This is a genomic window from Methylotetracoccus oryzae (assembly GCF_006175985.1).
GTDB lineage: Bacteria > Pseudomonadota > Gammaproteobacteria > Methylococcales > Methylococcaceae > Methylotetracoccus > Methylotetracoccus oryzae.
This window is the reverse complement of sequence record NZ_SRSH01000004.1, coordinates 229,336-277,318: the sequence shown is the minus strand read 5'-3', so window position 1 is coordinate 277,318 and position 47,983 is coordinate 229,336. Positions and strand designations below refer to the sequence as shown.

37 protein-coding genes (1 of these 37 cut by a window edge) are annotated in these 47,983 nt (G+C 63.4%); 17 read left to right on the top strand and 20 right to left on the bottom strand.

Annotation, left to right across the window (positions count from 1 at the left end):
- The first annotated feature begins 314 nt into the window (after positions 1–314).
- On the top strand, positions 315–3,512 hold the full coding sequence (locus BWR02_RS06405; protein WP_139556907.1) for a type I restriction endonuclease subunit R: 3,198 nt from the start codon (positions 315–317) through the stop codon (positions 3,510–3,512).
- An 18-nt stretch (positions 3,513–3,530) separates the two neighbouring features.
- Here BWR02_RS06405 and BWR02_RS06400 read toward each other — a convergent pair whose 3' ends face one another.
- The 10 genes from BWR02_RS06400 to BWR02_RS06355 all read right to left on the bottom strand — a co-directional run bounded on the left by BWR02_RS06400 (position 3,531) and on the right by BWR02_RS06355 (position 15,438).
- Positions 3,531–4,211, bottom strand: a complete 681-nt coding sequence (locus BWR02_RS06400) for an NnrU family protein (protein WP_139556906.1) — start codon at positions 4,209–4,211, stop codon at positions 3,531–3,533.
- Between the two features lie 69 nt (positions 4,212–4,280).
- A complete protein-coding gene (gene moaB / locus BWR02_RS06395; protein ID WP_139556905.1) occupies positions 4,281–4,805 on the bottom strand; it encodes a molybdenum cofactor biosynthesis protein B in 525 nt (174 codons plus the stop codon).
- 54 nt (positions 4,806–4,859) lie between these two features.
- The gene (locus tag BWR02_RS06390; RefSeq protein WP_139556904.1) at positions 4,860–5,120 is read right to left on the bottom strand and encodes a hypothetical protein; all 261 of its coding nucleotides are present in this window, start codon (positions 5,118–5,120) and stop codon (positions 4,860–4,862) included.
- Between the two features lie 266 nt (positions 5,121–5,386).
- On the bottom strand, positions 5,387–6,679 hold the full coding sequence (locus tag BWR02_RS06385) for a DUF6515 family protein (RefSeq protein WP_162560047.1): 1,293 nt from the start codon (positions 6,677–6,679) through the stop codon (positions 5,387–5,389).
- 17 nt (positions 6,680–6,696) lie between these two features.
- A complete protein-coding gene (locus BWR02_RS06380) occupies positions 6,697–7,569 on the bottom strand; it encodes a DUF2092 domain-containing protein (RefSeq protein WP_139556902.1) in 873 nt (290 codons plus the stop codon).
- Positions 7,570–7,759: 190 nt separating this feature from the next.
- Entirely contained in the window at positions 7,760–8,521 is a 762-nt protein-coding gene (locus BWR02_RS06375) for a peptide deformylase (protein ID WP_162560046.1), read from the bottom strand.
- Between the two features lie 237 nt (positions 8,522–8,758).
- Positions 8,759–10,138: a UDP-N-acetylmuramoyl-tripeptide--D-alanyl-D-alanine ligase gene (locus BWR02_RS06370; protein WP_139556900.1), complete on the bottom strand. Its 1,380-nt coding sequence runs from the start codon at positions 10,136–10,138 to the stop codon at positions 8,759–8,761.
- 104 nt (positions 10,139–10,242) lie between these two features.
- Positions 10,243–11,151, bottom strand: coding sequence for a TIGR01459 family HAD-type hydrolase (locus BWR02_RS06365; RefSeq protein WP_162560045.1), 909 nt, complete (start codon positions 11,149–11,151; stop codon positions 10,243–10,245).
- A gap of 29 nt (positions 11,152–11,180) precedes the next feature.
- Positions 11,181–13,802 (bottom strand): YbcC family protein, encoded by a 2,622-nt coding sequence (locus BWR02_RS06360; protein WP_139556898.1) that lies wholly within the window; start codon positions 13,800–13,802, stop codon positions 11,181–11,183.
- A gap of 4 nt (positions 13,803–13,806) precedes the next feature.
- Positions 13,807–15,438, bottom strand: coding sequence for a proton-conducting transporter transmembrane domain-containing protein (locus BWR02_RS06355; RefSeq protein WP_139556897.1), 1,632 nt, complete (start codon positions 15,436–15,438; stop codon positions 13,807–13,809).
- Between the two features lie 231 nt (positions 15,439–15,669).
- Between BWR02_RS06355 and BWR02_RS06350 the strand changes: the two genes are divergently transcribed.
- From BWR02_RS06350 to BWR02_RS06340, 3 genes are all read left to right on the top strand, one after another.
- Positions 15,670–16,563, top strand: coding sequence for a LysR family transcriptional regulator (locus BWR02_RS06350; protein ID WP_139556896.1), 894 nt, complete (start codon positions 15,670–15,672; stop codon positions 16,561–16,563).
- Positions 16,564–16,852: 289 nt separating this feature from the next.
- The gene (locus tag BWR02_RS06345; RefSeq protein ID WP_139556895.1) at positions 16,853–17,302 is read left to right on the top strand and encodes a hypothetical protein; all 450 of its coding nucleotides are present in this window, start codon (positions 16,853–16,855) and stop codon (positions 17,300–17,302) included.
- A 180-nt stretch (positions 17,303–17,482) separates the two neighbouring features.
- A complete protein-coding gene (locus BWR02_RS06340; RefSeq protein WP_139556894.1) occupies positions 17,483–18,694 on the top strand; it encodes a hypothetical protein in 1,212 nt (403 codons plus the stop codon).
- A 121-nt stretch (positions 18,695–18,815) separates the two neighbouring features.
- Here the strand turns inward: BWR02_RS06340 and BWR02_RS06335 are convergent, their stop codons facing one another.
- Complete coding sequence (locus BWR02_RS06335; protein ID WP_139556893.1) at positions 18,816–19,013, bottom strand: hypothetical protein; 198 nt, start codon at positions 19,011–19,013, stop codon at positions 18,816–18,818.
- A gap of 427 nt (positions 19,014–19,440) precedes the next feature.
- Here BWR02_RS06335 and BWR02_RS20815 point away from each other — a divergent pair, with 427 nt between their 5' ends.
- Positions 19,441–19,584 carry a hypothetical protein gene (locus BWR02_RS20815; protein WP_162560044.1) on the top strand — a complete coding sequence of 48 codons (144 nt, stop codon included), beginning with the start codon at positions 19,441–19,443 and terminating at the stop codon, positions 19,582–19,584.
- 64 nt (positions 19,585–19,648) lie between these two features.
- Here the strand turns inward: BWR02_RS20815 and lysS are convergent, their stop codons facing one another.
- Complete coding sequence (lysS, locus tag BWR02_RS06330; RefSeq protein ID WP_139556892.1) at positions 19,649–21,139, bottom strand: lysine--tRNA ligase; 1,491 nt, start codon at positions 21,137–21,139, stop codon at positions 19,649–19,651.
- 1 nt (position 21,140) lies between these two features.
- A protein-coding gene (prfB, locus tag BWR02_RS06325; RefSeq protein WP_139556891.1) for a peptide chain release factor 2 occupies positions 21,141–22,239 on the bottom strand; the annotation gives its coding sequence in 2 pieces (ribosomal slippage) (positions 21,141–22,163 and positions 22,165–22,239; 1,098 coding nt in all).
- 226 nt (positions 22,240–22,465) lie between these two features.
- Here prfB and BWR02_RS06320 point away from each other — a divergent pair.
- Positions 22,466–22,732, top strand: a complete 267-nt coding sequence (locus tag BWR02_RS06320; RefSeq protein WP_139556890.1) for a DUF2024 family protein — start codon at positions 22,466–22,468, stop codon at positions 22,730–22,732.
- Positions 22,733–22,822: 90 nt separating this feature from the next.
- On the opposite strand, the gene BWR02_RS06315 is transcribed toward BWR02_RS06320, so the two are convergent.
- The 3 genes from BWR02_RS06315 to BWR02_RS06305 all read right to left on the bottom strand — a co-directional run bounded on the left by BWR02_RS06315 (position 22,823) and on the right by BWR02_RS06305 (position 28,282).
- Complete coding sequence (locus BWR02_RS06315; RefSeq protein ID WP_139556889.1) at positions 22,823–26,350, bottom strand: PPi-type phosphoenolpyruvate carboxykinase family protein; 3,528 nt, start codon at positions 26,348–26,350, stop codon at positions 22,823–22,825.
- A 304-nt stretch (positions 26,351–26,654) separates the two neighbouring features.
- On the bottom strand, positions 26,655–27,554 hold the full coding sequence (locus tag BWR02_RS06310) for a response regulator (RefSeq protein WP_139556888.1): 900 nt from the start codon (positions 27,552–27,554) through the stop codon (positions 26,655–26,657).
- On the bottom strand, positions 27,551–28,282 hold the full coding sequence (locus tag BWR02_RS06305) for a glycosyltransferase family protein (protein WP_236101983.1): 732 nt from the start codon (positions 28,280–28,282) through the stop codon (positions 27,551–27,553). The genes BWR02_RS06310 and BWR02_RS06305 overlap by 4 nt, the downstream gene beginning before the upstream one ends.
- A gap of 217 nt (positions 28,283–28,499) precedes the next feature.
- Here BWR02_RS06305 and BWR02_RS06300 point away from each other — a divergent pair, with 217 nt between their 5' ends.
- The 10 genes from BWR02_RS06300 (at position 28,500) to BWR02_RS06255 (ending at position 41,567) form a co-directional block, all read left to right on the top strand.
- Positions 28,500–29,045 carry a heme NO-binding domain-containing protein gene (locus tag BWR02_RS06300; RefSeq protein WP_139556887.1) on the top strand — a complete coding sequence of 182 codons (546 nt, stop codon included), beginning with the start codon at positions 28,500–28,502 and terminating at the stop codon, positions 29,043–29,045.
- A 21-nt stretch (positions 29,046–29,066) separates the two neighbouring features.
- A complete protein-coding gene (locus BWR02_RS06295) occupies positions 29,067–32,447 on the top strand; it encodes an ATP-binding protein (RefSeq protein WP_139556886.1) in 3,381 nt (1,126 codons plus the stop codon).
- Positions 32,448–32,502: 55 nt separating this feature from the next.
- Positions 32,503–34,584: a hypothetical protein gene (locus BWR02_RS06290; protein WP_139556885.1), complete on the top strand. Its 2,082-nt coding sequence runs from the start codon at positions 32,503–32,505 to the stop codon at positions 34,582–34,584.
- Positions 34,585–34,633: 49 nt separating this feature from the next.
- A complete protein-coding gene (locus BWR02_RS06285) occupies positions 34,634–34,975 on the top strand; it encodes an STAS domain-containing protein (RefSeq protein ID WP_139556884.1) in 342 nt (113 codons plus the stop codon).
- A gap of 198 nt (positions 34,976–35,173) precedes the next feature.
- A complete protein-coding gene (locus BWR02_RS06280) occupies positions 35,174–36,091 on the top strand; it encodes an SLBB domain-containing protein (protein WP_236101979.1) in 918 nt (305 codons plus the stop codon).
- 7 nt (positions 36,092–36,098) lie between these two features.
- Positions 36,099–38,231: a GumC family protein gene (locus BWR02_RS06275; protein ID WP_201276179.1), complete on the top strand. Its 2,133-nt coding sequence runs from the start codon at positions 36,099–36,101 to the stop codon at positions 38,229–38,231.
- 20 nt (positions 38,232–38,251) lie between these two features.
- Positions 38,252–39,253 (top strand): glycosyltransferase family 2 protein, encoded by a 1,002-nt coding sequence (locus BWR02_RS06270; RefSeq protein ID WP_139556883.1) that lies wholly within the window; start codon positions 38,252–38,254, stop codon positions 39,251–39,253.
- Positions 39,254–39,256: 3 nt separating this feature from the next.
- Entirely contained in the window at positions 39,257–39,856 is a 600-nt protein-coding gene (locus BWR02_RS06265; RefSeq protein WP_139556882.1) for an acyltransferase, read from the top strand.
- 8 nt (positions 39,857–39,864) lie between these two features.
- Entirely contained in the window at positions 39,865–41,115 is a 1,251-nt protein-coding gene (locus BWR02_RS06260) for a PP2C family protein-serine/threonine phosphatase (protein WP_139556881.1), read from the top strand.
- Positions 41,112–41,567, top strand: a complete 456-nt coding sequence (locus BWR02_RS06255; protein ID WP_162560043.1) for an ATP-binding protein — start codon at positions 41,112–41,114, stop codon at positions 41,565–41,567. Before BWR02_RS06260 ends, BWR02_RS06255 begins: the two co-directional genes overlap by 4 nt.
- Here the strand turns inward: BWR02_RS06255 and BWR02_RS06250 are convergent.
- Positions 41,527–43,482: a cellulose-binding protein gene (locus tag BWR02_RS06250; RefSeq protein ID WP_139556879.1), complete on the bottom strand. Its 1,956-nt coding sequence runs from the start codon at positions 43,480–43,482 to the stop codon at positions 41,527–41,529. The genes BWR02_RS06255 and BWR02_RS06250 overlap by 41 nt on opposite strands.
- Before the next feature lie 205 nt (positions 43,483–43,687).
- Between BWR02_RS06250 and BWR02_RS06245 the strand changes: the two genes are divergently transcribed.
- Complete coding sequence (locus tag BWR02_RS06245) at positions 43,688–45,052, top strand: O-antigen ligase family protein (protein WP_139556878.1); 1,365 nt, start codon at positions 43,688–43,690, stop codon at positions 45,050–45,052.
- A gap of 91 nt (positions 45,053–45,143) precedes the next feature.
- Here the strand turns inward: BWR02_RS06245 and BWR02_RS06240 are convergent, their stop codons facing one another.
- From BWR02_RS06240 to BWR02_RS06230, 3 genes are all read right to left on the bottom strand, one after another.
- Positions 45,144–46,829 (bottom strand): lipopolysaccharide biosynthesis protein, encoded by a 1,686-nt coding sequence (locus BWR02_RS06240; protein ID WP_139556877.1) that lies wholly within the window; start codon positions 46,827–46,829, stop codon positions 45,144–45,146.
- Positions 46,826–47,848: a nucleotide-diphospho-sugar transferase gene (locus tag BWR02_RS06235; protein WP_139556876.1), complete on the bottom strand. Its 1,023-nt coding sequence runs from the start codon at positions 47,846–47,848 to the stop codon at positions 46,826–46,828. The genes BWR02_RS06240 and BWR02_RS06235 overlap by 4 nt, the downstream gene beginning before the upstream one ends.
- Before the next feature lie 122 nt (positions 47,849–47,970).
- Positions 47,971–47,983, bottom strand: the end of a protein-coding gene (locus BWR02_RS06230) for a class I SAM-dependent methyltransferase (protein WP_139556875.1). It continues 1,070 nt past the right edge of the window; only the last 13 of its 1,083 coding nucleotides appear in the window; the start codon falls outside the window, past its right edge — the gene reads right to left on this strand; its stop codon occupies positions 47,971–47,973.

The following is a 47,983-nucleotide window of genomic DNA, read 5'->3' as shown; positions in this document are numbered from 1 at the left end:
CGTCGGGTCTGCTTCTTCTTCTGGTCATAGGCCAGCGAGGCGAAGGTCGTCTGTTTCATCCGGTCACCGCGTTCACGTGCTCTGTTGGCGATAGCTTACCAGCCGCATTTGTTCAGAGGCTCCTTAGCATTAGGGTTCGATCCCGATCGTGTCCGCTTTGAAATTGATCCGCAATTTGCGCAAGCACTTGGGGACTTGGACATTTTTGAGAACTCGCGCGTCGAACTAGCTAAGCGCAGATCTACCATTGGCGAGATTCCAGATCGGGGATCGATTGATCTTCCTGACGGAACTTCGATCTTGGAGCAGTAGCGATGTCGCACGCCTACTCCGAAGACCAGCTCGTCGAGCAACCCGCCATCGCACTGTTCGCGACACTGGGTTGGCAGACGATGTCCGCTCTGGACGAGCGCTTCGGGCCGGACGGTTCGTTGGGGCGCGACACGAAAGGCGAAGGCGTGCTGCTGCCGCGGTTGCGAGCAGCCCTGTCGCGGCTCAATGCTGATATGCCGCCGGAAGCGATCCAGGCGGGCATTGATGAACTGACCCGCGACCGCTCGGCGATGAGCCTGGAGGCCGCCAACCGGGAAGTCTATCGGCAGCTCAAGGACGGCATCCCCGTTTCCGTGCCCGACCGACAGCACGGCGGGCAGAAGATCGAGCGACTGCGCGTCGTCGATTGGGAATTCCCGGAGCAGAACGACTTCCTGCTGGTCAGCCAGTTCAGCGTGACCGGCGCGCTCTACACCTGCCGGCCCGATCTGGTCGGCTTCGTCAACGGTTTGCCGTGGGTCGTGATCGAACTGAAGAAGCCCGGCGTGCCCGCGCGGGCGGCCTTCGACGAGAACCTGACCCACTACAAGCAGCAGATCCCGCAGCTTCTCTGGTTCAACGCCTTGCTGATCGCCAGCAACGGCACCGACAGCCGAGTGGGTTCGCTCACCGCGGATTGGGCGCGTTTCTTCGAGTGGAAGCGCATCGAACGCGAAGACGAGCCGCGACGCGTGTCGCTGGAGGTGATGCTGCGCGGTACCTGCGACCGCGCCCGCCTGCTCGACCTGGTGGAGAACTTCACGCTGTTCTCGGAGCACAAGGCCGGGCTGGTGAAGATCCTAGGCCAGAATCACCAGTTCCTTGGCGTCAACAATGCCATCGCCTCGATGCTGGAGGCCCGCAAGCTTGGCCATGGCCGCGGCGGCGTGTTCTGGCAGACGCAGGGCAGCGGCAAGAGCTTCTCGATGGTGTTCTTCGCCCAGAAGATACTCCGCAAGCTGGCCGGCAACTGGACCTTCGTGGTGGTGACCGACCGGGTGGAACTGGACGAGCAGATCGCCAAGACCTTCAAGGCCGTGGGCGCCGTGTCCGATGGCGCGTGTCATGCGGTCAGCGGCGCGCACCTGCGCGAACTGCTGCAAGGCAATCACCGCTATGTGTTCACGCTGATTCACAAGTTCCAGACACCGGAACGGCTGTGCGATCGCACCGACGTGATCGTGCTGACCGACGAGGCCCACCGCAGCCAGTACGACACGCTGGCGTTGAACATGCGCGCCGCCTTGCCGAAGGCGCTGTTCCTCGCGTTCACCGGGACGCCGCTGATCGCCGGTGAGGAGCGCACCAAGGACGTGTTCGGCGACTACGTCTCGATCTACGACTTCCAGCAATCCATCGAGGACGGCGCCACCGTGCCGCTGTTCTACGAGAACCGCACGCCGGAACTGCAACTGATCAACCCGGACCTCAACGAAGACCTGTACCAGTTGATCGAGGAAGCCGAACTCGATCCCGAGCAAGAGGCCAAGCTGGAGCGGGAACTGGCCCGTCAGTACCACCTGCTGACACGGGACGACCGCCTCGAAACGGTCGCGAAGGATATCGTCCGGCATTTCCTCGGGCGGGCGCCGTTGGATCAGGCGATCGGCAAGGCGATGGTGGTGTCCATCGACAAGGCCACGGCGCTGCGGATGTACGACAAGGTGCGTAAACACTGGAACGAGGAAGCCGAACACGCGCAGCAGGAGTTGGGCGCTCTGGCCTACCAGCCGCCTGGCGGGGAAACGGACCCCGAGCAGGCTCGGCGGGACCGGCGGCGAGCGGAACTCAAGGAGCGGCTCGCAGTGCTCACGACCACGGACATGGCCGTGATCGTCTCGCCCGGGCAGAACGAGATTCCGCAAATGCTCGCGCTTGGGCTCGACATTGCGGCGCACCGGCAGCGCATGAATACCTCGCAGCCGGGCCTCGCCGAAAAGTTCAAGGACGTGGACGACCCGCTCAGACTGGTGTTCGTCTGTGCGATGTGGCTGACCGGTTTCGACGCGCCGAGTTGCTCGACGGTCTATCTCGACAAGCCCATGCGTAACCACACGCTGATGCAGACCATCGCCCGCGCCAACCGGGTGTTTCCCGGCAAGCACAGCGGCGTGATCGTCGACTACGCGAACGTGTTCGCGTCGCTGGAAAAGGCGTTGGCGATCTACGGGGCCGGGCAGGGCGGAAAGAACCCGGTCCAGGACAAGCAGCAGCTCGTCGCCGCTTTGCGCCATGCCGTGACGACCGCGACCGCATTCTGCATGGCACAGGGCGTCGATCTGGACACGATCGAGTCCTTGCCGGCGGGCAGCGCCGAGCGGCTGCAATGGCTCGACGATGCACTCGACGCGCTGATCTCGCCGGACACCGTACGCCGCGACTTTCTCTCGCACGAGCGCCTGGTCGCCACGCTTTATCGGGCTGTGAAGCCCGACCCGGCGGCGCTGGACTTCGCCTTGCGGGTCGCCGGCCTGGCCGCGTTGGCGGCGGCCATCTCCGCAAGATTGAACCCGACCGCGCCCGATATCTCGTCGGTGATGGGGGTGATCAACGATCTGCTGGATGCCTCGATCACCGGTCACGACATCCGGCTCCAGGGGCCGCCGCCGCTCGATCTGTCCCGGATCGACTTCGAGGCCCTGGCGCGACGGTTCAAGCAGTCGCGCCGCAAGAACACCGATCTCGAAGTGTTGAAGGCGACGATCCGCGCCCAACTGGAACGGATGATTCAGTTGAACCGCACCCGCGCCGACTTCGCGGAGCGGTTCGAGGCGCTGATCGAAAGCTATAACGCCGGCAGCCGCAGCATCGAGGAATTGTTCGCCGAGTTGGTGAAGCTGTCCCAGAGCCTGTCCGAGGAGCAGCAGCGCCATGTGCGCGAGAACCTGTCCGAGGAAGAACTGGTCATCTTCGACATCCTGACGCGACCGGCCCCGGACCTGACGCCCGCGGAGCGCGCCGAGGTCAAGAAAGTGGCGCGGGACTTATTGGCCCGCCTGAAGGAACTGTTGGTGCTGAACTGGCGGTTAAAGGCGCAGGCCCGCTCGCGCCTGAAGCTGCTGATCGAGGACACGCTGGACACCGGCTTGCCGCGAGCCTATACGCCCGAAATCTTCCATCAGAAGTGCTCGGCGGTGTTCGAGCACGTCTATGAGAGCTACCCGGAGCGAAACGCGGGGGTCTATGCGGGCTTGGCGTGATGCGCCTGGGAGAGACGCCTAGAACAGCGGCGACACGCCGAACAGCTTCAGGTGGAAGTGCATCATCGCGAGATAGACGAACAGGCCGCCGGCCAGGCGCGCCCAGCCGATCTCGCGGAAGCTGAAGTGGTTCCGTTTCTCCTTGATCGCGACGAAGGGGATATTGGATGTGACGGCGACGAAGCGCTCCCAGTCGCTGCCGCAGGCGCGGCGGCGCTTGGCATCGATCGAGCGGGTGCCGAGCAGGCACATGACGAGCAGGGAGCCGAACAGGATCAGCGCCGCCAGGTCGCCATTAGCGATCAGGTGCGTCAGCGCCCACAGCGAGACGCCCCAGAGAAATGGGTGGCGCGTGATGCGCAGCACGCCCCGTGCCGGGTCGGCCTGCTGCAGCGCGCTCTCGCCGCCGACGGCGGTGGGGTTTTTGGTCGTGCCTCCGGCCACGACGAGCAGGAAGGCGATCAGCATCAGGAATACGGCGACGGGCTTGAACCAGGTCAGTTGGCCCCAGGTTTCGATATAGGGGGCCTGGCGGTAGGCGTAGGTCAGCCAGATGATGCCGAGGACCGACAGCACCGAAAAGCCGGCACGGAAGGCGCCTTCGCCCCGGCGGGCAACCAGCACGTCTCGCAGCCGGGTGCCGGCGATTCCGACATGGATGGCGAAAAAGAACAGCGCGGCAAGGGTGAGTTCGAGCATGGTGTTTGCCTATGGCAGTCGGGCGGTAAGAGGCAGTCCCCGGCTTCCGGCCTGTTTTCCTTCGGGGTTTCAGGCTTCCTTGAGTCGCGGCAGCAGTTCGGCCAGGTTGCACGGACGGGTGCGCGCATCGAGCTGGGCGCTGATCAGTTGGTCCCAACCCGTGCGGCAGGCGCCGGTCGATCCGGGTAGGCAGAAGAGGTAAGTACCGTTGGCGACCCCGGCGATCGCTCGCGACTGAATCGTCGAGGTCCCGATCTCCTGCAGCGAGAGCGCGCGAAAAATCTCGCCGAAGCCCTCGAGGGTCTTGTCGAACAACACCGAGACCGCTTCGGGCGTGCCGTCCCGGCCCGTGACCCCCGTGCCCCCGGTCGTGATGACGACCTGAACCTCGGGGTCGGCGATCCAGTCCGAGACTACCGCCCGGATTCGATAGATGTTGTCCGGAACGATCCGCCTGTCGACGACCCGGTGCCCGGCATTGCCAATGCGGTCAGCCAGGGTTCGGCCGGAAGTGTCGTTCTCCTCCGTGCGGGAATCCGAAACCGTCAGAATGGCGATGGCCAGCGGCAGGAAAGCACGGGATTCTTCGATCATGGCAGCGAGTGAAAACGGTGTCGATCTCCCGGCGCGAGCCGGGCGCTTTGCGGATCAACCCTGGGCGGCGTCGCGAGGTTTGGGTTCTTCCTCGGCCGTTTCCGACTCACGCTTGACCACGTGAATGCGTCGCTCAGCCTCGGCGTAGTCGACTCGCTGCTCACAGTCGCGAATGGCGCTGGGCTCGCAATCGGTGCGATGGCAGTCGAATTCACACTTGGCGACGCGATCGGGCACGTCCTGCGCGATCGACTGCGTCAACCGTAACCAGGCACGTTTGAGGTGACGAATGCCTGGAAAATCGCTCCAAGACATGAATTTCTCCGAGGGCAGTGATGGAACGAAGGGGTGAGCCCGGCAAGGCCGGGCGCGGCGAATTCCCTTGCGACCGGGAACAACATCAGACGATACAGGCCTGCAACCCGGAAGTCGAGCAGCAGGAAGCGTCCGGGTCGCCTCAGCACCCCCGACCCGGGCGGCCTTCGCCCGGGAGTGCAAAACCGCATGTTTCCGGTGGGACCCGGGTGCCGGCCATCATCCGCACGTCCGGACGTAAGTCCGGTCGACGGCCGCTCCCCGCCTCAACTGCCGGGATTGGCGACGACCTGGTAGACCACGTCGCTCCCACTGTAGAAGGGCCGATAGTAGACGCCGCCGTATTCGAGATATTGCACGCCTGCGACATTGCGTGTGGCCGCACCATTGGGGATCGAGCTGACGGTCAGGCCGGGCGGTGGGGCGACAACCTTGTACCCCTGGCTGGTCTTGGTGTAGAACGCGCCACCGCAGTCCATGAAAGCCTGGCCGGCCCCATAGACGGTCGTGCAGGACGGCGGCAGGCTCTGAACGGTTGCGCCCATGGGCGGCGGCACGACGACGTACTGCGACCCCTGCGGCGCGTAATAGACACCGCCTGCGTAGTAGTAGGGGTTGCCCTCGACGATTACCGTCGTCGAGTTGGTGGGGATGGACGCCATCGATGCGCCGATCATCATCCCGGTCATCCCTGCCATGGCCAGACCGCCGTAATAGCCGCCCCAGGTGCCATAGTAGGCAGGATAGACGCCGGCATAGCCGTAATACCCGTAGTTATATCCGTGATGGTCGGCATACTGGACCGCCTGTGTGGCATGGTCGTAGTGTGTCTGCGTCATCTTGTTCTGCTGCGCGTAGGCATTTTGCTGCAGCGTGTTGGCTTCGTTGTAGCGGTTCTGCTGCAGCGAGTCTTGCTGGTTCTGGCGGTTCTGTTGCATGGACTCCTGCTGGTTGAACCGGTTTTGCTGCATCTGCTGCGCCGTGCCTTGTCGATCATCCGCCGTGTTCTGGAACGTCTGCTGGCGGTTCGCCTCGTCACTTTGCAGGGTCTGCTGGCGGTTCCCCTGGTTCGTTTGCGAGCGACTGCCCCAGTCGTGTGCGACACCGGAGTCGCTCGACGAGGCTCGCACGCTGCCCAGGCCGCCGCCGCCGAAACTTCCCGAGCCGATGCCACTGCCGCCGAAGCGTTGGCCGCCGTCGTTCTGATCGAAACGCTGGCCTCCGCCGTCCTGCCCGGCGGAGCGATCGCCGAAGTCGTCGCCACGGCCGCCACCGAAACCACTGCCGCTGCTGCCGCCCCGGTTGTCGCCGAAGTCGCCGCGACCGCCTCCGAAGTCCCCGCCGCCACCCGAACGGGAACCGAACGCACCCCCTCCGACGTGATCGCCGAAGCCACCGCCGCCGAACCCGCCCCCACCGAAGTGTCCGCCGCCGAAGCCGCCGCCAAAGCCACCGCGCGCATGCGACTCCGGGCACGCTGCGATGGCGAGCATCGCGCCGATCAGCCCTGCGCCCGCGCGGCTTCGAACTCGGCTGTATGACATGACTGTTGCGTTCATGACTGCCTCCTCGGTCTTCATTTCGCCCCCTTTGCCGGGACGTTGGTGGCGGGTCCCGCCGCGGCCTTCAGGAACTCGATTCGTTGCGCACTGGGTGGCAGAGCCGGCACGAAGACCGAATCGGCGAAGCGCGCGGTGAAATTCCAGTCGGTCAGTGTCGCGATGAATTGCGGCGCTCCGGGGAGCGTCTTGTAGGTGATCGCCAGTTTTCGCGGTACCCGCATCAGCCCGTCGTCGATCCAGATTTGCCAGTCGACACTGTTCTCGATGAATGCGAGGTGATGGCAGCGGTGGCCGCCGACGTCGCTGATGCCGACATGAAAACCGTACAGTGTGCCGCGCCTCAGGACCGCATGCGGGTCGGAGTACAGCAGGTCGGACAGCGGCGGCGTGAAGTGCAACTCCTTGATCAGATGATCGAGCGTGGCGTCGATCGTTCCCGGTGCCTTCTCGGTCGCATAGACGCCGTGCCGATCGTCCAGCAGCGTGATCTGTTTCCCGTCGAACCAGAGCCGCTTGTCGCCGGTGTCGCCGGTACTGTGCGAATAAAGGCGATCGGGGCGATGCACGGCGATGTCGTTCCGCCCCGAGAAGAGCAGCTTCTGGCCTGACGGCAGCAGATCGTCATACAGGATTTCGGCACGGACGCTGAATTCGTTGGCTGCCTTCAAGTAGTCGCTCATGTCCTGCAGGATTCGGTCCGCTTGCGCGCTGACCTGCGGGGTTACCGTAGCCGCAGCCGGCGCAACGGTCGCCGGCTGTTTGGCCTGAGCTTGCTGCTTGGTCGGCTTGCCCGATTCGGCTCCGGCCGGCCCGGCGAAAACACAGGCGAAGATCAGCGCCACGGCCATCTTGACCCCGGTAGGGGATCGCAGCGCGTGTCTGTTCATGTCGATACTCTCCTTGGTGTCGGTTCGAGATAGCTCACAAAGTGGCTGCACGGTGGCGCGTTGCGCGGCGTTCCTGCGTGGCGAAAAAGTGTACACCGGCGTTGTTCTGCGTCGCCAATTGTGCCGCAATACAATGATCGAAAGATGTAATTTTCGAGCGTCTGGCGATGCGCTTCGCCCGGATCCTTCGTCAGTGCGCGGGGGCCGAGGGCTGCGGAGCGGATCTCCACGTCTGCCAGGCCGCCTCCATAAAGGGGCTGCAATGCGCGGTGCCTGCTTCCCGGCAGGCCTCCTCGGCGGCGCCAGCCACACGCGCGATAGCGGCTTCGGGGACGAAGTCCTGCCGCTCCAGTCCGTCGCTCAACAGCAAGCCGTCCAGATGATCCAGCTCATGCTGCAGCACGACGGCCGCACTGCCACTGATCCGTTCCTCGTGCCACTGTCCCGTCAGGTCCCGAAAATGAACGGTCACCTCGGCTGAGCGCTCCGTATGGCGATAGCCCCAGGGTACGGACAGGCATCGTTCCCAGGACCCGATCCTGCGTGGACTGCGGGCCTCGATGCTCGGATCGACCAGCACCTGGTGATGCGTCCGATGTGCGTCGTCTTCTCGGAGCAGCACGACCACCCGGATCGGCACGCCCAGTTGGACAGCGGACAGGCCGTCGCCCCCATGTCGCGTCACCGCCGACCGCATTGCCTTGACGAGTGGCTCGAGGCCGTTCCCTAGCGGGCCCGCGGGACGGCTGGGTTGGTGCAACAATGCCCTCTCCGCCGGTCTGTCGATCGAGATGATGAACGATTGCGGCTGATAGTGCGCGCTCAAGGCGACAGTGTTGCGCGGGGTGTCCGTGCTGCAGCCGCCGATCATGGCGGCCAGCAATCCGGCAATCCGGCGTTGCGCACCAGGGGCGACGAAGGGGAGGGAGCTACCCCAGGCTCGGGATGTCACCGCGGTCTGTGCCGTTACAGCACCGGCGGCTCGATGGAAACAAGGCATGTATACGCAGGCGTTAACCGGGTTGGCCTTATGGTTTGTTGGCACGTTTGCCGGAGGGGCTCTTGCCGCCGGGTCGTAGACAATGTGATCCAGGCCGGTGGCTGCTTCACGCCGTGCTGTCGGGGCCGCAGCCCCGCGTCCATTGCCGCAATCCCATTCCTTGCACGAGTCGCCCGGCTGACAGCCGGATCAGTCCGAGGATGGAACCGACGGCAGGAGCGCGTCCACGACGCGCTCCATGCGCATGAAGCGCGAGCCCTTGACCAGCACCGCGGGCGCAGTGTCCAGCAATTCGGACGCCGCGGAAATGAGGTCGTCCACGTTCTCGAAGTGCTTTCCTGCAGGGCCGAAGGCGGCGACGGCGGTCTTGGTCAGCGGGCCCAGCCCCAGCAACCGATCGATACCGTGTTCGCGTGCGTAAAGCCCGATCTCTTCATGAAAGGCGGGGCCCTGATCGCCGACTTCGCCCATGTCGCCCAGCACGAGCACCTTCAGTGCCCGGTTTTTCGCCAGCACGTCGATGGCCGTCCTGACCGAATCCGGATTGGCGTTGTAGGTGTCGTCGATGATCAGCGAACCATTGCGGCCTTGTTTGGCCTGCAGTCGACCCTTGACCGGTTCGAAGTCGCCGAGGGCCCTGGCGGCCGTCGCGACGGGGACGCCGACGGCCCCGCTGGCCGCAATGGCGGCCAGGGCATTCCGGACGTTGTGAAGTCCGGCCGCCCGGAGTTCGAAGGTGGCGCGACCGAGCGATGACAAGAGATCCACCGCGCTGGATACCGGGCCGAGCCGGTACTGGGCAGAGACCGAGGCATTCGGTTCGGTGCCGAAAGACAACACCGTCCGGTGCCCGGCGAGAGTGCGCCAGTAGCCGGCATGCTCGTCGTCGGCGTTGATGACGGCCGTGCCGTCTGCGGGCAGCGCCGCGATCACGGCGCCGTGTTCTTCGGCCACGGCGGCGACATCTTTCATGAATTCCTGATGTTCGCGCTGGGCGTTGTTGATCAGTGCCACGGTGGGCTCGGCGAGCGCGGCGAGATGAGCGGTTTCGCCGGGATGGTTCATGCCGAGTTCCACCACGGCGACGCGGTGGTCGGCGTGCAGGCGCAACAGGGTCAGCGGGAGACCGATGTCGTTGTTGAAGTTGCCTGCGGTGGCCAGTACGTTGGCGGGCCCGAAGTGGGCGCGCAGGCAGGCGGCGATCATTTCCTTCACCGTTGTCTTGCCGTTGGAGCCCGTCACGGCGATGACCGGTATGCTGAACCGGCCACGCCAGTCGTGCGCCAACTGACCCAGCGCGACGCGGGTGTCGTGGACTTCGATCAGTGGCAACCGGGACGACAGCGGACTGGCGGTGAGATTGGCCGCGCGGTCCACCAGCGCGCCCGCGGCACCCTTTTCTAGTGCGAGTTCGAGGTAGTCATGTCCGTCCACCCGTTCGCCCCTCAGTGCGATGAACAGGGCGCCGGGTTCGATCGTGCGCGTGTCCGTCGACACCGAGGTGAAGGCGGCGTCTGCGCCCAGCAATGGGGAGTTCAGGGCGGCGGCGGCCTGCGACAGGTTCAGCATGCGGAGGATTCCTCAGGCGACGGGGGCATTGCGGCGGCCGGTAGCATACACCGAAAATCCACCGTGCCGTGGTGCGCGCAGGCGTCGCCTGAGTCGATCGGGTCCTACCAGCGGAACTCCCGGATCGCCCAGTCGGGCTCGGCGCCGTAATCCTGCACCAGTTCCCGCAGCAGCGCGAGCCGTTCTGTGGTGTCATGCGCCGCGGCGAATTCGTGCCGATGTATTCCGTCGGTCACGAACGCCGTCGCGAGGCCCGCCCGCCCGCCGCCACCGATGTCATGGTAGAGCGAGTCGCCGATCGCGATCGTGCGGGCGGGGTCGGCCGAACGGCATTGTGCCAGTGCGAACCGGTAGATCGCCCGGTGAGGTTTGCCGATGTATTGCACGCGTCCGCCGAGGTCTTCGTACAAGCGCGCGAATTCCCCGGCACTCGGCGCCACTCCCTCGTCCGTGAAGCGCATCAGATCCGGATTCGCGCAAATCAGGGGCAGGCCGCGCGCGCAGCCCAGCTCGAAGGTCGCCTGGTAGTAGCTGCGCGGCAGAGAATCATCGACACCGGATAACAGGATGAAGTCGGCATCGCCGACCGTCGCGACGCGGGTTATGGGCAGTCCATCGGTGATCGAGCGGTCGCGATCGCTGCTAAGCAGCAGGCAGCGCTGCCCCAGCGCCTCTTCGAACGGCGGTTCACGCTTCGCCAGAAGGGCGCGCGCCATTTCGCCGGAGGTTACCACGGCCCGGTAGAGGTGCGGGCTGATCCCCAGCGAAGCCAGGCGGGCGGTGTTCGCCGCGACGGATTTTCCGGAGTTGCTCAGCACCACGATGTCCTTGCCCAGACCAACGAGCCGCCGCAGGCAGGCGATCACACCGGGAAAGGGCTGATGCCCATCATGCAGAACACCCCATTGGTCGAGCAGCCAGGTGTCGTACTTCTCGGCGAATTCGCCGACGCCAGCGGCAAACTGGGTCGCGCATCCGGCCGCCGGGCCGCTTCGGTTCGGTGTTACTGCCATGGTTCTCGCGTGTCGGGGCCAGCTTTCGGTCAACAAGTTGGCTGCCATTCTACCGAACCTCCGTGGCGCAGATAACGCTTGCCTTCATCCGCAATGGCGAACAGATGGACCCAGCCGTTTGCGACCAACTCCCGTACGTGGGCATGGCGGGCGATGACGCGGTCGATGGCTGCGGTCGGCGCCTCGATGAAGACCATTAGCCGGAGCGGCTCGTGCACGAACTTCTGGCCGTCGTGTACCGACTGATAGGGCAGGCCCGCCCGGAGATCGCCGCCGTTGCCTTCGAATACCCCCAGTGTTCCCACCACATTGTGTAGCGTCTTGTTGCCACTGCCGAGCAGTTCCGGGTCCACGGTCGAAGCGAAATACTGGAGGTTGATCCAGCTCGCAACGACCATCGGTGCGGTCATGATCAGCTCGAGCAGCGAACCGTCCGGATCGGTGGCCGAGTCGTAGTCGTGCAGGAAGGCCCGCCCTTCAAGATTCAGGGTCCGGGTGCGGTCGCGCGAGGCTGCGATGAAGATCGCGTTGCCGGCTAGGCCCCATTCCGGGCGGACCTGCGACCAATCGCGGCTCCGGGCCTCGATCCGTCGGTCAAGCTGTTCCGCATTCGTCCCGGTGATGCCGAGGCGTGGCGCGCGTTCACGGCGCGCGATCCTTGAAGCCGCATCCAGCCATTGCCGCAGCCGGACGAGATCGTCGCGATGAGACCACGGTACCCGGTCCGGGTCATAGAGCGTGACGGCATCGGTGGTCGTGTCATGGAGTGCGGCCAGAAACCATGTATCGGGCGGGATCGTTAGCCCCTCATCGGCGAGTGCCGCTCGCACCCAGGGATCATTCAGGATGGCTGCCGCCGTGCGGGCATTGGCCTCACCGCTGTGGCCGCCGCAGGCGCCGCAATTCAGCCCTGCAGCATAGGGATTGTTGACCGTGGTGCTGCCGTGTCCACAGAGCAGAACCAGGCGCGCGAACTGCCCGGTGAGACCCATGCCGCGCAGCGCGTTCCGTGCCAGCTCCACGCGGTCCTCCCGGGAGATCCCCGAGGGCATCCGGTGAATGGAGCCGCTGTCGGTCGCGGGCTGGAAGTCCAACGTGGGACCGAGACGATCGATCAAGCGTCGTTCCAGGCCGTCCTGGCTCGGCGGCGCGACGGGTCGCGTCAGGCCGAGGGTATCGCTGACCAGCTTCGGCGCGAACAGCAACCCGAAGGTCTCGACATAGGAGAAGCAGGAAACGGCGGATGACTTGAACGCCTTCCAGGCGCGTGCCGCCCGCTTGCGACCGATGCGCTTGCTCAGTATCCGCTCGACCTCGCGCGGCCCCGCCCCGGCTATCGTTTCCCGCACGCGGAAGCGGGGTTTGATCAGTACCGGGCACTGCGCCGGCCCGTGGTTATGGCCGAGTGGCACGTACTCGATCGGGACGCCGAAGAAACCGGCGAAGCCGTGGGTGCGAATGCCTTGCGACTGACTCTCCAGCGCGCGGCGAAAGACCTCGGAGCGCACGTCGATGCAGAAGACGGCGGCCACCTCGGGGCGTTGCCCATGAGCGAAAGGAATGGAGCGGTCGCAAGCATTCGCGGTCCGGAGTCGCTCGATGGTGCGCCGGTGGAAGGCGTGCTCGTAGGCCTGTTGCGCAAGGTGGCGCGGGAACAAGCCGGACTCGGGAAGTAACGATGCCGGTGTGTCGTCGCGCTCCCCCGCGCCGGACGGATGCCAGAACCGGTCGGGCAGGTCTTCCCCGAATTCCATGAACAGCGCGTAGTCGTAAGCGAGGCGGATCGCCAGCAGCTGCAGCAGCGAGTCGTCCTCTTGTTCCGGGCGATTGCGCTCGCGGACGCGATACTGGACATACGCGCTCCACCCGGAGATCGACATCAATGCGCGATGCAGGAAGTCCACGAATGACCCCTCCGGCACCTCAAGCACGGCCATGACCCGTCCGATCGCGATCAGCGGGTCGAAGGGCAGCTGCGCAATGTGGCGACGGAAACGCCGCAGGCCGCTCAGTTCCGCGTTGCGGTCGAATTGCGCGGTGCGCCGCCATGAGACATAAGGTTTGCAGGTCCGCCATGGACTCTGCCATGAAGCCTGGCCCTCGTCGAAGTGCGCCGCACACCATTTCGATATTTCCTCGGTGGTCAGGCGTGTCCAGCGTCCGCCGGCATCCAGGGCATCGGCTACGGTTCGAAAGCGTCCTGCAGAGGAACTCGGCGGCATCCTCTGCAGCACGCGCAGTCGCTCGATCAGACGGGTCGGAGTGAGTGCCGCCCCGCCCTCGGCAATCGGGTCCGGCATCGACCGTCCATGCTCATCGATCGCCCGCTGCAGGTCCCCTTCAGTGATCCAGCCACGTTCGACTTGCGCGAGATAGAAATCCGCCGGCATCAGCAATTCGCCGTGCGCATTGCGGTAGACGGTTCGGCAGGCCTCGGAATAGGTTTGGTCGCTCAGGCCCAGGAACGGATTCACGGCGACGAAGGTCTTCAAAGGCCATAGTGGCGCAATCCGCATGCAGGCGGAGCGGATCGCTGCCTCGAGTCGCGGCGACACCGAAGGGACCGGCGCGGACGCGCTGAGTCTGTGGTTTTCGAGCGCCGGCTCGGTGGCGACGAAGGGTGTGATGACGGCATTCTCGCGAGGTGGCATGGCGCTACTCCCAGTTCGATGAGGGTTCGGATGCGGAGGGCAACGGCCAGATCCGCTCGATCACCCGGTTGGCGATCGTGCTGATGTAGAGGCCGTTGTAGAAGTGCACGTAGAGACGCTGCCACAAGGGGTTGTCGATGCGGCCGGGAAGTCGGCTCTGCACCAGCAGCATCGTGACAAACAGCATGGTTACTGCCGCTGTAAGGGTCAGATCGAAATCGCTGGCTCGCGGCGGAAGAGGAGGCAGGGCGCTGCGCAACAGATGGGCGAAAGCGGTCTGCAGCGCGAAGTAGCCGATACAGACACAGGCCGCGACCGCCGTCGCGCGGGCGACCGTCCCGTACCCGGGATGAGCGCCGGCGGACTTCCACAGCAGGAAGGTCACGGCCAGCGTGAGCACCGCGCCCAGCGCCACGACGCCCGGTTCGCTTGCGGGCGATACGCCGAAGCCATGGGCCGAGGCGAGACTAAGCGCCAGCGCGCCGGCAAACGCGGCCAGCAGCGGACCGGCGGTCTGGTTTTTCGGCGCCACCTGAACCCAGGAGGCGCGTGCCAGATCGACGACGCTACCCGTCGACAGAAAGGCGTGGGCCTTGTATAGCGAATGGGCAACGATATGCAGGATCGCGGCGGAGAAGGCGCCCAGCCCGCACTGCAGCATCATGAATCCCATCTGGGCCACCGTCGAAAACGCCAGGGCCTTCTTGATGCTGGTCTGGGTCACCATGACGAGTGAGCCGTAGAGCGCCGTCGCCGCTCCGACCACCGCGAGCCCGCTCAGCACCTCCGGCGACAGCACGATGACGGGGCTCATCCGGACCACGAGGAATCCGCCGGCATTGATGATGCCCGCATGCATCAAAGCGGAGACCGGCGTCGGTGTCTCCATGACTTCGGGCAGCCAGGAATGGAATGGAAACTGTGCCGACTTGAGCGCGGCAGCGGCGATCAACAAAGCGCTGATCGTCGTCAGCCCGGCGGCCGATAGCGCGGGGGCGGCTGCATTTGACGCACTGCCCAGGAGTTCCGCTGTCGCGAAGATCGGGGCGAATTCCAGCGTTCCGAATTCACGGTAGATCAATACCATCGCGATGATTAGCGCCGCGTCCCCGAGGCGGCTGATGAGGAACTTTTTGCGTGCTGCGAGCAGGGCGCCGGGGCGGTCGGCATAGAAGGTCAGTAACCGGTGCAGACTCAGGCTAGTCAACATCCAGGCCAGCGTGAACCAGAGCAGATTGCCCGAGACGATGACTCCGAGCACGGCGCCGATGGTGACGGAAAGCCACTTGCAAAAGTGCCCCTGCTCCGGGTCGCCGTCCATGTAATTGCGCGCGTAGCGTGTCACTGCGGTTCCGATGAAGGACACCAGCAGCAGCATCACGGCCGTCAGCGCGTCGAAATACGCGACCGGCGCGAAGGCCGAAGTCACCGCTATCGCGGTTCCGTTCTCCAGTGTGCCCGGGAGTGCCTGCGCCATCGCGGCGAGGCTTGCGGCGGCGAAGGCGATCCACATGAGGATCTCGGAACCGACCGCCATGGTGCGGGCGTGACGGTTCGCCCAGTGGCTGGGTACGAGAGCCGATGCCATCAACAGCAGGGGCGATAAGGCCGTGGATCCGTGCAGCCAGGCGTTCATTGGCAGCCCACCTCGGTTCCGCACCGGAAACCCGGCACGAGGTCCCGTTGGAACCGGTTTCCCTTGGCTTGCCGCGGTTGCCCTACCGGCGGGTGTCCGCTGTAGGGGTGACGAAAACACTCTGCAAAAAACATGGTTGCTCTCCCATGACCGATGAGGTTCGGAATAGGCTAGCAACGACGTCATATTTGATCCAATATATGAAAAAGAAAAATGAAATCTATTCTATAAATGACGAAAAATTTGAATTACAAGCACCTCCGGTACTTCTGGGTCATCGCCAACGAGCGCAGCCTGACCCGCGCCGCAGAGCGCCTGCATGTATCCCAGTCCGCGCTGAGCATTCAGCTGAAGCAGTTGGAGGAGAGTATCGGACAGGCGCTTTTCGACCGGGAGAATCGCCGTCTGGTCCTGACCGAGGCTGGCCAGATTGCGATGGAGTACGCGAATACGATCTTCCGGGCGGGCGAGGAACTGCTGAGCACCCTGCAGAACCGGCCTGCCGGTCAGCGGCAGGTGCTACGCGTTGGTGCTGTGGCGACCCTGTCCCGGAACTTTCAACTCGATCTGCTGCGTCCCGTCCTGGGCCGCCCAGGCCTTGAGCTGGTGGTGCGTTCCGGCAGCCTGCGCGAGCTCCGCTCGCAACTGCAGGCTCATGCGCTGGACCTCATCCTTTCCAACGTGCCCTTGAGGCGGGATGCCGAGGTCAATTGGCACAGCCACCTGATCGATGAGCAGCCGGTTAGTCTGGTCAGCCGACCGTTACCCGGGTTGGACGACTTCCGCTACCCGGAGGGACTGCGGACGACACCACTGTTGCTGCCCACCCTGGAAAGTGATCTACGGGCGGCTTTCGATCTGTTGCTGGATCAAGCGGGGATCAGGCCGTTGATCATGGCGGAGGTCGACGATATGGCGATGTTACGGTTGCTGGCACGGGAATGCGCCGGCGTGACGCTGGTGCCGCCGGTCGTCGTCAAAGATGAGTTGCTGAACGGCACGCTGATTGAGCGCTGTCGCGTGCCGGGGCTTAGGGAGTGTTTCTATGCGATAACTCCGAATCGCCGCTTTCCCAATCAGGTGGTCAGAGAATTGGTGACCTCGCCCCGGCCGGCAGCCGCTTGACCGACCTTGGTGTTGTCCCCTGGTCGCCGAGCGTCGCCCGCGAGCCGTTCTGAGCTGGTCAGCGATATAGTTACTAAAAGTAAAAATTCAATAGTATCTATTTGATCAACGTTTTTCCGGCTGATAGTGTCTAGGCGACTCGTGGCCGGTAGCCGTCAACTTCCCCGTGGCTGGGGATCTGCAGACCCGTTATCACTGCCTGCTCCGGCGCACGATGATTGGCATTTCGACTTGCGCTCCGCGCCGGATGGGGCGAGGGGCGTTGTGGCTGAACGGACGGGAGGCATTAATGAAGTCAGGCGTCAGCGGGAATCGATGGTCGGCAATGAGTACCGTAGCGTTGGCGGAGGCCCTTCGATCCCGTGCGCTATGGCTCGGTCTTCTGACGGCGATGTTGTGGTTCTTTCCCGACGCAACCCTGTCGGCGATGGGTAGCGTGTTACATGTCATCGTTGGCTGGATAGAAATTGCCCTGAAAAGCCTACTCGAGGGCGCATTCGGACTCTCGCACCGCACGGCGCAGGTCATCGTTGCCTGGGGCGGAATGGGCGCGCTGCTGGTGGGCCTGGGCATCGCGGCACGGCGGCTCTGGTGCTGCGCGACCGAGGGCGTCTTACTGCTCCGGAGTGTGGCGCCTCTATCTATTGCTGTCCTGCGGTTTGCACATTTCGGGACTTCAGTCCGTGCGGCGATGCTGGCGGTCACGGGCCTCGCTTTGGCCCTGTATGGATTCGCCTGATGGAGTGCTCGACGGGCAGGTGGCGCCGTGCGAAACAGGTCTCCATCAAGGCGACGTATGCCGCACGTCGGAAACGTCGAACCGTGCTGTCTGGCGCTTTTGGCCGCCCTTGTCGCAGACTCGGGAGGCGCGGATATCACTCTGGCAGAGACCCCTCTGTCAGCCCGGGAACTGCCCGAGTTGGATTCAACAGCAGAGTCCTACCGCACGCCGCGCCTGGGCGAGGGCTTCCGGACCCATCTCTTCGGCGAGGAAGTCGTCGTTCCGGCACGGGATCCGCGTCACGTGACCGCGTGGAAGCTGGGTGCCCAGTTCGAGGCGCCCGCGCCCACGGGTCGGCTGGTGCTGCCGGCGGGAGCGTTGTACCTGTGGCGGCATCCCGACGAGCGGCATCTCTATCGGGCTGAGATCGCCGGCGTTTACAACAACGTTTTCTGGAGTCTGAAGCCCGAGGACTGGGGCGACTTCGAGTTCGGTTTCACATTCAACAACTTCACGCTGCCCGAAGCCTGGAATGAGGTTTATGACGGCGTGACCGACAAGTCACAGCAGATCTACTGGGGCTTCGTGCGCCCCGGCTTCACGCTCGGCTATCGCCAGTCGCTGGAGAACGGACGCTCGGATAACATGTGGCAGATCAACTGGGTGGTCGAGCCTGGATATTTCTACTCGGGCCGCAGCAGCCAAACGGCTGCCGACATGGTGCTGCCCCGCAGCACTTTCGAACTACGTAACCGGCTGGTGGTGCGCTGGGACGGCCTGGAGCGGAACCTGCTGTCTCTGCCACATGCCGGTTACGCAGCCGGCGCCGACTTCGTGCAGGGCTTCCGGACCGATTGGGACGATTGGGGAACCCCTGGGTATTCGTTCTCGAAGAACGAAGGCCAGCACTATTCGATCGTCAATGCCTATGCCGTGGCCAGTGGCGGGATCCCGTTCGTGGACAGCGAGCGGCATCGCATGGTGGCTTGGTTGCACGGTGCAGTGGGACACAATGTCGACCGGTTCAATGCGATCCGGGTGGGCGGAGGGCCGAATGCGATGGGAATGGAATACGGAGCATCGGCCATGCCCGTGCTACCCGGCACGTCGATCTGGGAATTCTATCCCGAACACTATTTGATCGGAGCGCTGGAGTACCGATGGGAGCTGAGCTGGTTCTCCTATCTTTCCGCGCATGGCGGCGTCGGTTACCTCGATCCGTATCGTCCGACCGCCAGCGGCGAGCTCAGGCGCTCGAACGAGTTGCTGCCGTGGATGGGCGCGCGCCTCAGTACCGGTTTCATAGGCGACACGATGGTCATGCTCGATTACGCGCACAGCTTCAACCTGGTGAATCAGGACACGCGCGGTGCGAACGAAGTGATGCTGTGGATCAGCGGCGAGCTCTGAGCGGATGGCCTGGTCAGACGGGCGGATCGGCGGGAGCGCCCCGTTAGCGAGCGGCCTGGAGACGTTGAGCCCCCGAAAGCGGCCACTCACTCGCGGCGTATGGCGACGGGATGATCGCGTATCAGGCGAAAGTCTGATGCTGGCTGTCTTCCTCATGCTCGGTAAACCACTCGATATCGAGCTTTTCCTTCAGCCAACTGCGCGTAAGCGGATGGTTCGCGCCGTAGAGGCGGAGCGCATTCCCGTACCCTTCATTGACCCAGGCAACGAGCTTGTGGAGACGTTCCAGTCGTTGTTGTTGCAGTTGTTCGTTGTTCATGGCCGTAATGCTTTTTGCTTGGCTACGTCTTTCGAGCAAAGTCTAGGAAAGCAAAAAACGGAAAGGGTTCAATCCGTGTCCCTCACTCGTCGTCTTGACTGTGGGCGATCATAAAGCCGCGGCCTGGTCGTCTGCAGTGAAAAATTCCCCATGCGGTCCGTGTGCAGCAGTCGGCAGCGGCAGATCGCCACCCCTTCCGTCAGCGCGACGGTCAGCGTCGTACCCCGTGTCCGTGCTTGGCGCCGGTCTGGCCGGTGGGTTCGCCGGCCGTGGACGGTGGGCGGCTCAAGCGGTAACCTTGGGGCTTGCGGGCTTCCAGCTGAATGGCAAGGAGCAGCTACCCGATCGGCGTCCCTCGAAGCGCCTGAGGCGGTGGGTATGAAACATGCAGCATCGAGAGCAAATGGACGAGACGCGAGAAGCCATCATGAACAGTCAAGAACGCCAAGGCGTGACCATGCAGGCGCTGAGCATCGTTGAGACTCCTGCGGAAATCGCAAAAGCCATGTCGATAATGGGCGGGTGGATGTTTCTGTGGACCGGGGCCCTGCTATTGCTGGTTCTGGTCTGAATGTGACGCTTTTGGGAATCCGCGAGCGGCCGCTGGAGGCCGCCCTGCTGTCGGCGCCGCTTTCTCAGAGCTCCGGGCGCATCTGCGGGAACAGGATGACATCCCGTATCGAAGCGGAGTCGGTGAAGAACATCACCAGCCGGTCGATGCCGATGCCTTCACCGGCGGTTGGCGGCAACCCATATTCCAGCGCGCGAATGTAGTCGGCGTCGAAATGCATGGCCTCCTCGTCGCCGGCCGCCTTGTCCTCGACCTGCTGGCGGAAACGGGCGGACTGATCCTCCGGATCATTCAACTCCGAGAAACCGTTGGCGAGTTCCCGCCCGGCAACGAAAAACTCGAAGCGGTCCGTGATGAACGGGTTTTCGTCGTTACGGCGCGCCAGGGGTGACACCTCGGCCGGGTATGCAGTGATGAAGGTCGGCTCCATTAGCCGATGTTCGACGGTTTTCTCGAAGATCTCGGTCTGGATCTTGCCCAGACCGTCGGTGGCGGCGACGGAAATTCCCAGCCCCCGCGCGATGCCCGCGGCACTTTCGCGGTCGGCCAGATCGCCCGGCGCGATGTCCGGGTTGTAGAGCAGGATGGACTCCAGGACAGTCAGGCGGCGGAAAGGAGGTCCCAGATCGTAGGGATGACCCTGATATTCGAGCAGTGTCGTGCCGAACAGCGACGTCGCGATACCCCGCAGCAATTCCTCGGTCAGGTTCATCAGGTCGCGATAGTCCGCGTAAGCCTGATAGAACTCGATCATCGTGAATTCGGGGTTGTGCTTCGTCGACAGACCCTCGTTGCGGAAGCTCCGATTGATCTCGAACACCTTCTCGAACCCCCCGACGACAAGCCGCTTCAGGTAGAGTTCGGGCGCGATCCGTAGATATAAATCCATGTCCAGGGCGTTGTGATGCGTCACGAACGGCTTGGCTCGGGCGCCACCGGGTATCGGCTGCATCATCGGGGTCTCGACTTCGAGAAAGCCCCGGTCGCTCAGGAAATTCCGGATATAGCGAATGATCTCCACGCGCCGACGGAACACCTGCCGCGTTTCTTCGCTGACGATGAGGTCGACGTAGCGTTGCCGGTAGCGGGTCTCGGTATCGGTCAACCCGTGGTACTTCTCGGGCAGGGGCTGCAGGGATTTGGTCAACAGGCGGATGTCGGTGGCCTTGATCGACAACTCCCCGGTCTTGGTCCGGAACAGCGTGCCTTCGACTCCGACGATGTCGCCGATGTCCCATTGCTTGAACTGCTCGTAGACGCCATCCGGCAGGGCATCCTTCTGCAGGAACACCTGCATGCGGCCGGACATGTCCTGTATCTGGGTGAAGCTGGCCTTGCCCATCAGACGCTTGGCCATCAGCCTTCCGGCGGCCTTGACCCGGACCTGACGCGTCTCGATCGTCGCGCCGTCCTCTTCGCCGTATTGTTCATGCAGCGCCTGGACCAGCGTGTTGCGCCGGAAGTCGTTCGGAAATGCCACGCCGTCCTGGCGGAGTTCCGCCAGCTTCTCGCGTCGCTGGGCGATCAGTTTGTTGTCGTCGGGGGTATCGCTCATGTCACAAGCCGCTCTTCAGACTTTCCTCGATGAAGGGATCCAGATCGCCGTCCAGTACGGCCTGCGGATTGCCGGTTTCCCAATTGGTACGCAAGTCCTTGATCCTCGATTGATCCAGAACGTACGAGCGGATTTGGCTGCCCCAGCCGATATCGGATTTGGTCGCCTCCAGGGCCTGCTTCTCGGCGTTGCGCTTCTGCATCTCCAACTCGTACAGCTTCGCGCGGAGTTGCTTCATGCAGCGGTCGCGGTTGGCATGCTGTGACCGCTCACTCTGACACTGCACGACGACGCCGGACGGATTGTGGGTGATCCGGACCGCCGACTCGGTGCGGTTGACGTGCTGCCCGCCGGCGCCCGAGGCACGGTAGACGTCGACGCGCAGATCCGCCGGATTGATGTCGATATCGATGCTGTCGTCCACTTCCGGCGAGACGAAGACCGACGCGAAGGACGTATGCCGCCGGTTGCCCGAATCGAAGGGCGATTTCCGCACCAGCCGATGGACGCCTGTTTCGGTTCGTAGCCAGCCGTAGGCGTAGTCGCCTTCGAAGCGGATCGTCGCGCTCTTGATGCCCGCGACGTCCCCCGGAGACTCCTCGATCAGTTCGGTCTTGAAGCCGCGGCGCTCACCCCAGCGCAAATACATGCGCTCCAGCATTTCGGCCCAGTCCTGGGCTTCGGTGCCGCCCGATCCGGCCTGAATGTCCAGGAAGGCGTTGTTCGGATCCGCTTCGCGCGAGAACATGCGCCGGAATTCGAGTCCGGCGACCTCTTTTTCCGCCGCATCAAGGTCTGCGGCGACCGTTTCCACGGTGTCTTCGTCGTCCTCGGCGACTGCGAGTTCCAGCAGGTCGGCGGCGTCGCTCACCCCTTGCCCGAGCCGAATCAGACGATGTACTACGCCTTCGAGTTGCGTGCGTTCCCGGCCTAGGCTCTGCGCTTTGTCGGGGGTGTCCCAGATCTTCGGATCTTCCAGTTCCTTCAGGACTTCGTCGAGGCGTTCCTGCTTGATGTCGAAGTCAAAGGTACCCCCTAAGAGCTTCTATGCGGCTCTTGAGATCTTTGGTTTGCTGGTAAAGGGGGTTGAGTTCGCGCATGGTGGCGGCCGCTTGCAAAAGCCCCTAATTTTACACGAGCTGATGCCTTGGTGAGAAACGTCTGAGAGGATGGTGCCCGTGTTCGGCGTCGCGTGGCGTGATTGACACGAAATAGCAATCGCGGCAATCTAGTTTCGAAAGCGAACTAGAAAGCGTCGGAGCCAGCGCCGAGAGGCCTCCGGTCGCCGACACTGGTTCTTTGCCGAGCACTCACGAGAGGAACCCCATGACCCAGTTCCATGTTTTCGATACCTATGCCGTCAGCGGCAATGGCCGCATTCTGCATTTCGACGTCGTCCTGTCAGAGAAGAGCCAGGAAAAAGCCCTGGCTCACGCTCGCGACTGGCTCGCCGGCATCGGCGAGTCCGCGGCTGTGGTCAGAGCGGAGAGTTGCTGCTTTTGTCACAGCTCGGTGGGAGCCCCCGAGGACGTCAGGCGGGATGTCGCAAGCCAGGGTTACGCGATCATCAAGCTCGAGGGCTGCCCGCACTAGCCGGCGGAGGCGTCAGGGTATCGCAGTACCCGCGTGCCCAGGGGCCGCGCCTTTCCGTTGCAGGGCGCGGCATCCGGGCTCGTTCCGAGCTCAGGCTTCGGCCGTGGCGTCGCGGCTCCGCCGAGCAGAGGTCTTGCGTCCGGTAGCCCGTGGCTTCATCGGGTCCGCTCCCAGCGTCCCGACGAGTCGGTCCGGGTAGGCCGCGTCGCTGACTTCGGCCAGGGTGCGGCGTGCCCTTTCCAGGCGTTCGATGATCCGCAGCTTCTCCGCGTAGGGCGTGTGGTGGTGCTGGTCCAGGAAGCTTTCCAGGTACAGCACGTGTTTGCGCCACAGCTCGATGTCTCGCTCCTGTTTGGTGCGCAAGCGCTCCCGGTACCAGGCCGACCCCAGCAGATTCTCTCGAGTGAACATCGCTCGGATCGCCGGGTGATGCGCGCCTTTGCCTTCGTAGCTCCCCGTTGCCATGATGTAGAGCAGCGCGCGGAGCGGGGGGCAGGCTTCGTCGATACTGCCGTCGTCCAGATACTCCTGAGCAACGCGCCGCTGGGTTTCTACGATGTTGGCGATACCGTCCACGAAGCAGGCGAGGTCCTGCTTCTCCGGCTTGAGAATCTCCTCGGTCAGCACCAGCGACGGGGTGTCGAACAACTTGCCGAAGTGGTGGTGCACGAAATGACTGGTGATGCGGTAGCCGAGCCGACTGGCCAGGACGGTTTTCCCCTCGTGCTCGAAATCGAGCACGGGTTCCAGGTAGCCTTCTCGGATCAGGTAGTCGGGATCCTGAGCCTGGGGTGACAGGCGGCACCAGATTTCGGGCGCCAGCAGGCTGATGTCGTGATCGACACGGAAGTGGGGTCCCACATGCCCAGCTGCGGTGCTGAAGCCCCCGTAGCCGGTCAGGATGTAGGACACCAGCGCCGCGTTGAGGTCGGCGGTCGCCCGGAGGGCATTGAATGGACCCTTAGTCAGCGCGCCCTCGCTGCCCGCCCCCGTCGTCGACGGCGATTTGCCGGTCAGGCTGCAGATGAAGTCCATGAACAGTTCGGGCAGTTCCTGGTAATGGATCGGGCTGTAGACGCACAGCGGTCGGATTCCGGATTTCCAGTCGGGCGGATTGTTGCGCCGGCCGGCCAGCACGGCACCGACCGGCCACATTACCGGTTCGTGCAGCGGTATACGCCGGCTCAGGCGGGCCCCCATCTCGGCCAGATAAGGCTTGAACTCGTCTTCGAGATCCTGGCGTAACTGCAGATAGCGCGGATTCTTGCTCGGCTTTCCGTCGACGATCCGTGGATGCGCGGAGGAGACCGCGAACCCCTCCCCGGACTTGGCCGCGGCCTGCAGAAATTCCTGCATCGGCGGACTGTACTGGTTGAAGCCGATCACGTCGTCCACCAGTGACCGCACCTCTCGGGTACCCAGCGGTTCGAAATTGGAGATGAAGTTGCCGCTTTGGGTGAGATCCCGCTCGGCTTGCAGGTCGAGGCCACGGTGCACGGCATCGTCGGGGCGCTGGAACAGGCGGTATTCGCAGTTGTGGGTCAGCTTGACGCTGGGATTCACGATTGCCGGGGGACGATTCCGCAACTGATGTGTCGGAATCACGACCGAAGCCGTGATGTCGTCCTCCATCTGCAGCTTTTCGGCGGCAATGTAGTCCTGACGCAGCTTGAACACTCGCCATGAACCATTCTGTTCGAAACCGATACGCAAGTACGACGCGACCAGTGCCCGGTCGTCCATCTTCAACTCATGGCCGGGACTGCCGTTGACGATGTCGGTGGCGAAGTGCCTGCGCCAGTCGGCGCCCCATTCCGGCCGATAGAAGCGCTTGATCATGAAAACGATCGACTTGATTCGCGTCGGGATCGTCTCGAGCCAGGCGTTGTAATCGTCGGTGAAGGTGCTCGGTGACGGGTTGAGCAGTTTGATCACGGAACCGAGGCTGCGCTTCGGGCTGAGCAGCGGGGTGCAGCGACGCTTGCTGTAGTCCGGGCCCATGCCGGGCCGGTAGCGATCGCTATAGTCGCGGTTGCACAGCGATTCGACGAAATCCAGGTCCTGCTCCAGATCGGCGACGAAGACCGGTCCGAACAGAATCGTATTGTCGATGGACTTGGAAATCTCCGACTTGCCGCCGCCGGAAACGGTGCAGGGCTTGTGGCACAACAGCCCCTCGGCATCGGTGCCGACCAGTCGCCACGACGGTGCCGACGGATGCTTGCGCATCTCGATCTTGTAGCCGGTCGGATGCATGTAGACCTGGCCTGGGCGGAGCGGGATTCGCTGGGTGCTGTCACCCAACCGCCAACTGATGCGCTGGTTGTTGAGATCGACCTGCATGTCCTCCGGCAGATAGCACAACTGCGGAAATCGCTTGTCGATGCCATAGCCTTCGGGCTGGATGTCCATGATGTCGCCGAAGCGGGCCTTCACATCGGCGAAGTTGTGGTCGGTCAGGCGGATCCGGGGGTCGGCCCCGAATTCCTCGCCATGATTGTGACTGGCGAAGGTCAGCGCTCCGCCCGCATGTTCTTCTTCGGCCAGGCCGAACAGATTCGCGGAAAAGCTGATCTGGGTCTTGACCTCCTTCTTGCAGTACCCGAAGTAGTTGTCGGTAATCAGCGTGACGATGGTTCCCGAAGCATCACGCGCGGTGATCTTGTAGGGTTCGCCGTCGTTGTACAGTTCGCTCTCGCCCTGCCAGCACATTCGGTCGGCGCGCTGGCGTTCGGTTGCCTGACTGTAGCGCGGCAGTCCCAGTTCCTTCTTGGTCATGCCGAGGAGATGCGGAGCCAGAATGATGCAGCCGGTATGCCCGGTCCAATGGTCGATGTCCAGCCCGGCGTCATTTTCCGGCAGGTGGGGATTGCCGGCGTTGCCGAAGATGCTTTCTACGAAGTCGAGGTTGGATACCATGCCGCCCGGCGCGAAGAAGCGGATCTCCATGCTCTTTTCCGGAAGGACTCCCGGCACGGCGGGGCTGACCGTGGGTCGCAGCAACAGGGATACGAAAATCTCGGCCGGCTCTTCCTCGCGGCAGGTGAAGGGCAGCCCCAGCAAGTCGCGCGGAGGATTCAATGCTCCCTGCAACAGTCGGGCGAAGGCCAATTTCGGCACGGCGCGCTTGTCGCTGGGGATCGGCAGGCCCCCCTCGGCGATATGGAATGAGCCCTTCGTGGTGCGACGGTCGCGCAGCGTGTTGTGCAGCACGCCTTGGCGGACTCGATAGCTCTTGATGATGTCCGATTCGAACCGGTCGCCATCCGGCGGCAACGACAGTTCGCGAGCGATGCCGAACCGGTGCAGGATCAGCGTGTTCGATGGCAGGCGCAGCGGATTCGGCAGGCGCAGATCGGCCAGATAGGCGTCCAGGAACGTCTGGATGCGCTGGTCGGCAGGACAGAGGTAGTCGGGGACGAGACGCGACTGGGCGCGGTAGCAGTGAACGAGATCTTCGGCCACGCTGATGAAATCACCGGTGTTGACCTGTTGGCAGATTGGCTGACCGGCTGCGGCAAGCGTCAGATTGATGTTCAGAAAGTGACGGCGGCGTAGCCGCGATTCGTCGGGGTTCAAGTCGGCAGGCGTGAGCCCGATGGCCTTTTTGACGTCCACGGTTGGGTGTCCTCGACTTTCGTACGGTTTCAGAAGCGTGCGGGCTGGGCCTCAGGGACCGTTTGATGGTTCCAGCGATATTCCTTAAGCCCTAAGCAGTTTTTGCGCCGTTCCGTAAGCGTCTGACTCGCTGAGAGACCCCAGCGCCCGGGCTGATCGCTTTTGGGGCTCGCGGCCTCATGCTGCGCCATCTGGGTGCGCCGTGATGTTTCGCAATCTCGGTGCCTTTGCCGGCGCCGCGATCCGCAACGGTAAGGGCAGGCGAAAACGCGCCTTATCTCGACGGCTCTGGTCCGGCGTTTCGTCAGGGGGAGGGCAGCCGTATCGTCGCCACGACGCTGTTCCCATTCCCCTGATACTCGAGGGTGTCGAAGCTCTTGACGCGCGCCAGCGCGATGCCGCGACCGTTCAGATCGAAGGCGCGTTTGGGATCGAAGTCGAGATAGTCTCGCCACTCGAAGCCCTGCCCCTCGTCGGTGATGGTGATGACCATTTGGGTCGGGCGACGCTCGAAATGCAGACGGACCCGCTTGTCGCGGTTCTCGTCCAGGTTCATGCGACGATCGATTTCCTCGTGCCAGGTGTCGTTGAAGAGCAGGTGGCTTTTCTCGGCGTAACTGATGCCCAGATTGCCATGTTCGACGGCATTGATCAGCAGCTCACGCAGGCCGAGGATCGCGGTCTCCGGTTCGGGGCATACTGCAGCGAGAAAATCGGCCAGCAGGCATCCGTCCTCGATCGAACGAAAACGGAAGATGCCGCTCTCCAGATGCTCGAACGGCCGGTGCGCCAATCGGACCCGGTCGAGCATCTGCCGGTGTTCACGGAATTGCGCGGTCGCGGCCCGGACGACGCTGATCAATACCTTCGGGTCGAAGGGTTTCGTCAGGTAATAATGCGCCCCGGCGTTCAGGCCCTCCTGAATGCTGGCCGGGTCGGTGACAGCGGTCTCCATGATCACCGGAATGTCCATCAGTTCCGGCATGGCCTTGATCTGTCGCAGCAACTGCATCCCGTCGAGCCGCGGCATTTCCCAGTCGAGCAGGATGGTCTCGAAGGCATGATCGCCGGCCACCAGCCGTTCCCATGCTTCCTGTCCATCGCCCGCCAGAACGACATCGAAACCAGCGTCGATCAGATTGTCCTGAATGACGAGGGCGATGATTTCTTCGTCTTCTACCAGGAGAACGCGCGGGCGGGTCATGGGGAGCGCCGCCCGGCTTTCCATCGCGACCTGACGCGGCGCGCCAACGCGGCCAGTTCGCGGAACACCGGCCAGCGGTCGAACCACCGATTCGGGTAGATGTCGCTGCGCGAACTGCGCTGACCGCCGAGGCTGGGCACGGTGATCAGGGTCAGCACGTCGGGATTCTGCTTGCGAAAGGTGGAATAGGCACCGTCAACATGCATGGGACTGCCGTCCGGATGGCCTGGGGGTCGTTGCAGCAGGGCATCGAAGAAGTCCAGCAAACGGTCGAAGATCGCTGCGTTGATGCCGTAAAAATGGGTCGTCATCAGCGGGCCTGAGTAGGGCTGCAGCAGCGCCGGATCGCCGGAAGGCGTTGCCTGTTCCAGCGCATGTCCGAAATAGACGAAGCCCCAGTCATTGGTCCGTAGCGTCTCGATCATCTCCGCGGCATGAGCCCTCAGCCTGGGGTCGATGGTGAGGTCGTCCTCCATCACCAGGACATTGCGCAGACCCTCCGTGCGGGCTTGTCGCAGAATGCGGTGATGGCTCTCGAAGCAGCCGCGTGCGCCCAGACTCGGGAAGAGGCCCGCATCCACCGGGCGCACCGCGGTAAACAGCTCGACGCGGCCGGGAGCGAAGGGTATGCCCGCTTCGATCAGTTCCTGTTGCATTTCCCGCCGCCGATCTGCCCGCTCGGGCAGGTTGACCACGTAGCAGCGGTCGAAGTAATCCAGCAGCGTCATGGAAAGATTCTCCGTTGCCTACGGCGTATGTGCTGACGAACCGGCTCGGCTCGCCGGGAGGGGGAGAGTGGTCGGTGAAGCCCCGATCAGCGCGTGGGAGTTTGCCACGGAACGCTACGGCTAGGAAGCGCGCTGCCGCGGACGGTGTTCGCATGGCGCACAGGTTCCGCTTGGTTCACAATAACGCGGGAATGCCGGCGAAATGGGAGCTCGGGCCATGTATGGAATGGTGAACAAGGCGCTTGAAGAAATGGTGTGCGCGCGCCTGGGGGATGCCGTCTGGGAGGAGATCAAGACGCGCGCCGGGGTCGACGTGGACGTGTTCGTCAGTAATGACCCGTACCCGGACGAAATGTCGTTCGGCCTGGTGACGGCGGCGGCCGAGGTCACCGGCCTCCCGGCCCAGGCTCTCCTCGAAGATTTTGGCCGCCACTGGATTCTCTGCACGGCACGGGAAGGCTATGGCGAGTTACTCGACGCCTGCGGTGACACGCTGCCGGAGTTTCTGTCGAATCTGCCCAGCTTTCATACCCGTGTCGCGATGATATTCCCGAAACTCCAGCCTCCGATCTTCGAATGCACCGATCTGACGGAACACTCGGTTCGCCTTCACTATCGGACCCACCGCTCGGGTCTGACCGCATTCCTGGTCGGTTTGCTGCATGGTCTGGGCGCGCGTTTCGACACCGAGCTGTCCGTGACCCTGGAACAGAGCCGGGACGCGGGCGCGGATCATGATGTTTTCCTGCTCGCGTGGCCCTGATTCGATTTGCCGAGCGGACCCATGACTTCGACCGGGGATCGATCGCAGCCTGCGCCAGGCCTGTCGAGCGAGCAGTTTGAATCGCTGTTTCCTTTCCATGTCGCTATCGACAGCGACATGACGATCTCCAGAGCCGGCCGGTCGTTTCTTCGACTTTGCCCGGACGTCCCGGTCGGTGCCGTGCTGACCACCTTCTTTGCCTTGAAGCGGCCGCAGGTTGTGCTCGGGTTCGCGGCGTTGCGCGAGTCGGCGGGAAAGCTGTTGCTGTGGCAGCGCATCGGGTCCGAACTGACTTTACGGGGACATGTACTGGAACAGCCGGAAAATGGCTGTTTGCTGATGATTTGGTCGCCTTGGTTGACGGACACGGCAGAGATCCGATCGCACGGGCTTTCGGTCGAGGATTTCCCGCTGCACGACCCGGTCATCGATCTCCTCCAGGTGGTGAGGTCCCATACCATGGCGCTGGCCGACGTGCGCAAACTCGCGGACAAGCTGACCGCCCAGCGGGCCCAGTTGCGCGAGACCAACGCGGCCCTGAATCAGCAGTACGCATTGCTGCAGGAGGCCCAGCTCAGCTTGCAGGCCAAGGAGGCAGAGACCCGCAAGCTGGCGTTGGTCGCGGCCGGCACGGACAACGGCGTGGTATTGACCGACGCGCGCGGTCGCACGGAATGGGTCAACGAAGGCTTCACACGGATGACCGGGTATACGCTGGAGGAGATGCGCGGCAAGACGCCGGGCAGCGTGCTGCAGGGGCCCGGCACGGACCGCGATGCCTTGGAGGAAATCCGCGCCCGGCTCAGGGCGGGGCAGGGCTTCCGTTGTGAATTGCTCAATTACCACAAGAGCGGGCGGGAATATTGGGTTTCCATCGAGGTCCAGCCAATTTGCGACGAAGACGGAAACGTCGTGAATTTCATGGGTATCGAGTCCGATGTAACCGAACGGCGCCTGAGCGCTGCCGCGCTCGAGGCCAGCGAAATCCGCTACCGTTTGTTGGTCGGCAGCCTCCGCGAGGTGGTCTTTCAGACCGATGCAGCGGGGAGGCTGACGTTCCTGAACCCGGCCTGGACGCGGATCACCGGTCAGGCGGTCGACGAGAGTCTTGGCAAGACGATCGTCAGTTTTCTGCATCCGGATGATCGTGCGCGCTTCCGCCGCTCGCTGGCGGACGTGGTCGACGGTGACGGGTCTGCCAGTTTTTTGGACGAATGCCGTCTCAGGATGCACCCGCAGCGCTACGGTTGGGTCGAATTCTCCGCGCACGCCAGCATCGATCTGAGCGGTGTCTCGGGGACCTTGAACGACATCACCGAACGGCGGAAGGCGGCACAGATCATGCTGGATGCCGCGCAGGCAGCCGAGTCGGCGAACCGCGCGAAGAGCGAGTTTCTGGCTACGATGAGCCACGAGATCCGCACGCCGATGAATGGCGTGCTGGGCATGACGGAACTGCTGTCGCATACCGATTTGCAGCCCGATCAAAGGGAAATGGTCGAGACTATCCAGACCAGTTCTTCCGCTCTGCTGCGAATCATCAATGACATTCTCGACTTCTCGAAGGTGGAGTCGGGGACGATCAGCTTCGAGGAAGACGACTTCGATCTCGCTCCGCTATTGAGCGAGGCGCTTGATGTCGTCCGGCCCGAAGCCCGGCGGAAGGGTCTGCGTCTGCAGTCGAGCTGCGATCCCCGCCTCAGTGGAGCGCTGCGGGGGGATGCCGGCCGGCTGCGACAAGTGGTCCTGAATCTGCTCAGTAACGCGGTCAAGTTCACCGAGAGCGGGGAGGTCACGCTGCACGTCATGCGGCTGAATGCTCACCGCGATCTCGTCACGCTGCGGTTCGAGGTTCTCGACACCGGCCCGGGTATCCCGGAACGCGAACAGCGCAATTTGTTTCAGCCCTTCAGTCAGTGTGACGCAACCCCGTCCCGGCGCTACGGCGGCACCGGCCTGGGGCTCGCGATCTCCCGCAAGCTGGTGCAGTTGATGGGGGGAGATATCGGGGTCGAGAGCACGCCGGGCAAGGGCTCCTGCTTCTGGTTCCAGGTGACTCTGGTGCCCGCGGAACAAGCGGCCGCACGCGCCAATGTGAACATGTTCCAGGGTGCGAAGGTCTGCTTGGTCGTGAACCAGGAGGATCTGCGCGCAACGCTCGAAAATTCCCTGGCGTCCTGGTTCGTCGACTGCCACTCGGTCCGCAGCCTCGACGAGGCGATTTTCGCCTGTAGTGCCGCGGAGCCGGAACAGCGGCATTCCGGCATCATCCTCGTTGAGCAAGCGTTGATGTCGGTGCAATCCGCGACGCGCATTCGGGCTCGTGGTCTGGCCCGGCTCGTCCTTTTGACGCATTCCGGCGACTTGCCGGACGAGCACGATGAACTGGATTCACTGGTCGACGCTTATCTGGTTGCGCCCGTCGGGCGTTCCCAGTTGTTCGATTGTCTCTCGGCTTTCGTGTCTCAGCCCGCCGGCGACAGGGGGGAGGGCGCGGACTCCCGCGCCAATCCGGAGCTGGCCGCATCAGCAGAACCTCGCCCCGATCGGGAGACTCCGGCGTGCCGCGTGCTGTTGGCCGAGGACAATGAAGTCAATCGTCGCGTGGCTGTGATGATGCTGGAAAAGCTGGCGTACCAGGTTGATTGCGCCGCCAACGGGCAGCAGGCGCTCGAGATGATGCAGCAGCACGCCTACGAGGTGGTCTTCATGGATTGCCAGATGCCCGTGATGGACGGGTTTCAAGCGACCGAGGCGATCCGGCGCCGGGAGCAGGCCGATCCCGGTCTGGGGCGCGCGTACATCGTCGCGGTCACGGCCAATGCACTGGCCGGGGATCGCGAGCAGTGCCTGGCCGTTGGTATGGACGATTATCTGAGCAAGCCCCTGAGTCTTGAGAAACTGCGCGACGCCCTGGCGCGATGCGCCGAATCGCGGCCGACGCACGCGGGCGGACCTTTGCCAAGACGCGACGCCCTTGCGACGCCGCAGCCGGTGGCGGCACCAGATGAGTTTCCGGTGCGGGTGGAGCGGTCGGTGTTGTCCGGTTTGCTGGACGACCTGGGAGAGTCGGGGGCCGTTGTGCTGGATCAGGTCCTGACGGTGTTTCTGACCGACACGCCCGTCAGCCTGCGCGAACTCAAGCAAGCGCTGCCAGCGGGCGATTTCGAGCGCCTGGCCCGGCTTGCTCACCGGCTCAAGGGCAGCAGCAGCCAGATCGGCGCGATCCGACTGGCGGAACTGGCGCTTGCCATCGAGACGATGGCCTTGGCTCGCGACGGCTCGGGTTTGAGCCGGCTGGTTGCCGAACTGGATGCGGAATGGCCGGCGACAGCACAGGAACTCGAAAACTGGAGGACTGCCTACTCCGCTGCAACCGTCGCACGGGTCGAGCCGTCATGACGGATCCGTCACCCATTCACCGGTCGCTCCCCACGTCGCCAGGGCCCCACACAGCATGACATCGCAACCCAACGCCTCGGCTTCTCGTCCCGGATTCCCGGCCCTTTCCGACTATCAGGACATGCTGCGCCGATTCCCGGATTATCTGCGGCGCGGGTGGCGGGTGCCTGATGGCCAACCGGAATACTTCGGCGATCCTTCGCACGGTGAAGCCGGTATGCGCGCGATGGGTAACGTCGTGTTCACTGCGGCACTCCTGGCGACGGATCCGCAGTGCGCCGATGACGCCGCCGCGCCGGTTCAGGAAGAAATGCTCGGTTACGCCCGCAAGGCGTTGCGCTACATGACGCAAGGCCATCGGACCGGGGCGGGTCGGTGCGGGGATGGTGGCCAATGGGGCGGCGTCTGGCAGTCGGCCTGGTGGACGACGCGGATGGCAATGGGCGCGCGCCTGCTGTGGCCGCAACTGGCCGAGGACGAGCGGCGCGATGTCGAACGGGTGATCGTCTTCGAGGCCGATCTTCAGTTGCCGCGCATCGTGCCGAGCGGCCTGGCCGAAGATACCAAGGCCGAGGAGAACGCCTGGGACACCGAGATCCTGGCCGCCGCGCTGGCCCTGTTCCCCGCGCACGCGCACGCCACCGCGTGGCGCGAGAAGCTGATCGAGTTCGCGATGAATACGCTGTCCGTCCCGCAGGATCGCTGGGACGAGCGTCTGGTCGATGGTCGCCGTATCCGCGATCAGGTGTATACGACGAACCTGCACAGCGATTACACGCTGGAGAATCACGGTGCCTACCATTTCTGCTACGTAGCCAGTCCCTTGCAGTCGATTGCCTGGACGTTCTACGCCCTCGCGGGCGGCGATGACCCTCTGCCGGTCCCGGAGGCACTCTTTCACCACGTCGAGGATCTTTGGCGGCGGGTCAAACCCACCTTCCTGGACACCCGATTCGCGTATGTGAGCGGCAAGGATTGGGCGCGTTACACCTATGGGCTGTATTTCATCGTGCCGGCGCTCGTGTTGCTCCAGAGTCGCTACCGGGACGGCGATGCGCGGGCGATCGAGGCCGCCCGCGTGCAGTGCCTGGCGAGCGAGCAGGCCGAAAATCCGGATGGTTCTTTCTTCGGTCGACGCTTCACCGACCCCATACGCTATGGGCAGCCGGCCAAGTACGAGACCGACTGTTTTGCCAATCTGGCGCTGGCCTACCGATTACATGCGCTGCTTCGCCCGCAGTTGGAACCGACGCCACTGTCGCAGCTGCAACGGAATCTCGGCGGATGCCATGTCAGCCCCGAATGCGGTGTCGCATTTGCGCGCAGCGAACATGTCTTCGCCTCGTTCTCCTGGCGTACCCTCACCACACCCTTCCCGATCGCCTTGTTCATCCCCATCGGTGCGGACGACATGGCGGAGTGGCAGGGCAACAATCTGCTTGGCCGCATTGTCGCCGACGAGCCGGCACATTCGGTCGCGATAAGGTCCATGACCACGTCCCGCTCGGGTTTTCGCGTCGAAGGGATCGTCGCCTATCGGGATCATCAGGCGCGGCCACTGTACGATCAGCACCTGCTGTACGATGTCGACCCCGAGGCCCGCGAGGCGACGGTCCGTTGCCGTTTTGTGGCGAAACGGCGGATTCATGTTCGCAGCGCCCTGGGGTTGACCCTCGCGATTGCCAATGACCGGTTTAACGGATTTCGACGCGTCTACCATGCGCCGGATGGACGGACCGAGATCGTCTTCGACCCACATGCGCCGAATCCTTTCGGCCGAGGCAAGTCGGGATTGCTGGCGCGGATCATCAGTCGCCTGGGCCGACAGCTCGGCCTGGACATCCGGCGCACCGCGTTTGCCGGAAACTGGATCAATGTCGATGACCGTTTCGGCATCGTCTGGTGTGGTGAGGCTGCGGCTCCGTTCGTCTTGCATCGGGCCCAGGGTCGCAACGTACCCGATGGCAGTCTTCACTACGACGTACTGGTCGCGCCGGAGCTTCGGCTCAAACGCCGCTTCGATGCCGAGGAGGAGATCCTGGCGGTCGAGTTCCGGCTCATCGCCGGAACTGCCGACCAGACCCGCGAGGTCGCCCGATCAGGCTGCGCCTTAAGGGGGAACGCTCCCGTTACCTAGGCAATTGTTGGTATCATGCGCCGTTGGCGATTACACACGGAGAAACGGCATGGTGCTGACCCATCGGCTCGATGAAGGCATCGACATCGTCGAGGTTTCAGGCCGGCTGGCGCTCGCCGAGGTCGCGGAGGCCCGAGGAAAGCTGAAAGACATCGCGGAGACGGGTACGGGCAAACTGATCGTGGATTTGTCGGGCACGACGTTCATGGATTCGGGAGGTCTATCCGTGCTCGTTTCGGCGTTCAAGGCGACACAAAGTCGCCAGGGTCGAATGGTTCTGGCGGCACCGACCGCCAATATCCAGTCCCTGATCGAACTGACCCGGCTGCAGCAGATCTTCGAGATTTTTCAGACGCGTGAAGCCGGAATCGCCGCGCTGACGAAGTCCTGAGCGACTTTTGGAAGGGCTGCCCAGGTGGGGACAAGGCAGGCCGGAGGGCAGGGCGAATCTTGCTGGCGCATCGCGCGGGCTTGCTTGGCGTCGCTGTGGCCATTGCTGATTGGTCTGCGCGAGCATCTGTTCCGCGTCCTCCGTCTCGTTTTCTTGTCGTTGCTCGCGGGCTTGTCCGCTTGCGGGTCATGGGAGTCGGTGCCTGATCCGACCCCGGACGCACTGGACAACTTCGCAGCTCCGAAGCGCCTGACCAAGCTCTCCGGAGACTCGGTAGTCAGGGCCTTCGAGGAGGAAACCGGTCGGACCTCCGATTACCTTCTGGGAGACGGGGACGATATCTATCTCGAAGTGGTGGGGCGGCCGGAATTGTCGGGAGCCCATCACATCGGCCCTGATGGGCGTATCACCCTGTCGGTAGCCGGCCCGGTAATGGTGCGAGGTTCCACGCGCCAAGCGGCCGCCAACGCCGTCGCGATGGCTCTAGCTCCGTACTACCGGAATGTCTACGCGACGGTGCGCGTCGACAAGTACAACTCGAACCGCATCATCGTGATCGGCAATGTCGAGAAGCCCGGCGTTTTGCCGTTCGAGACACCACCCTCACTGCTGGAAGTGTTGGCTCAGGTCGGCGGCCAGAAACAACAGGTTCCAACCCGCTGCTCGGTAATCCGCGGCGAGCGGATTCTGTGGCTGGACCTCAAGCGTCTAATCACCGGCGACGCCTCGCTGAATATCCGCCTGCAGCGTGACGACGTCGTGTACGTTCCGGACAGCAATGAGACCTCGGTCTTCGTGCTGGGCGAAGTCAAGGCACCCGGTATCTATCGCTATTCACCGCCGATGTCATTGATGAACGTTCTGGCCCAGGCCGGTGGCCCGACGACGGACGCAAACATTGACGAGATTCATCTGATTCGGCCGGGGAAACAGCAGAACCTGTCACTGTCGGTCGAGGAGTTGCTGGGGGCGGAACACCCGACTCGGAATGTCGCCATCGAAGAAGGCGATGTCCTCTACGTGCCACGCAATGGGGTGTTCAAGGTCGGCTACATCATCCGGCATGTGAATCCCTTCGCCTATCTGCTGTTGATCAGCACCTTTGCCGTGCCCTAGGAATGGGATGAGCAGTCCATCGCCTAGCGAGCCGACGTTGGTCATCGTTCCGACCGGCACCTTCATGCCGCTGCACAGTCTGCGCAAACGCTGGAAACTTGCGTTGGCCCTAGTGCTGACTATTCTGGCCGTCGGGGTGCCGATGGCATGGCTCAAAGGCGAGCCGCTGTATTCCGTCACCGCCGTTATCTACGTCGCGCCCCGCTTCGTCAACATTCTGCAGGAAGGCAGCGGGCAGGAGATCGCGTCCTACCAAGCCTACCGCCAGTTCGTCGAACAGCAGTCGCGCACCATTGGCCGTTACGACATTCTCGTCGACGCGCTGCAGCGGATGGGCGAACGACGTAAGGTGTGGCAACTCCCGGGCGAAACCGAGCGGCGCGCGGCCGAACGTCTGCAGGCCGCCCTGGTGATTAAGGCGGTCAAGGACACCTACCTGATCACGGTCGAGTTGCAATCCAATCAGAAGGAGGGGCTCGACGAAGTCATGAATTCGGTCGTGGAAACCTACCTCGACAAAGTCCGTGGCGAGGATCTGTTCTATGCCGCCGATCAGCGTCTGGCCAACCTGCGGACTCAGCGCCAGGCTCTGGTCGATGCCATCGCCAAGAGCAACAAGCGCCGTTTGGAAATCGCGCAGGAACTTGGGGTCACCACATTTTCGGACAACGGCGTCAATCCCTTCGACCAGTTGCTGGCGGACAGCCGCAATGCCCTGGCAGCCGCGCAGCGTGACCGTATGGAGGCCGAGGCGCGCGCCGATGCCTTCGATGTGACGCGCAACAAGGATGGGGCAGCTGCCCTGGCCGCTGCGACCAGCGAACTCGTCGCCAAGGATGGTGGGCTGTTTACGTTGAAATCCAATCTGAATCAGCGCCGGACGAAATTGCTGGAAGCTTTTAGCGGACTGAACGCGGAGCATCCGATCTATGCGCAAGTGAAAGGCGAGATCGACGAGATCGATGTCGAGTTGGGGAGCGAGACGAAAAAGGTGACCGAAGCGGTCAGATCGATGCTGTTGGAACAGCGCCTGTCGGAGGCTCGCCTGACACGCCAGATCGAACGGCAATTGACTGAACAACTGGACCAAAGTCGTCAAAAAGCCTCATGGTTTGCCGAGCGCTACGACGAGGGTGTCCGCCTGACGGACGAGATAGAACGCGACCGCACCCAGCTCGACGCGATCGACAAGCGCGTCGGTTTTCTGGAACTCGAATCGAACGCGCCCGGATTCATCCGTATGGAGAGCCCCGCCCGCCCACCCGAGATCCCGATCGGCGGCGGGAAGAAAAAGCCGGTCATGATGTCGCTGCTCGCCGCGCTGGCGTTGGGGTTGGGCGTTCCCATCCTGATCGACTTGTTGGATCGCCGGATCCGTACCGCGGGTCAGGTGCACAAGATCCTGGGCCATGCGCCATTGGCGTCGCTGCTGGCGGACTCGTCCAGCACGGCCATTCGGCGCGTCCTGGCCGACCAGAAGCGGCGCTTGAGCCTCGCGCTGGAGCGCGAACGACGCGAACAGGGAGCCGATGTGATGCTGATGACCTCGGTCAAGGCAGGCGCAGGCGTGACGTCCCTGGCTTTCGACCTTGCCCGGGAATTCGACCTGTTCGGCGTCCGGGCCTTGGTCGTGGAGGTCAATCCGGTTCAGCCCGATGCGAGGTATCGCGTCTCGGCCACGCATGACGGTTTGTTCGACGTGCTCGCCGCCGATGTGCCGGCGGCGTCGGCGATCGTCCCGGCGGAGGGGGCCTTGCCGGACCGGCTCGGGATCGGGCTGACACCCGAGGCTCATTTGTTTGGCTACCACAAGCTGGACGCCTTGCTGGCGGAACTGAAGCAGCAGTACGGGGTCATCCTGCTCGATGCGCCGCCGGTGCTGTTGTCGGCGGATGTGGAATACCTTGCTGGATCAGCCGATCTGACGCTGCTGTTGATCGGTGCGATGCAGGTCATGCCCGGCGAACTCAAGCGGGCGGCGACTATCCTGGAACGCGCCCGCCCGAAGGCCATCAGCTTCATCGTCACGCACCTTGAGGTGACCTGGGCCGGTGGCTACTATGCCAAAATGGTGCGCGACTTCGAGGAGGCGGAAGCCGCAGCGATCAAGAACCTCGGTTCCCCATCCGTTCCGGCGTGACCGTTGAATCTGGTGATGCGATGAATATGCCCCCTTCGCTTTCGGTGGTAGTGATCGGTCGCAACGAAGGTGAACGGCTGGTTCGTTGCCTGCAGTCGATCCGCCTGGCGACTGCCGCGATCGGTTCCGTCGAAATCATCTACGTGGACTCGGCCTCGCATGACGGCAGTCCGGACAGGGCTCGCTCGTTCGGTGCGAACGTCATCACCGTTCGTCCGACCCGCCCCAGTGCCGCCATCGGCCGTAATGCCGGCTGGCGTTCGGCTGCCGCCGAGAACGTCCTGTTTCTGGATGGCGACACGCTGCTGGAGCCGGGGTTTGTCGAACGGGCTGTGGCGGAATTCGAGGATCCTACTGTGGCCGTGGTCTGGGGCCATCGGCGCGAAGTCAGGCCGGAGGCGTCCGTCTACAATCGGGTCATGGACCTGGACTGGATCTATCCACCGGGGCCGTCCGATTTCTGCGGGGGAGACGCACTGATGCGACGCAAGGTACTCGAAGCGGTCGGCGGCTTTTCCGAGGAACTCATAGCCGGTGAGGAGCCGGAGCTGTGCCAGCGCATCCGCGCGCGTGGCCTGACGATTCTGCATGTCGACCAGCCGATGACGCGCCACGATCTTGCGATCGAGCGGTGGCCGGCTTATTGGAAGCGCGCGGTGCGCGCGGGCTATGCGTATGCCGAGGTTTCGCAACGCCTTAAGCATACGGCGTTTCCGCTGTGGCTTCGCGATGCGCGCCGCAACCTGATCCACGCGGCGGTGCTGCTCGCACTGGGGGGCGCTGCGCCGGTCATGGCCCTTTTGGTCGGTGCGTGGTGGCCGATCCTCCTGGCCGCGACGCTGGCGCTGGGCCTGGTGCTTCGCTCAGCCTACAAGGCGCGCTGGAAGTCGCGCGACCTGCTGACCCTGGTGTGCTACGGCGTCCATTCGCATCTCCAGCAGATCCCGATCGCACTGGGCCAGCTCAGCTACTGGTGGGACCACTGGCGCGGGCAGCCCCGGTTCCTGATCGAGTACAAATAAGCCATGGCCGTTGACCCGAAACGTCTGCTTGCCCGGTTGCTGGTGCCGCTGGCGTGGCTGAGAGGACGGCTGGACGGGGCAGGGCGGCTGTGGGCCTACGCCCGGCTGGACCTCGCCCTGGGCGGTCGGCTCGATCCAACGACCGTGGTCCTGGGTTGCCCCGAGCTGCATGGCACGCGGGCGATGACTTTCGGCAAGCATCTTTACCTTTACCGGGACCTTTATCTGGAGACGCAGGGGGCCGGGCACATCCGCATCGGCGATGGTGTCGTGATCTCACGCGGGGTGCACATCGTCGCGTTCGAGGAGATCAGCATCGGCGATGGGGCGATGATCGGCGAGTACACAAGCCTCCGCGATGCCAATCACCGTGTCGTCCCAGGCGAGTCGCCGCGCGACACGGGCCACGTCGCAAAGCCGATACGGATTGGGCGCAACGCGTGGATCGGACGGGGCGTGATGGTGCTGCCGGGTGTCACGATCGGCGACGGGGCGGTCGTCGGCGCCAACGCGGTCGTCACCCGTGACGTCGCCGCCGGCGAGACGGTTGTCGGTATCCCGGCCCGTGCTGTAATGCGGGGGGCCAACCCGCACTCGCGCTGACCCGTGCCATGGAAATCCTGCTCGTCGACGACGATCCCACGACGCTGTTGCTGATCGGGCTTCGCTTGCGAACCCTGCAGTTCGACGTCATCGAAGCGCGCGATGGTCTCGAGGCGCAGGCGATCCTCCGGCAGCGATCCGTGGCCCTGGTGCTTTGCGACTGGAACATGGAGGGCATGGACGGCATCGATCTGTGCCGCTGGCTGCGGGCGGATACGAGCCGCCCCTACACCTATTTCATCCTGCTGACGGGACGCAACGACAAACAGTCGTTGATCGACGGCATGGATGCGGGGGCTGACGACTTCCTGGTCAAACCGGTCGATCCGGAAGAGCTCAAGGTCCGGATCAGGGCCGGTCAGCGCCTCATCGAACTGCAGGCACAACTCGCTGAGAAGAACCGGGCGCTGGAACATTTCAACAACGAGTTGCAGCAGCGGTATGACAGTGTCTACCGCGAGCTCGACGGTGCCAACAAGATCTACAGCACACTGTGCCGCGACATCGATGCGGCGGCGAAGTTGCAGCAGTCGTTGCTGCCGTCTCCGGCGACCATCGGTGGAATCCGCAGCGATGGGCTCTTCCTGCCGGCGCAGATGCTGGCCGGCGACATGTTCGGCTACTTCGAACTGGACGCAGACCATCTGGCGTTCTTCATCCTCGATGTGTCCGGTCACGGCGTACCGTCGGCGCTGTTTTCCTTTTCGGTCGCGCAGATCCTTACCCCCAGCGGGGAAAATTACAGCTTGCTGAAACGCCCGAGCACGTCGCCCCCGTACTTTACTCTGACGCCTCCGGCTCAGGTTGCCGCCGAACTCAATGCCCATTTCGCGTCGGCTGACGATCGTGACATCTATTTCACGATGATCTACGGGCTGATTCATCATCCATCCGGTAACGTTACCTTCGTTCAGGCGGGGCATCCGCCGCCGGTACTGGTTCGGGGCGATGGCGGCGGCGCTCGTCACGTGGGGTCCGGCGGGTTCGCGATCGGCTTTTTCCCGGATCTGCCCTATGACGAGATCCAGCTGCAGATGACACCGGGGGATCGGCTGGTCCTCTACTCCGACGGGATCGTCGAGTGCTGTAACGCCGAGGGCGAAGCGTATGGCGTGGAACGGCTGGAGCGCCTGCTGCTCACGCATGCCGGCCGGAGCCTCGAACAGCTGATCCCGGCTGTTCGAGCCGAGCTGCTCGCATGGCGGGGCGTCGCGGAGTTCGACGACGACATCAGCTTGCTGGTCCTGGAGCGCCCATGAGCACGGAAAAGGAAGCGATCGGGGCCGTGCCGGATGGTGTTGCGGCGTCGGTGCGGCTGCAACTCGAGTTCACCTGCGAACTGGGCTCTATCCATTACGCGATCGTTGCGGTCCGGGCCTGGTGCGATCTGACCGAGATCGCCAGCGGGGTGGCCTGGAAGATCGAGCTGGCGGTGGCTGAGGTGCTGAGCAACATTGCCGTGCACGGTTACCGGCAGCAGCCGGGCCAGCCGATCACAATCGTCTGGCACAAGGAGCGCGACCGGCTGCGGATCGAAATCCGCGACCGCGGAGAGCCGATGGCATTGCCGCCCGGTGCAGATTTCCCGGACTCTGCCGAGGAGCGCGGCCGCGGCTGGCCCATCATTCGAGCTTGCATGGACCGCATCGGGTATCGCGTCGAGGACGGCATCAATGTGCTGACGCTGGAGAGGGATCTGCCGGCGGCATGAGGCCGGTCCTCTCGGGGATCGCAGTCGACGGGAGTGCTTGCGAGGGGAGTTCCGGCTGCGCCGGCTTTTCCCGGGCGCGCTCTACCGCGCGCACGGCCGCATCGTATTTCGGAGCGTCCGCCTGATCGCGATATTCCTTGAGTCCCCAGCTGCCCCAGAGCGTGTAAGGCGACACGCTGTTCCATAGGTTGTAGAGACCGCCCCCGGCCGCCTGCCAATCGTCGAGGTGAAGCGCATAAGCTTCTCCCATGCGGGTATCGCGGTTGGCGGCCATCAGCAGTTCGTTCGCCGATTTGTCGTTGAGCGTTTCGGCCAGGCCGACCAGATGCTGACCACCTTCGTAAGCCACCAATTCGAGGCCATGATTGCGGGCGACGGCCGCGCTGAGCCGCATATGCTCGTTCGCTTGGCTCAAGGCGCCCTGTTGCGGGCCGTCATCGAATTCACCGCCGTCGAACACTTCGGCAAACACGCTGTCGAGTCCGCCACCCGGTTGCCGCGCCCAGGACTGCAGTGCCGGAAGATGCTTGGGGTTGCCGATATAGAAACCGAAGTACGGGGCGACTGCGAGGCCCTGTATGCCGTGTTTCACGCAGGGGGTATTGCCTGCTTCGCTTGCCCACAGCGGACACTCCAGCGCCTGTTTCGCCGTCCAGGGGTTCGCCGCCTGCGCACCCATGATGCAGCTCAGGCGGGCCGAATCGGCCGCGAAGACCTGATGCCAGAGGTCGCAGATCTGGGCCGCGCGCATGCCGTACCATTGCAGGCGCTTGCCGAAAGGGGTGTCCTTGGCGTTCGGCCAGCGCGCCAGAGCCTTGGCTTCGACCCACGCTCCCCCCGGGAATGCGGTGTTCCAGACCTCGTTGCTGTATTCGACATAGACTCGGCGCGCCGGCTGCAGGTGGTCGTGAACGTAGGTCGCGAACTGTCGGACATAGTCATCATCCGAGCGAGTGGGCATGTTGACCCAGATGTCGGTTCCGGTTCGGTTGCCGAGAGCCACGATCATTTCGACCGGACCACCATCAGCGTGGTCCGAAACCCAGGTGAAGCGCTCGGGCGATGTCCGCTGGTCCCACCGTTCGGTCCAGGAGGCGTTGGTGTTCTGGAACGCCATGAAACGAATCGCGCGGAACGGGCGCAGGTTCGACAGAAAGGCGGGATGAAAGGGCTGATCGGTTTCGCTGTCCTCGAAGGATCGGCAAGTGCCGTTGTTCGGGCACGCTTCTCCGGTGTCCGAAATGCTGCAGGCGAGGGCGGGATCGGAGGCGCACGCACCACCTTCGGGGAAGATGCGTATGTTGCGGAGGTAGCGCCCGCTTTTGCGTGGATCGGTCGCGGCGATGGTGAGCTGAAACCAGGTCTGATTCCCGTCCGTGGTCACATCGAGGACGTCCCGTCCGGGCTTGGAGAGCGCCGCGTTCCGCGTGGCGCCGCGGCCGTAGACCAGACGTCCCTCGCCGTCGTAGCGCACCACGAAGCGGCCGGATGTGCGAAGCGGGCTGAGGCCCGTCGGAATCAGTGTGCTGACCGACGTAAAGTTGGTGTGGTTGACGGTGCCCTGGCTGACGTCGGGGAGGCTTCTCGGGTAGCCCTTTTCGTCCAGGTCCAGTTTGTCCTGTTCCTTGGTATTCCAGCTGTTGGCGCCGGCAACCCCGAATAGCCCGTCGGCGCAATAGGGATCCTGGCGCGGGTCGCACTGCGTGAGCCAGGGCGATGCCATTTTCGCCAGATTGACGAATGCCGCCTCCGTGCCCCAGTACGCCAAGCCTTCGATATTGACGCCGAGTCGCAGCGGCCGCTGTTCCGGGGTGGGGTCGGTCCGGTTGCACCCGGCCGTGATCAATGCCACCGAAAGTATCCAGGCTGCTCGAGCCAGAACCCAACGCGGTGATTGTTCGGTGAATGCGATCATCGTCTTCCGATCTCCTTCATGCCGCGGATACCGAACGTATCGAACGGGCCACACCTTGATTTTCGAGCAGGGTCCTGCGCCGTGCGCGTTCGTCGCGGAGCCGACGGCTGGGTATACTTTGATACCCCGACCAACCCCCAGCGTGGGCGTGGGCGAGTTTTGAGGCCGCCTGCAGCCACATTTCATATCGGCCACAGCAACTGACGTGCTCTCCTACATCACCTTTATACCGGGTGTTCTGGCCTACCTACTGGCGAACCGTCGTTCCGTGCCGTTTGCGTTTCTTCGCGTCTACCTGCCGGTCGTGCTGCTGCTGCCGGATTACTACCGCGCCATCACGCCGGGCATCCCGGATCCGAACTTCAGTCAGAGTGCCGGTGTCGGTCTGTTCATCGCCTACGCGATGGCCGGCTTTCCCGGATTTGTTTTCAGCGCAACCGATCTCTGGGTCCTATTTTACGCCTTTTGTGTGGGTTATTCGGAGTATCGCGCGTCCGGGTACGCGGATGCGCAAAATCTCATTTTCGGGATGCTTTTCGGCGGTATCGCACCGTATGTTTTTGCCAAGGGGCTGATCGAGCCTTATGGCCTGCGGGTCGTATTCGCGAAAGTCTGCGTGCTGTGCTTCTCGTTCGTGGCTTGCGTCGATGTCATCGAAACCCGCTTGGGGTTCAATGCATGGCGTTGGTTATTCGACCGGTTTTTTCCAGGCCAGGGTCAATCCTGGGTGACGACCTTTCGTTTTGGCCTGGCCAGAGCGGCCGGCCCCTACGCGCATGCCCTGCTGAACGGGATCATGATGCTCGTCGCGTTTCGGATGCAGCGCTGGCTGGAGTGGACGGGCGCGTGGCCCGCCGATTGGCCGGCGCGCTGGCGATGGATGCCGATCAAGCCGGCACGGATGTTGACGCTGATCGTGACGGGTGGATTGGTCTTCTCGCTGGCGAAAGGTTCCTGGCTGGCATCATCTGTCGGCGCGACGCTGACCGCGGTGGGGCGGGTCAAGAGCCATCGTTTTCTGGCAATGGTGGGCATCCTGAGCGCCCTGGTATTGGTGGGTATACCGGCTGCCGCCGGTTTCATTGCGTATGCATCGGTCGGGCGAGAGAATGCCAAGGATGCCAATCAGGAGACCTCGGCCTACCGTTACGAGATGATCGAGGACTACATTGATATCGCTGCCCAGGAGCCCTTATGGGGGTGGGGATTGACCAAATGGCCAGCAATACCCGGTATGGCGTCCATCGACAATCATTATCTGCTCTTGTTGCTGATGCACGGGCGTCTGGCGATGGTTGCTTTTCTTTATCTGTTGCTGGGAACGATGATTCGGTTGGTGGTTTACGGCATGCGACAGCCACCGGGTGGGCCTCGCGGTGGCGCGCTGTCATTTACCCTCGCTGGGATCTTTGTCGGCTATACGATCGCGATCGCGACGGTCTTCATGGGACAGCAGACCATTCCGATGTTCTTCATGCTGGTGGGTTGGGCGGAGAGTTACATGATTCGCCGGACGCCCGAGGGAGGAGGCACGGCGATCGGTCCCTTCAACTTCCGTCGCGTGCTGTAGGTCTCATCTGTTTCGAGACGCCCTCGGTGCAGATCCGCACTGATCCCGTCACGAACTGACGGCGATTGATTGCGATACTCCCCGGCGATCGTCAGGCGCGGCGCGGCGACAAGCGCCGGGTCAGCAGGTCGCCGAGGCTTTGCCTTTCCTCGCGCGTGCTCACCAAGGCAATCAGCAAGCCCAGCGTGAGTACAAGGTAGCCGGTGCCCGTCAGGGCCAGGATGCCGAGCGAGTGGAGACGGGGTAACGTGGTCAGGTCGAGTTGTCTCTCGATGGCGTAGGCCAGTGCGTAGCCGATGCCGTAGGGTAGTGCCCCCACCAGAACCACATCCCTGACATAGCGCAGGAACGACAATTTCAGCTGGCCGACGGTATAAATCAGGACGATCACGCTGCTGGTGATTCTCGACCACATGGCCGCTTCGGCGATATGGAGCACGGTGGGAGTTCCACGCATCAGGATCCAGGCCAGAGCACCCGCAAGCACCAGACCCTGAGGCAGCAGGAACCACCACAGCGTGGCGCCGACCCGATGGGTGGCCTGCGCATAGGTGGTTGCCGGTCCGGTGAGCGCCTGCACGTGAAAGCCGAGCGCCGCGTAGAGCAGCACCGTGCCCGCCTCCTCGTAAGGGATCGACTTGCCCATCCAGGCGGTAATCAGTGCGAGGGCAAAGGGCGCCAGGAAACCCATCGCCAAACCGTTCAGCAGGTTCAGATAGCGCGAGGACTTGACGTAAAGACGCTGGAGCTCCTGGTGCTGATCGAGGCTGTGCAAATGCGTGAACGCCGACAGATAGGTGTTCGTTGCCGCATTGAAGATCTGGGAGATCATCACCGGAAACTTCTGGCCGATATCGAGCAGGCCTACGGAGCCCACCCCCTTGGTCAGATAGCCGGCGATGGCGCGTTCGCTGGTATTCAGAAACATCGCGATGACACCGATCAGCTGCAGCGCGCCACCATAGCGGTAGAACAGCCGGAACTCGTCGCGCCCCAGGCCTCGAAAGCGAATGCGGAATCCGGGGAGGATGCGGGGGAACCAGGCCAGCATGACCATCAGCGCGAAGATCGAACGCAGTACGTAGGCAGCCAGGAGTCCCGCGAGTCCCCATCCTTTGATCAGGAAAACGACGATCAGGGCCGTCTCCAGTAGGAAGCTCAGAACGTTGACGATCGTTTGCTCGGCGTTGCGGTGGATACCCTGGAGCACGTAGCCATAGGGCAGCAGCAGATCGAGCAGCATTGCGCCGATGACGCTCAGGATCGACACGCCGGCAATGCCCTGCAGTTCCGGTTCGATGTGAAACCAGCGAAACAGAATGGGCATGCACGCGTAGAGTGCGATGATCAGCGCAGCGCTCACGGTTCCGGTCAACAGGATACCGGCGCCGACGAGCCGGCCGATGCGCTCCATTTCGCCGCGCGCATAGTATTCCGCGGAGTAGCGGATGTAGACGCCGGCAATACCGAATGTGCCCATGCCGATGTAGCCGATCAGCAGAAAGCAGGTCGCCCAGATGCCATATTCCTGCAGGCTAATGTGTTCGAGGATAAACGGGGGCAGTGCAACGCGGGTTAGGAGGTACAGGCCCCGTCCGCCGATCTGAGCAGCGGCATTGCGGAAAACCCGCGACGGGGCGCCGCCCGCTGCGGGGCTGTTATCGGTCGATTGGCCCTTGGGCGGGTCCGCTGTCGGGGCGCTGCGCTGCCCATCTTCGACGCTCGAAGGCGGGCGTTCTTCGGCAGGGATCGGGTCGGGTCCGCTGTCCTGGCTCACGCACGTTCCCCCGCCGGCCGACGCCCGGAGCCTTTCACCGCCCTGACCAGATCGATCAGCATCGCGATGGGCAGGCCGGTCAGAGCCGCATGATGAAATCCCAGCAGGCGGAACAGCCGCGCCATCGGACTGAGGTGTTCCAGCCACGGCAGCGGGGCGTCCAGTTGGTTCCGGTAGCTTTCGGCCGCAAAAGAATAGGGAGACAGCTCGATATAGAGATTTTGCAAGCGGGTCTTGATGTCGCTTGCGCGCCGCTCGGGCGCGAGGCTGGTCCAGGGCTTCCAGCCCTGGCAATGGATGAACGCCGGAGGGCCATGCCGCAGGTTCGCGAGGCGCTCGCGTGTCGTATACGCCGAAAAACCGAAATACTGCAGGATGTCGCGGCCGCGCTGCAGGACGTACATGGGCGTCTCGGCAAAGGGTTCGGCGCCGAGCAAGGCGCTTAGCACGTCTTGATCCCCCATCAGATGGATCGGGCGCCGGTGCCAGAAATCCTTTTGCGCCGCCCGATAGCGCTCGTCCTCCAGCAGGACCTTCCAGCGCTTGAGCAGGTCGAGATGCAGCGTGGACACGCGCATCACGCCGGTGTTCAGGCTGTAGGGAAGCGAGCGGGCTACCGGGAATCCCCAACCGCGCGTCCGGGCCCCGTCGTCGCGATAAGCACCATACAGCGCTTCCTCGCAGACGACCAGCGTGGCGGGCGGGATATCCCGGTACCGCTCGATGAAGTTCCCGGTGACGATGATGTCCGAGTCCAGCCACCAGACTTCGTCGTGGCCTTCTGCGAGCAGTCCGAGCAACGCGTCCGCCTTGATGTTCCAGCCGGAACTTCCCGATACGCGCGCGGTGCGTAGCGTGCAGCCCGGTATCGTGGCGGCCACCCAGCGCGCGAATTGGGGCGACGCCGGGGGATAGGTGAGGACGATGGGGGTATCGGGGCAGTGGCGTGCCAGGCTCAGCAGCAGCAGCTTGACCGCGATCTCTTCCTTGGTCCGGTCTTCGGTAATGCAGATCACCATGGCTGCGATGCTCCCCGTATGCGCGCAGGCGCATTCTCGCTTCGATCGATGTCGTCGGCAACCGAGCCGACGGCTGGGTAATCGGTGCCTGCCGTCGACGGGCAGTCGTGCGCTGTGGCCGGCTATGCCAACGGC

Bases quoted from the DNA above. Each gene is read 5' to 3' on its own strand.
- BWR02_RS06310 (WP_139556888.1), bottom strand. From the start codon at position 27,554: ATGACCCGCCCGCGCGTTCTCCTGGTAGAAGACGAAGAAATCATCGCC.
- BWR02_RS06355 (WP_139556897.1), bottom strand. From the start codon at position 15,438: ATGAACGCCTGGCTGCACGGATCCACGGCCTTATCGCCCCTGCTGTTG.
- BWR02_RS06250 (WP_139556879.1), bottom strand. From the start codon at position 43,482: ATGATCGCATTCACCGAACAATCACCGCGTTGGGTTCTGGCTCGAGCA.
- BWR02_RS06320 (WP_139556890.1), top strand. From the start codon at position 22,466: ATGACCCAGTTCCATGTTTTCGATACCTATGCCGTCAGCGGCAATGGC.
- lysS (WP_139556892.1), bottom strand. From the start codon at position 21,139: ATGAGCGATACCCCCGACGACAACAAACTGATCGCCCAGCGACGCGAG.
- BWR02_RS06300 (WP_139556887.1), top strand. From the start codon at position 28,500: ATGTATGGAATGGTGAACAAGGCGCTTGAAGAAATGGTGTGCGCGCGC.
- BWR02_RS06265 (WP_139556882.1), top strand. From the start codon at position 39,257: ATGGCCGTTGACCCGAAACGTCTGCTTGCCCGGTTGCTGGTGCCGCTG.
- BWR02_RS06400 (WP_139556906.1), bottom strand. From the start codon at position 4,211: ATGCTCGAACTCACCCTTGCCGCGCTGTTCTTTTTCGCCATCCATGTC.
- BWR02_RS06370 (WP_139556900.1), bottom strand. From the start codon at position 10,138: ATGCTGAACCTGTCGCAGGCCGCCGCCGCCCTGAACTCCCCATTGCTG.
- BWR02_RS06290 (WP_139556885.1), top strand. From the start codon at position 32,503: ATGACATCGCAACCCAACGCCTCGGCTTCTCGTCCCGGATTCCCGGCC.
- BWR02_RS06260 (WP_139556881.1), top strand. From the start codon at position 39,865: ATGGAAATCCTGCTCGTCGACGACGATCCCACGACGCTGTTGCTGATC.
- BWR02_RS06380 (WP_139556902.1), bottom strand. From the start codon at position 7,569: ATGAACAGACACGCGCTGCGATCCCCTACCGGGGTCAAGATGGCCGTG.
- BWR02_RS06335 (WP_139556893.1), bottom strand. From the start codon at position 19,013: ATGAACAACGAACAACTGCAACAACAACGACTGGAACGTCTCCACAAG.
- BWR02_RS06270 (WP_139556883.1), top strand. From the start codon at position 38,252: ATGAATATGCCCCCTTCGCTTTCGGTGGTAGTGATCGGTCGCAACGAA.
- BWR02_RS06295 (WP_139556886.1), top strand. From the start codon at position 29,067: ATGACTTCGACCGGGGATCGATCGCAGCCTGCGCCAGGCCTGTCGAGC.
- BWR02_RS06405 (WP_139556907.1), top strand. From the start codon at position 315: ATGTCGCACGCCTACTCCGAAGACCAGCTCGTCGAGCAACCCGCCATC.
- BWR02_RS06390 (WP_139556904.1), bottom strand. From the start codon at position 5,120: ATGTCTTGGAGCGATTTTCCAGGCATTCGTCACCTCAAACGTGCCTGG.
- BWR02_RS06345 (WP_139556895.1), top strand. From the start codon at position 16,853: ATGAAGTCAGGCGTCAGCGGGAATCGATGGTCGGCAATGAGTACCGTA.
- BWR02_RS06255 (WP_162560043.1), top strand. From the start codon at position 41,112: ATGAGCACGGAAAAGGAAGCGATCGGGGCCGTGCCGGATGGTGTTGCG.
- BWR02_RS06360 (WP_139556898.1), bottom strand. From the start codon at position 13,802: ATGCCACCTCGCGAGAATGCCGTCATCACACCCTTCGTCGCCACCGAG.
- BWR02_RS20815 (WP_162560044.1), top strand. From the start codon at position 19,441: ATGAACAGTCAAGAACGCCAAGGCGTGACCATGCAGGCGCTGAGCATC.
- BWR02_RS06235 (WP_139556876.1), bottom strand. From the start codon at position 47,848: ATGGTGATCTGCATTACCGAAGACCGGACCAAGGAAGAGATCGCGGTC.
- BWR02_RS06275 (WP_201276179.1), top strand. From the start codon at position 36,099: ATGAGCAGTCCATCGCCTAGCGAGCCGACGTTGGTCATCGTTCCGACC.
- BWR02_RS06350 (WP_139556896.1), top strand. From the start codon at position 15,670: ATGACGAAAAATTTGAATTACAAGCACCTCCGGTACTTCTGGGTCATC.
- BWR02_RS06305 (WP_236101983.1), bottom strand. From the start codon at position 28,282: ATGACGCTGCTGGATTACTTCGACCGCTGCTACGTGGTCAACCTGCCC.
- BWR02_RS06285 (WP_139556884.1), top strand. From the start codon at position 34,634: ATGGTGCTGACCCATCGGCTCGATGAAGGCATCGACATCGTCGAGGTT.
- BWR02_RS06365 (WP_162560045.1), bottom strand. From the start codon at position 11,151: ATGGCAGTAACACCGAACCGAAGCGGCCCGGCGGCCGGATGCGCGACC.
- moaB (WP_139556905.1), bottom strand. From the start codon at position 4,805: ATGATCGAAGAATCCCGTGCTTTCCTGCCGCTGGCCATCGCCATTCTG.
- BWR02_RS06385 (WP_162560047.1), bottom strand. From the start codon at position 6,679: ATGAACGCAACAGTCATGTCATACAGCCGAGTTCGAAGCCGCGCGGGC.